The following is a 57671-nucleotide window of genomic DNA, read 5'->3' on the forward strand; positions in this document are numbered from 1 at the left end:
GCCCACATGCCTTCGTACGGCCATACCTTCCGCTTGATGAGCAGCACCTGCAGCTCCCGCTTCGGCAGCGATTTCGTCGCCGTCGGCTGCGGCTCGGACGTAATGGTGAAGATGACGATATCCGCCGGCGCCCCGTCCGGCGTCCGGTATTTGCTTGCCGTATAGTTCGAACCGTTTTCCATAGTCATGCCGCGGCTCCTCCTTTTATTTTCTGTTTCGATAATATCATTATGACATTTTTGAATCATTTGTCAAGACCGAACAAAAAAAACTGCCGCTCACAAAGGAACGGCAGGAACCAAATCGGAAATTCGCTTATTCGATTTATCGCGATCCGTCAGGTCAAATCCATCGTCGGCAGCTCACTCAAAGCCGTCTTCGTCATGTCTTGAACGTGCTGGCCGTTGGCGCGAACCAAGGTGTAATATTCATAGTTTCGGATCACCGTGAAGTCGTCTTCCATCACGCCGGGATAGGCACGATTCACCGAGTAAACCTGGCTCCGGTAAGCCTGCAAAGCCCGTCCCTTGTGCAGACGATAGTCGCTGATATCGACCCGCGCCGTAATCGGGCACGTATCCTTCGGCCCCGAGTCCTTGCAGTGATCGTAATAATGAGGAATCGAGGTGTAATAAAAAGATGGCCGCCGCCCCTCCGGATACTCTGCTTCCGCCAACATAACCGCCTTCTCCGTCGCTTCGGAAATCGCGATATGATCGGGATGCCCCGTTACCCCGTCCGGCGGGAACGTAAGGACCGCATCCGGCTTCAGCTCCACAATAGTCGAGCGAATCCGCTCCGCCAACGCTTCCGGATCGATCGACTTTAATTCGCCGTCCCGGTAACGGTACAGAATCAGCTCGGCAACGCCGAGCACGGAGCACGCGCCACGCAACTCCTCTTCCCGGTGCCGGGCCAGCTCTTCACGGGTGGCGAATTGAAACTCGCCGGATTTTCCTTTGCATCCCGATGTGGCGCACGCCAGAACAACCTCGTGGCCCGTGCCGCTAAGCTTGGCGATCGTCCCTCCGGCTGCAAAGGATTCGTCGTCGGGATGGGCGAAAACGAATAACCATCTTTTCTTCATTCCCCTTCAGCCCCCTGTTGTTCGTATCGTAGTGAGCTTGTTGAAAAAGTGGTCAATTGAGGTAATAGAGGTTACGATGGGGTGGGGTATCCACTTCCGACCACTCTTGTCTTCGGGAAATTTGATTGGAAGCCGCTTATTAGCGGACATTTCCCGAAGACAAAGGCGGCCGCTATCGCTTCTCCAGTGGATACCCCACCTCCGTTTGCATCTCTATTTTTTGCAAAAGCCCACTTTCTCAACACTCTGACGCCTCTGTAGACGTCTTCGTTTGCAAATAAGACAGCCCCATGGCCGTTACGCCGTAAATCGGCTCCTTCCTCGCCTCGTCCAATTGAACCTGCGGAGCGTACGCTTTGATCTTGTTCATCAGCAGCTCCCGGACGTGCCCTTCGTTCTGCAGCACGCCGCCCTGCAGTATCATTGTAAACGGTTTGTCTAGGAACGACAAGTGCCGTACCACCGCAGCGACGCCGATGAACAGCTCGTGAGCGGCCGCCTCAAGAATCTGCTGCGCTTCCCGATCCCCGGCCGAAGCCGCCTGGCCGACCACGCGGGACAGCTCGCTCAATTTCTCGACGGAGTAGTCCGGGCCGTACATCCAGTTGAACAAGTCTTCTTCCTGGTCCATGCCCAAATGCGGCAGCACCCAGTCGCCAAGCCGGGTGCCCGCCTCTCTGCCGTCATAAGCCTTGAGAATCGCCATGACCGCCTGCTTGCCGATCCAATAGCCGCTGCCTTCGTCACCGACGCGGTGGCCCCAGCCTCCGGCTCTGGCCGTCTGACCCTGCTCGTTGATCCCGAAGATAATGGAGCCCGTGCCGGCAATGGCCAGAATCCCCGGCTGGCCGCCCGTTGCGCCGAGCAATGCGGCGTAGCCGTCGTTCTCTACGATCAGATGCTGGACCCGGATCGGCAGCTGCTCCAGCACCTCCTGCACCAGCCCGGTAATCACGCGCCGGTCGTATTCCGTATCCAGCCCTGCAAGGGCGAACACGGCGCATTCCACCTCGATCTCCGCCTGCGGCTGGCCGCTATCGTCCTTGTGACGCAAGTCCGCGATCGCCTCTTCGATTCCAAACACCAGTTCGCGAATCACACCGTCTTTCCCGATGCCCTGGTAATTGGACGAACCGCCTTTTCCTTGCCCGAGTACGTTGCCCTGCCGGTCCATGAAGACGACACGGCATTTGGTCCCTCCGCCGTCAATCGCCAGCAGAGGGATGCTGCGTTTGCCCATCAGGAACCACTCCACTCCGTCATGACTTGGTCCAGATGCTCCATCGCCCGCTGAATTTTGCCCTGCGCTTGCCCCAGCCAATTCAGATGGGCTTGATGCTGAACCATTCGGAGGTCGACCATGCGGTTGATTTCCTTCGGACTCGGTCCTCCCGGCAGCGAGCGGATTTCCACAAAATGCACGGGATCGAGCGCCTGGCGCAGCGTTTCTTCGGTAAGCGACGTATCCCGCCCGATGTGGCGGCGTGCGCTTTCATTGACGATGGACAGCGTAATTTCGTTAGCCGCCAGGCCTTGCGCCAGGGACAGCTTCACGACGTCGCTGACGATATGATGGGCTTTTCTGAACGACAAGCCGTCCGTCCGCACGAGCGTGTCCGCCAGCTCCGTCACCGTGGCGAAGCTTCCCTTCGTCCGCTCGCGCAGCACCTCTTTGTTCACTTCCATCGTACCGACGACGGCGGCGAACAAACGGTACATTTTGTCCATGATGTCGAGGCTTCTCCATGCATAAGGCTGCATATCGTCCTCGGTGTCCACAATGTCGCCGAACGGCGTATTGTGAATCATCGACAGCACCGTGTTCGTATTGCCTACGCAGCTCGACAGCAAGGCGCGCATGTGCTCAAACGAGACGGGATTGCGCTTCTGCGGCATGATCGAGCTGATCTGCACGTACGGAGCCGCCACCTTCAGCGCGCCGAACTCCTGCGTGCACCACAGCAGCATGTCTTGCACGACCCGGCCCAGGTTGATCGCCGCCAATTGCACGGCTGTCGCCACCTCGCCCAAGTAATCGGCCCCGCCGATCGCGTCGTACGAATTGTCGATCAGCTCGTCGAAGGCAAGCAGCTCCATCATGTGCTCCCGGCTGATTGCAAAGCCCGACGTCGTCAGCGCCGCCGCCCCCATACTGCTCCGGTTGCAGTTCGCGTACGCCGCCATGATCCGGCGAATATCCCGGTTCAGCGAATCGACGACCGCCATAAAATAATGCGCAAGCGTCGTCGGCTGAGCCTGCTGCGTATGCGTGTAGCCGATCATCAGCGTATCGGCGTGGTCTCTGGCGAACAGCAGCAGCTGTTCATTGAGCTTCAACGCGGAGGTCAGCGTCACGATCAGCTTCTCCCGCAGCACCATCCGGTAGATGGAAATGCCCATGTCATTGCGGCTCCGTGCCAGATGCAAATTGCCGGCGATATCGCCCGCATGCTCCAGCATTTGATGCTCGACCTGGAAGAACAAATCCTCGAACTGCCCCGTGTAGCTCGCTTGGCGGAGCTCCTCCGGGTCGATCGAGCGGATCGCTTTGGCGATCTGCTTCGCTTCGCCCGTCGTCACCAGCTTTTGCTTCTCCAGCATGATCAAATGAGCCTTATTGATGGCCATCATCGGGCCCAGTAAATGAGTCTTGGCTTCGTTAAAAGCCGGTTCCAGCACAACCTCTGTATACGTTTTGCCGGGAAACGTCGTCCCTTCGGTCTCCATCCATTGTTCGCGATATCCCATAGCGTTACTTGGCCTCCCCATTCTTTCCTGTTCTCATATCCAGCCATTCTTTAATGAGCAAGTTCATATTGCGGCTTGCTTCTTCTACGATACTCTGTCCCGCCTCCAAGGAGCACTGCCGGATCCGGCCTGTATATCCGTCCCAGCCTTGGGGGGTTCCTTCCACCAATACATATGGCAAAGGAGATAAAGGAGGACATGAATCTAATTCCAAGTCCGATTCCTGCACGATCACCATTTCCGGGCGAAACGCCTTCACGGCCGACATCTCGTATGGACCGCCGTGCCCTCTTCCCGCCATCCCTTGGAACAGCCCCAACCGCTGCGTAAAATCGACGGTCGCCATCTGCCACCAGTTGATCAGCAGAAAGCTGGCGTCGGGGTAGCTGCCGGTCACCGCTTCCGCGACGGTCCGGGACGGCCCCATATTGGCGTCGTGGGCGTTCAGCAGCACGATATTGCGGATGCCGAACCGGCAGATCCCTTCGACCACATCGGTAAGATAGTCGATAAAAATCGAGGGCCGGACGGATATCGTTCCGGGATAATGCTGCGTTTTGCCCGGGCAGGCCGAGTACGGTACCGTCGGATAGATCAAAGGATGCAGCGAGGCATCGATCCGTTCGGCGAAGCCGTCCGCCAAGATCGTATCGGTCCCGAGTGGGGAATGCGGACCGTGGTATTCCACCGAACCCAGAGGGACGACGGCGAATTGCGCACGCTCCGTCACTTGACCGATCTCCCGCCCGTGAACTCCGATTACATTCATATGCTCCTTAAACCTCCGCTTCTTCATCGTATGGGGGAGGACCCCGAAGGGTCCCCGCCCACTGCTGTAATGTTTGCTTGCGCGACGCAATTACTGCTTTTGACTAATCATATTCACAAACATGCGGATCGAGCCCGGAACCAAAGCCGGAATCTCGCGGTACCACACTAACGAGCTGTAAGTATATACCCCTTTGCCGTAATGCGCCGTGAGGAATGTGCCGGTGAACTCCTTCTCGCCCGGGTCCCCGTTCGAGATGAGCGCCGTATACTCCTTGCCCCATTCCGACGGATTGTAAGCGGAGCGGTCTTGAATCCAGTTGTTCCAATCCTGGTCCGTAATCTTGTTCGGCGAATTGAACATCGGATGATCCGGGGCCAGCATCGTGACTTTGGAATTCTCATCCGTTACGCGCCACTGGATGAGCGGAGCGCCGATTTTGATCGGGTACGGAGCAAGCTCCGGCGACCATTTGTCTTCCGGCTTATGATATTGGACGACGAGATTGCCGCCATTTTGAACGTAGCTCAGCAAGCGCTGGTTGCTCGGAATCAATTCCGGACGGAACGCGTAAGCGCGAATGCCCAGCACGATCGTGTCATATTGGGAAAGATCCCCGTATTGGATATCCTTCGCTTCCAGCTTCACGACATCGACGCCCACTTGACGCAAGTATTGATCGATGTTGTCGAAGCCGCTGGAGACGTAGCCTACCTTCAATTTGTCCGGAACCTTCAGGTCGAAGGCCTGGATTTTGAGCTCGGCAGGCTGCACCATGTACGTCTTGCCGATATGCGGATACTCGATGACCTGCGCGCCCTGCGTGCTCTGCACATCGCCGTTCTTCGCGACGGCCGTCACGGTGAATTTACCCGGTACGACGTTCGAAGCGGCTTTGACCGTGAACGCCACGGACTTCGTTTCGCCTTTCGTCGCAAAGCTCAGCTCTTCAGCTGCCGGCTCCGCTGTCCAACCTTCCGGCACGTTCAGCGACACCGTCGCTTTGGAAGCGCCTGGCGTATAGTTGCGCACGGTGACCTTCACCGGAACCGGTTCTTGCGATTTGAGCGTATTCAAAATTGTTGCGCTCGGGCTAAGCGACATCGAATACGGAGGCAGCACGGCTACGGCGTTCTGCGGCGTGACCTTCAGCGTCGTTGCCGTATCGTACGCCTGGTATTCGACCTTCGCGTTGAATACCGAAGGATCGTAAGGCTTGAACAGCGGTGCGTCCGCCGGAATCGTTACCTCGAAGGTGGCCGATGCCGTCTCGTTGTAGCCTAATTGATCGAAGCTGGTCGCTCCGGCCGGCTTTGCCGTCCAGCCTGCGGGCACGTTCAAGCTCAGGTTGATTTTGTTCAATTTTACGGAACCGCCGTTGAAAGCCGACACAGTGACCTTCGTCGTCTGACCGGCAACCAGCTCGTTTGTAGCCGGCTTGACCTTCGCTACGACGGACGCCGATTCCATGCTCGCTTTATTCAACTGCTCTTCTTTGACATGAAGACGGTGGAGCAGATCCTCCTTGGTTGCCGCCTCCAAACCGGATGCTTTGACGTCGGCCAGCGCCGTCTGGACGTCCGCTTTCATTTCATGGACTTCCTTCAGCACCTTGGCAAAGCTCGGGTAAGCGGCAACGACTTCATCCGCATCCTTTTGCAGATCGCGCAGATGCTTGACGATCTTGTTGTCTTTGCCCTTCGCGTCGATTTCTTTCGCCAAATCCTCGAAGGTGAAGGCGATGCCGTCGAAGAAGTCTTTTTCTTTGTCCGCCGATTTCACCGTGCTCAGATCCAGCTTGTAGTAATTGCTGAACAAATCGCCTTGTACGGGACCTTCGTCATATACTTTCCCCATGCCCTGGCTCTTGTGCATGAAGCGGGATTCTTCCCCGAGCTGGAGATAAGACGCCCCATAGATTTCGTTGTAATCCCCGATCGGCGCGTTCACGGTGTAATCCTTGGAATTGGCAGGCAGATACAGCTTCTTGATCTGCCAAGGCTGAAGCCCTTGTTTCAGATGTTCAGGGAAAATATCCGGATTCGCGGCATCTTTGAACGCCCGAACGGTAAGGACGTTGATCGTTCTGTGATGCCCGTGCGTGGAAGCTTCATTCAAAAACGAAGGAATGATCACATCCGGACGCAGCTCGCGAATTTTCCGAATCAATCGTTCGTAAGCGACCGAGTCGCCCCATTTCTCCAGCGTTTCCTCTACGCTCTTGGAAAAGCCGAAATCGTAGATCGGATCGTCCAACTGCTCGCCCAGCATGCCCAACGTTACATTGGTGATTTTGGACGCTTCTTGCAGCTCCCGAGTCCGAATGATGCCGAGGGCTTGCCCCAGCTCGCTCCCGATTTCGTTCTGTCCCCCTTCTCCCCGGACAGCAATAACGCTGGAGGTGTTAACCCCTCTCCCCAAGGAAAGATACGCCAAGGTCGCGCTGTGTTCATCGTCCGGGTGAGCCCCTGTGTTCATCGCGCTGGCAATCGTGGTCAGCGGTTTAATCGACTTCCACAAGTCGACGACGCCCCGGTCCGCATATGCGGGCTGAGCTTGAGCAGGCAGCAGCATGCCGCCCGCCAGTACGGCACTCATGACAATGGAACAAAACTTTGAGGTCGACTTACCCTTGATCATCTAACTCCTCCTCTGATGGTGGAATGTTCCTCAGCCGGAAATGGCCATTTCCCCGCTGTATATCATAACGTGGATGATGAACTTTGAAGTCCGGTGAATCATAGACGCTGCGTGAGCGGATCATTCTTCCGATCGGCTGTTGTCCCCGGATTCTTTGATTATTTAACCCATTAAGTGGTGAGTATCCGGGGACAAAGGCGACCGCTTGCGCTTCTCCAGAACGATTCCGCTCCCTCCGCTTCATAATTCACCGAACTTTCAGATGTTCCCCACGAGATGACCGTCATTTACACGGCCGTGCTGTCGCCCGTCATTTTGCGCGAAACGAACAGCACGATGATGATCAACGTAATTTGCAGCACGCCGTATGCGCACGCCGTACCGAATTCAAACGAATACATCCGCTGGAAAATTTCCACGGAAAGCGGCGTACTTTTCGCGGTGAAGAGCAGAATGGAGGAAACGAATTCCCCGATACCCTGCACGAACGCCAGCAGCGTACCCGCAAGTATCCCGCTCAGCGCCATCGGAAAGACGACCCGCCTGAAGCTGTACCACCAGGTGGCGCCCAGGTTGCGCGCCGCCTCCTCGACCGAAGCGTCCATCTGAACCAGCGTCGCCGACGTGGAGCGGAACACAAGCGGCAAATGGCGGACAAAATACGCCAAAGGTAATATCCAGAAGCTGCCGATCAGCACCTGATTGAAGCTGAATACGGTCGGCTCGCTGAAGGCGGCGATCAGGTTGACCGCGACGACCGTTCCCGGCAGCGCCCACGGCAGCATGATCAGCACGTCCAGCAGCGTTTTGCCTTTAAATTTCAAGCGGACCATCGCATAGGCGGCCGCCACGCCGAATATAATGTTGCCGATCGTCGCCACGAAGCTCATCTGGAAGCTGTTCGCAATCGGCCGCCACGTTTTGCTGTCCGTAAACAGCTTCACATAGTGCTTCGCCGTATATTCCGGAGGAAGAATCTGCGTCGTCCACGTGCCGTCCGTCGAGAACGAGATCAAGACCAGCACGAGAATCGGCAGCAGCAGGATGATGACGCCGATAATCGACAGAATCATCGCGATATATTTGCCTACGGCGCTTTTCACTTCCGTGCGGTGCACGCTGACGCCTTTGCTCATGTTCTGGTAATTGCGCAGCCCTTGATACCAGCGCATCACGAGCAGGAACAGAATGGACACGACGGACAGGATCGTGGACTGCGCCGCAGCCATATCCAGATTGCCGTTCGTCCGCGACAAATAAATCTGCATCGTCATCGTCCGCTCGATCCCGAAGATCAGCGGGGCCGTATACGAAGCCATCGCGATCATGAAGACGAGCAGCGAAGAAGCGACCAGCGCCGGCGTCAGCATCGGCAGAATGACGCGCCGCCATATATAGAGCCGTCCTGCACCGAGACTCGCTGCCGCCTCTTCCAGCGACGGATCGAGACCGCGGATCGCCGAGGAGGCCGTCATGTAAAAGTAGGTGTACATCGTGAACGTATGCACCACGAGCACGCCCCAGATGCCTTTCAAGGAAAACGGCACCTGATCGAGATGAAGCAGCGCTTTGAGCGCCCTTGGGATAATGCCGCTTTCACCGTACAGGAACGTAAACGACAGCACGCCGACAAGAGGCGGCAGAGCCATCGGCACGAGCACGAGGACGGCCAAAATTTTCCGGCCGGGGAACTCGTAACGCTCCAGCAGGAACGCCATGGCGACGCCGGCGATCGCGCAGGTGATGACGCTTAAGACGGAAATATAAATGCTGGTCCAGAGCGCCTCCAGGTTGGACGTATGCTCCAGGCTGAAAAACTTGGCGTAGTTTTTCAGCGACATCTGATCCTCTACCTGGATACTTTGCACGAACGTCTGGAACAACGGGTACACGACATAAGCCAGGAGCACCAAAAACAATGGCGCTACCAAGACGTAGACGAAATAAGGCGAGTGCGTGAAGGAGCCCAGCTTGGATGAACTTGTTCCCGGTTTAGATCTCATAGATTCATCCCCTCGCTATCCCAAGAAATAGATGCTTTCTTTTGGAATGACCAGGGAAATCTCTTCCCCGCGTCCGCGCACCCGGTGCCCTTGATTGACGAACATCGCTTTCAATTGCTCGCCCGCCACTTGCGATACATAGTTCACGCTGACTCCCGTAAATTCAGAAATGACTACGTTTCCTTTGACCACATTGTCCTGCTGCTCGCCTTGCAGCGCTTCACGGACCGCTTCCGGACGGATGGACATCGTCAGGCTCTTGCCCGCTTCCAGCTTGCAGTCCGGCGCAGCGTTGGCGGTCAAGCCTCGCAGGCTGAGGCCCGGAGCGAAACGTACGACCGCTTCGCCGCCCTCAACCCGTTCCACGGTTCCTTCCCACAGATTGGACTCTCCAATAAAGGAAGCGACAAACCGGTTGACCGGACGGTTATATATTTCTTCTGGACTTCCGATCTGCTGGACAACCCCGCCCTGCATGACCATAATCCGGTCGGACATCGCCATCGCCTCGGCTTGATCGTGCGTGACGTAGATCGTCGTAATTCCCAGCTCCAGCTGAAGTCTCTTAATTTCGATTCTCGTTTCTTCTCTGAGCTTCGCATCAAGGTTCGATAACGGCTCATCCAAGAGCAAAATTTGCGGCTCGATGACCAGCGCGCGAGCCAAGGCAACCCGCTGCTGCTGGCCGCCGGACAATTGATCGATACGGCGGTTGCCGTAGCCTTCCAAGTGAACCTGCTTCTGTGCGCGTTCGACGCGCTGAACGATTTCGGATTTCGGAACCTTTCTTACTTGCAGACCGAATGCGATATTCTCAAACACCGTCATGTGCGGAAACAAAGCATAGTTTTGGAACACCATTCCCGTGTTTCTTTTGTTGGGGGGAAGGTTCGTGACATCTTGATCGCCGAATACGATGCGGCCCTCGCTCGGATAATAAAACCCTGCGATCATCCGCAGCGTCGTCGTTTTGCCGCAGCCGCTCGGCCCGAGAAAGGTGAAGAACTCGCCCGGTTGAATCCGAATATTGACATCTGTAACTCCCTTGACGTTTCCGAATTGTTTGCTTACGTGATCCAGTATGACCTCTATCAAGCAGGTTTCCTCCTTTGGTAAAATGATCAGGCGGAGGAGCTCCTCCGCCCGAATGCATTATTTGGAACCTTTCCCTTTAATGTTCTCATCCCAATGCTGCATCCATTCTTTCTCTTTTTGCGCCATGACGGCCCAATCGATATTAAGCGGTTTCAGTTCCAGCCCTTTCAACCATGCCGGAAGCGTGTCTTTGTTGATGTCCGTACGCGTCGGAATTTGGTACAGCTTCTCCGCCAGCTCGACGCGCAGCTTGGAATCGAAGAGGAATTCGTAAAATTTCTTCGCCGCTTCCATGTTTTTCGCGCCTTTGACCACCCCGACGCCATCGACCAGAATCGGCGCTCCGCTTGCAGGGTAAATGAAGTCGAACGGCTGCTTTTGCAGCTCCTTCTGGATCATAATATCCTGCAGGTTCCACAGCGACAGCGTGCCTTCCTCGCGCGCCAGCTTCAGGTACAGGTTGGTCGGATCTTGGGCGTATTCCTTCGTATTGGCGTCAAGCTTTTTCAGCCAGTCGTACCCTTTCTTCGGATCGTTCGCGTCTTGACGGTAAATCAGGGAAGAATAAATCGTTCTCATCGTTCCGGAAGCGAGTACACCGCGGATGATGATTTTGCCTTTATACTTGGCATCGAGCAGGTCGTCCCAATCTTTGGGAGCGTCTTCTTTTTTCAGCGCTTTGGAGTTGTACATGATGACTTCCGGCAGCAGCATTTCGCCGTACCAGCGATCCTGGCTGTCTTTGTACATCGCCGGGATTTTGTCGGCGAAGCTCGGTTTGACGCTTTCGAGCAGCCCTTCGTTCGCTGCCGTCATCAGCGCCGATTGCGTGCCGCCCCACCAGAAATCGGCCTGCGGGTTCGCCTTCTCCCCACGTACACGCTCCAGCACCTGCTGCGCCCCCATGGTAAGAACCTCGACGTCCATCCCCGGGTTTTGCTCTTTGAATTTAGGGATAATTTCTTCGACGACGTTTTTGTCCCTGGCCGTATAAATGACCAGCTTCTGCTTCTCGCCAGGCTTCGAGGCGTCGGATGACTTGTCTCCCGGCTTTTGACCACCGTCGGAAGCGCTTCCTCCGCAGGCCGTAACCGTCAGCATCGCCATGCTGAGCACAGCCCCCGTTAACCAAGTCGTTGCTTTTTTCTTTGTCATGTTTTGACCTCCTGTACTTTGTGCAAAATTGTAAGCGTCTTCACTTGAACCAAACGGCATCGGAAGCGAAAGCCGCTTACCGCTGCAGTTTGGAAGTGGACGGAAAAGCTTCCAGCGCGCAATGAATGGCCCCGATAAGTCCCGCCTGATCGCCGAGCGAAGCCATCTCGATTCGGGGAACGGAAGGAACCCAATCGGTTAACCATTGTTGTATTTTATGAACCCCTTCGTCCCCGATATGCAGCATTTCTCCGCTGAGGATCAGAAGCGCTGGGTCCATCACGCTCGTTAGATTGGCGATGCCGTAGGTCCAGTGCCGGCAGATGTCGTCGAGAAGCGTCTGCGCCGCTTCGACCCCGCTTTTTGCTTGACCGACGATTTGCTTGACGATGCTTGATTCCTCGTCCATCGAAGGGAGGACGGCTTTGGCCTTCTCGCGAATAGCCCGTACGGAATAGTTGCGCTCGAATACGCCGTATTCTCCCTTGGTCTGATTCCCAACCGGACCGATCACCATATAACCGATTTCCCCGCTCGCCTCTTTGGCTCCGCGGTATAATTGCCCGTCGATCATAATGCCGGCGCCGATCCCTGTTCCCGCATACATATACACGAGATTGGAATGCCCGACGCCGATGCCCTTGTGAAATTCACCGAGCGTCATCAAGTTAACATCATTCTCGATGACCACAGGCAGCCCCAAGGCCGCTTCGATCTCCTTCCGCACGGGCAGCCCCATCCACCCCGTACTGGGGGCGTAGCTGACCGTACCTTCGCTTCGCTGGGTTATCCCCGGCAAGCCGAGCCCCATGCCAAGCAGCCGCGCTTTATCGAATCCGCTTTCATTCAGCAGCGCCGCAAGCCCTTGCTCGATGCTCTGAATGGCCGTCTCTCCGTTCATCGGATGCGGCAGGCACGTCGTTCGCTGAACCAGCAGCTCTCCCTTCAGGTTGGCGATGGCCAGCTGCAGGGTACTGCCTTCGAATACCGCGCCGATGACGCCGTAAGCTTGAAAGTTATATTCCAGAAGGATGGGCTTCCTGCCGCCCTTCGATTCTCCGAACCCGACTTCACTGATCAAGCCTTCCACGATCATCTCGTCCACCAAGGCCGATACGCATGGACGGCTGAGCTCCGTTAATTTCGCCAAATCGGCTCTCGATACCCGGGGGTTCTCTCTCAATTGATGAAGAATGCCTTCGCGGTTAATGTGCTTCACCAGCTTGGCGTTTCCCGTTTGGCCTCTGCCAATCAATATGCTGTCCCCCCTCTCCGATTAAGTTAGTTAAGATGACTAACAAAGTTTTCTTGTCATCATTTTATTGTATTCGCTTACAAATTGTCAACTACAAATTTCTACAAATTTCTACATCTTTTCGTCACTCCGAAATCCGTCGTAGAAACCGATTTTTATCACTCCCCGTGCGGTTTTACGGATTTTGGTGCCCCCCCTCCCCCGCTAACTTAGCCATTAAAGCGTTCCAAAAAAAAATTTATAAAAATTTTCGAAATTTGGTGTAGAACAACACAGAAATCCCAGACATTATCCATTATTATTAAACACATGGTAAGCGATGATATCGGATCTGTATCTGGGCACTTGGATTCGACGGAGCTAGTAGTGCAACCGGACCACCCTTCAGTTGGAGGGTGTTTTTTGCCGTTCCAACAAAAACTGATGGAGGTGGTATAGAGGTAATGGCAAAGAAAAAGATCAATACGCTGCTCGTTGCTCTATTGATCATGATGCAGTGGCTGTATGCATTCGGCTTATCGCCGCAAGTCAACGCAGCCCCGATTTCCAGCAGCATTATCGATAGCGTAACGATGGCAGTGTACGACAAGTCCGGTAACGTGGTGACGGATGACGTTTACGAGCCGGGCTCGAAGGTGAAATTGGACTACACTTGGTCCCTGCCTAACGGCCACGGTTACAAGAACGGAGATACGTACACGTTCAAGCTGCCGGAGCAATTCAAGCTTTACAACGATATCCCTGATCAACCGCTTATCTCAGGCGGCGAAGCGATAGGGAAATTCAAGGTCTACAAAGACAGCCACGAGGTTGTCATGACCTTGGAGGCGATCGAGAACCTGGCGGATGTCAAAGGGACTTTGACTTTCCAGACGGTGTTCGATATGCAGGTGATTAATGGCAGCACAACGCAGATTATTAAAATTCCGGTGAAAGGCGGCGAGCAGGTCTTTACGCTGCACTTTAAGCCGAACGTGACTTCGACCATCGGGAAAAGCGGCGTGCCGAAAGGCTACAATGCGAAAAGCATCGATTGGACGGTAGATGTGAACAAAGAGCTGGCCGCTGTCCAGAACGCGGTCGTGACCGATCCGATTCCAGCCGGGCTGGGCGCTCCGGTCACCGTCGCCGTATACGAGCTCAACGTACAGTTGAACGGCAGCATCGTTCAGGGTGCGCCGCTGGACGGCAGCAAGTACAGCATGAGCACGGCGGGCAACGTCCTGAAGCTCAGCTTTAATGAAAGTCCTATTCGAACGGCATACCGCATACAGTACACAACGCCGGTGACCAATGAGGACCAAACTTCATTCGTGAACAAGGCGACATTTGAAGGAAGCAACAAGCCGCCGGTCAGCGCCGAGGCCACCGTCACGGTGCAGCGCGGCACGGCGCTGGACAAAACGTCGACGAAATACGATTCGAACACGCAAACGATCGACTGGGAGATCAAGTACAATTACAACGAGAAGACGATCGCCCAGGACAACGCTTTCTTGACGGATTTGTTCAACGATACGCAGGATTTGGTGGCGGGCTCCCTCCATGTCTATCAAGTGACGATCGACTCGAAGGGAAGCGAGATCCTCGGAGCTGAGCTGCCTGCAGCAAGCTACAAGGTGACCCCGGAGACTGCGACCGGAAGCAACGGTTTTAAACTGCAGTTCCTGCAGGACATCTCGTCCGCTTACAAAATTAAGTACCAAACCAAAGCTAATCATCGCGTGATCGACTGGGCTAAGATAACGAATAAGGTAACTTCCGGGAGCGGAGACAGCGATACGGCTACACGCGACATCAACCAGGTGATTATTACCAAGGGCGTCGGGCCGGTGGACTACCAAGCCAAAACGGCAGCCTGGAGCATTACGCTAAACAAGGACAGCGAGCCGATGACCAACGTGGTCGTGACGGATAGCTTCCCTAACAAAGGGATGCGTCTCATTCCGGGATCTCTGACCGTTAAGGAAGGGAACAAGCCGATGGACGCGGCGGATTACACCGTGGACGCTTCCGTACCGGCCGAGCAAGGCTTTAAAATTACTTTTAATCGAGCGTTGTACGGACAGGTGACGATTACTTACAGCACTGAGTTCAACATGGATTGGCTCAGCAACAACGCGACGAATTTCCTGAACAACGCTTCGGTCGCATGGGTCGACGGCAACTCCAAGGCGCAGACGAAGACAGTAACCGCCACGTTCGATCCAAGAATCGAAGTGAAAAACAACGGATTTAAGAACGGTACCTATGACGCTACCCTGAAACAAATTACGTGGACGGTCGGCGTGAACTATAACGGCAAGACGCTTGCCGGGGCGGTCGTTCAAGATACGCTCGAGTCCGGCCAGAAGCTGATCGACAATTCGCTTGCCGTATACAACATGAACATCGCAGCCAACGGCAATCCGTCGCAGGGGACCGTTGTCGACAGCACGTATTACAACTATACGGTCGGCAAGGACAACAAGTTGACCGTAACTTTCTTGAAGCCTATTTCGGCTCCGTACTACATTGTCTTTAAGACAAGTCTTGAAGGAAAGCTGATTGACAATAAAGTAAACAACACGGCAAACGTATTCGATGGAACAACGCCGGTATCGAAAAATTTGACGGCTTCCGTCAACATTCCTAACGGCGGCGAATACTTGAACAAGAAGGGCACACAAAACGGCGACAAAATCAATTGGACGATTCTCATTAACCGCGGACAATCCACGGTAACCAATGCCAAAATCGTCGATACGCCGTCCGAGAACCAGCTTCTGCTGCCAGGCACGTTCAAATTGTTTACGACCAAAGTAGACGCGGGCGGTACGGTCTCCAAGGGAGCCGAACTGGTCAAGGACGTAGATTATTCGCTGGTACTCAAGACGGACGACGACGGGAAGCAGAGCTTCGAATTAAGCTTCCTGAAAACACTGTCTACCGCAGCGATTTTGGAATATCAATCTTTAATCGTTGCGAAAGATCAGGATAAGGTCTCCAACAAAATCGAATTTACAGGCACGAATGAAATTAAGGTAACCAAGGATACATCCACCAGCATCATCGTTGGAGTCAGCAGCGGCTCCGGTACGATCGGCGGGGTCAGAGGCTCGCTGACCGTCGTGAAAGTGGACGCAGCGGACAATAAGACCCGTCTTGGCGGAGCAACCTTCGAGCTGTACCGGAAATCCGGCTCGGATAAGGTGCATATCGGTACGCTGACAACCGATGCAAGCGGGACGGCATTATTCAAGAAATTGCTCGCCGGGGATTACTTCGTGAAGGAAACGGCGGCTCCGGACGGCTATGTGCTCGATTCCAAAGAGTATCCGGTCTCGATTAATAGCGCAGACGGCTTTCAATTAACCGTCGCCAACACCAAGTCTGCTACACCTCCGGTAATCAAAGGCTCGCTGACGGTGAAAAAGGTAGACTCGGCGCAAAACAATCTGCTGCTCGGCGGCGCGACCTTCGAGCTGTATGAGAAGAAAGGCGCCAGCTTGACGCTGATCGGCACGAAAACAACGGATGCGAGCGGAACGGTTTCTTTCGATAAGCTTCCTGTAGGAGACTACATCGTGAAGGAAACAGCGGCTCCAGACGGCTATGTGCTTGATACCAAAGAGCATCCGGTCTCGATTGTGACCGCGGATAACGTTAAGCTCACCGTCACGAACGATAAGGCCACACCGAAACCGCCGGTCATTCAAGGCTCGCTGACGGTGAAAAAGGTAGATTCGACGCAAACGGACCTGCTGCTCAGCGGCGCGACCTTCGAGCTGTATGAGAAAAAAGGCTCCAGCTTGACGCTGGTCGGCACCAAGACGACGGATGCGAGCGGAACGGTCGTATTCGATAAGCTGCCTGCCGGAGACTATGTATTGAAGGAAACGGCGGCTCCGACCGGCTATGTGCTCGATTCCAAGGAGCATCCGGTTTCGATTCAAACCGCAGACAACGTTAATCTGACAGTCACAAACGAAAAGACCAGCACACCGAAGCCTCCGATACCGCCGGTCACTCAAGGTTCCTTGACGGTGAAAAAGGTAGATTCGGCGCAAAACAATCTGCTGCTCAGCGGCGCGATCTTCGAGCTGTATGAGAAGAAAGACGCAAGCTTGAAGCTGATTGGCACGAAAACGACGGACGCGAGCGGAAGGGTCGTATTCGATAAGCTGCCCGCAGGAGACTATGTAGTGAAGGAAACGGCGGCTCCAAGCGGCTATGTGCTCGATTCCAAGGAGCATCCGGTTTCGATTGTAACCGCGGAAGGCTATTCGTTAACGGTAACTAACGCGAAATCATCGTCGTCTTCGTCGGATTCTTCGGATTCGTCAGGTTCGTCGGGTTCTACATCGCCGACAACACCATCAACGCCGACGACAAACACATCGACAACAACGCCGAATAATCCGGCACCCGGGGGAGCTCAACCGGACGGAAATAAACCGAACGACCAGGAAACGATCGATAGCAATACCAAGGTGCCGCTAGGCCCGCCGACGGTTGACCGGCCGCAAAATGGGGATAAAACGACCCCGCCGGAACTTCCGAAAAATCCGGAAAAACCGGACGGTAACGAAACGATCGATCTTGTGAATCGGGAAGTGCCGCTGGGCAACCCGCCGAGCGACAAAACCAAAAAAGAAACACTGCCGAAAACGGGAGAATCCAGCCCTGTTTACATCCAACTGGCTGGTGCTGCCTTGATCGTTCTTGGATTTATGCTGCGTCGTAAATTTATGAAGAACACCTAGGCGGCTTCTCTTAATAAACTCATCCTAACGCGCGCCTCTTCCGGCGCGCGTTAGGCCGCTTGCTAGGACTAAGGAGGGAGCTCGGATGATCAAAAGAACGCTGCCGATCCTGTGTATTTTTCTGGGAATCGCGATTTTTCTCTACCCTGCGATCATGGATCGCTATGAGATCTACCGGCAGCAGCAAATGATGAACCAGTGGACGGAAACCTTGAAGCATATCGATCAAGCGACCGAAACCGCAGTTCCAAAGCAGAATACGCTCAATCCCGTTCCTGTATCGGCAGTCGTTACTCCCGATCCCGCTCCTGCAGTCGAAACGCCTGCGGACAATCAGCCGCAGCCTTCGAATGCTGACCCGGACCCTTTGCAGGGAAAACCCATCGAGGGAATTTTGACCATCGAGAAGATTAAACTGAAGCTGCCGATTATAACGGACGCAACCGTGAACAATCTGAAGCTTTCCGTCGCGAGCATCGCAGGTACCGGAAAAGCCGGCGCCGTAGGGAATTATGCCATTGCCGGACATCGCAACTTCACGTACGGGAAAAACTTTAACCGGCTGGATGAGGTCGACAAAGGAGATATCGTCGAAGTCGATACGGGAAAACAGCAGTACCGGTATGAGGTCCACGAGAAACAATACGTTCTCCCCGAGGACGTCTGGGTGTTGAAAGGCAACGGCAAAGACAAGGAAATTACGCTAATCACCTGTCATCCTATGGAAAACCCGACACACCGTCTCATTCTGAAAGGGAAATTGATAGAGAAACAATAATATGGTATGCTAGAATCATAAAAAAATATTTTCGGTGCTTTCAACCGATAAAGGCAAACCTAACGAAAGTTGGGGACGCAAAGCTACAGGGCCTTCCTTAGTGGTAACTAAGATGGCAGCCAGTTACCGAAAGGAGAGCTTTTTTATGTTCAAAAAGCTTTTGGCGATGACATTCATCACAACTTTGCTGCTGGCAGCACCAAAAGGAACATATGCCGCGACCGAAAACTACCAAATCGACCGAACCGCTCTGGATAAAGGTCTCATCGCGGTAAATTATACGCAAAATACCGATACCAAGACGATTGTTCGAATCTCGAAGGGCAATGATAACTACGACTATACCCTGACGAACGGGGTGCACTATCCATTGCAGCGAGGCAATGGCACGTACAGCGTCCTAATCGCGCAGTTAATGAGCGATAATAAATATAAAGTCGTTTCGAAAGAAAGCATCGAGCTGAAATTGGATAACGAAAATGCGGTTTTTGTCCAGTCGATTCCGCTCATTAACTGGAACAGCAATACGAAAGCCGTCGTCCAGATGAACAAGCTGACGAACGCCGCCATGACGGATATGGAAAAAACGGCCGCAATTTATGCTTACATCACGCAAAACATCCAGTACGATTACGAGAAAGCTCAATCGGTCAAACCCGATTATATTCCTAATCTGGATGCCATTTACGATTCGTCGAAAGGAATTTGCTACGATTACGCGGCATTGTTCGCGGCGATGGCCAGAAGTCAAAATATCCCGACCCGCTTGATTATGGGATATGAAGCCTCGGCTCCGACGACGTACCATGCGTGGAATCAAGTTTTCTTAAATGGGCAATGGGTCACGATCGACACGACGTACGACGCAGTCCGCGTGCAAAACGGCGAGGATACCCCGATGATCAAAAATGCGGCGGATTACACGATTACTCAGGTCTATTAGTTCGTTATTAAGAACAAAATTGAACGCTATTACGAACGCAAACCGTATTCGCTAGAATACGGTTTTTCATTTTTCATTTTGTAAACCGATATTGACAGAGGCAACCCGAGGAGGTATGATCCAAATACAAGTTTTTCTATTGGAATTTACAACTTTGCTTGAGGAGGCTTTTCGCCATGCATCGTTCCGTTAACAAAAAGAAAACGTTATTCCCGCTCGCAGCCGTCAGCTTATCGGCGGCTCTGCTCTTCTCCGGACTGTACGGCGGTACCGAGGTTCGCGCGGAAGCGGCCACCGCTCCTGCAGCATCGTCTTCTTCGGTAGTGTCGTCTCCCTCTGCGGCGGCCTACAAAGCCTTTTTGCAGAACCAGTACAAAATCGAGCTGCCGGCTGCGCCTACGAAGGGCGAATTTATCCAGGACGTGGCGAAGGCGCTGAAGCTCGGCGGCACCTCTGCCAGGGAGAACCGGTTTAACGATCTGAAGCCCGAGGACCCTGCGTATGCGGCCGCTCAGACTTTGGCCGAGAAGGGCGTTTTGTCGGGCGGAACGCTGCAGGCGGCAGCTCCCCTCACGGAAGATGCAGCGGTCTACATCGCGCTGAAAGCCGCAGATTTGAAGGAGCTCGCCTATACATACCCCGAAGCGAAAATCAAACCGGCGCTGCGCAAGCTCGGCATCGACTATCCCGGTAATCCGAAATTGTCGCTGCAAGCGGCGCAGGAGCTGGCGGCGGCCGTGGACACGGGCCTGCTCCCTGCCGCATGGCACAGCTCGTTCGGACTCGGTGACGCGGCATCCGGCGATTTTGCCGCCGATCTGCTCGGCAGCGTCCTGTCGTTCAAAGGCGCTTACAAGCACACGATCGGCTCCGTGGCCGACGTGGATATTTTCGCCAAGCTGTACCAAGCGTATCAAACGCAGGATCTGATTCAGGTGAAAGAGCTGCAAGCCGTCGTCGACGAAGCGCTGAAGCAGAACTTGATCACCGGCTACAATCTGAAGGATTCCCGCTACAGCGCGAATTTTGATCCAAAGCTGTCGCTCACCTACGGACACGACGATATTACGCATGCCGTGCAGTTGATCGGACTGCTGCGCAGCGAGGGTTTGAATGCCAAAGTGCAGCTGGAGCCGAAAACGTCGGCCTTCGTCTACCTAAAGGAGTGGGGCGAGCCGAAGCAAACGGACAGCTACAAGGTCGTGCAGATCGAGAACGGGAACTACATCGCCTATGCGAAGGAATATGACATTGCCTTCGAATTCGATACGGCGGAGCAAAAAGCGAAGTTTCAGGACGTGATCTCCCAATACGCCAAAAAGAACAGCGAGGACGCCAAAGGTCTGATCGCCAGCTCCTGGTGGCAGCCGCTCTACTATTCGCTCACCCCGATCGACGCGTACAAGGAAATCTCGAACAATAAGCTGACCGAAGGCCACTATTATGCGCAGACGTTCTCCTTGTCGGACAAAACCGCAGAGATCGCATCCGGCCTGCAAAAGATCCGCCCCGACGCCAAAGTGGAGTCTTACCGCTTCTGGGTCGATGAGCCGTTCTACAACTATTTGCTCGGCGGCTATAAATAAACGTGCGCTAATCGCGCTTTAGAGGAAGGGACATGGAGGGCTTCGCAGCCCCGCCATGCCCCTTCCCTGTTTTATACGCTTTATTTGTTCCCGGCTGCCTGCGGCTTCGCGCCGTCTTCGTGCGGCAGTCCCTCTTCCCGCCAGCGGATATACCCGCCGCTCAAGTTAATCACCTCTTTGATCCCGCCGGCCTGCAGCACGCTTGCAGCGATGGCCGAGCGCGCACCCGAACGGCATTGCAGCAAGACCGGCTTATCCCGCGGAATTTCGCTCAAGCGGCCGGGCAAGGTGCCCAGCATGAGATGCTGCGCCCCGGGAATGCGCCCTTCCTGCCATTCGCTCAAACTCCGCACATCCACCAGATGCACGTCCCCCGCTTCCACTTTTCCGGCCATCTCGGACGGGGTCGCTTCAGCATACGACTCCAGACGCGAGGCACCGTCTGCGCGAAGCTTGCCCGCATCCATATAGCCGGCCACGTTGTCGATGCCGATGGATCGGAGCGCGGTCAAGATGTCCGGCCATTGGTCCGGCTTCGCCAATACCGCCAGCGGACGCTCGTAATCGACCAGCCAGCCGGCCCAGTTCGGGAACGATTTGTTATACGGAATATTGATCGTCCCTTCCAAATGTCCTTTGGCGAACTCCTGGGCAGAACGGGCATCGATCACCGCTGCGCCCGCCTCACGCAAGGCGGTTAACGCTTCCAGCGACGCCAATTCCGCCACCGCCGCAAGGCGGCTCAGCAGCTCCGGTCCCTTCCGGTTCACCTGCTTCATTACGGCAAAATAGCGCGGCGGTTCGGGCTGGCCGTCAAGCAGCGCCTGAACGAATGCCTCCTCATCCGTATAAGACAGCGCCGGGTTGAACCGCTTCTCGTAGCCGACGGTAGAGGACGGCACCGCTCCGAGCGACTTGCCGCACGCGCTGCCTGCCCCGTGCGCCGGCCACACCTGCAGGTAATCCGGCAGCCGCTTGAATTGCTGGAGAGAGCGGAACATCGCCCGGGCTCCGGCCTCGGACGTGCCGCGAAGTCCGGCCGCTTTTTCCAGCAGGTCCGGCCTGCCGACATCGCCCACAAAGACGAAGTCCCCCGTGAAAATGCCCATCGGTTCGTCGGCGCCCCCGCCGAGATCGGTCAGCAGCAGCGAGATGCTCTCCGGCGTATGGCCCGGCGTGTGCAGAACCTCGAACGACAGGTTGCCGACCGCAAACCGGTCCCCGTGCTTTACAAGCCGGCACTCTGCCTCTTCCGCGTACCGGTAACGCCAATCGTCGCCGCCCTCGTCCGACAGATACAGCTTTGCGCCATGCGCGACACCAAGCTCGCGGGCCCCCGAGACGAAGTCCGCATGAATATGGGTTTCCGTAGCGGCAACAATGCGCAACCCTTCCGCTTCGGCGGTTCGCAAGTAAGGCGCCGGATGGCGGCCGGGGTCAATCACGATCGCTTCGCCCGTCCGTTGGCAGCCGACCAGATAAGAGGCATGAGCCAGTTTTTCATCGTAAAAATACCGCAGCAGCATATTTCTTCCCCCTCTAAAATGCTCTTATTGCCAATCGCCTTTGATTCGTCGCGTTACATCCGTCCTTTTAGCATGCCGTTCCAGTACATGACGGGCAGCAGATTTTTCTTCAGCAAGTACATGCTGAGCCGCTCCTTCGATTGATCGAATGGGAACGTCTCCTGCGGCGTCAGGTTATAATCGAACTCGGCCAGCACCAGCCGGTTGTACCCGGTAACCAGCGGGCAGGACGTGTAGCCGTCATAGCTCGCGGTCAGCGGATCGCCTTGCAGAAACGCCAGCACGTTCCGCTCGACGACCGGAGCCTGCTTGCGGATGGCAGCACCGGTTTTGGACGTCGGCAAATTCGAGCAATCCCCCAGGCCGAACACATTCGGGTACGCTTTGTGCCGCAAAGTGGAAGGATCGACGTCGACCCAGCCTCCCTTGTCGGCGAGCGGACTTTCGCGGATGAACGCCGGCGCTTGCATCGGCGGCGTAACGTGAATCATGTCATAGGAGAGGACTTCCTGCTCCTTCGTGCCCAGATGCTCGAACACCGCTTGCTTGGCCCCCGGACGCAGCTCGATCAGATGAGTCCGGTACTTCGTCTCGATCTTTTTCCGCCGGATGACTTGCTCCAGCGTGCGCGCGTATTTAGGAACGTCGAAGATGACGTCCTTAGCCGAGGCGAATATAACGTTCGAGCGGTCGCGAACCCCCGATTTGCGGAAATAGTCGTCCGCCAAGTACATGATTTTTTGCGGTGCGCCGCCGCATTTGACCGGCGTATTCGGATGTGTGAAGATTGCGGTTCCGCCTTGAAAATTCCGGATCGCGTCCCACGTGCTATTTACCGTCTCATACGCGTAGTTGCTGCATACGCCGTCAAGGCCCAAGGCTTCCTTCAAGCCTTTGATCCGCCCCCAGTCGATTTCCAGCCCTGCCGCCACCACGAGGCAATCATAGCTGACGGCTCTTCCCGGCTGCGTCAGCAGCCGGTTGTCCTCCGGGGCAAACGACACGACCGCCTCCTGAATCCAGTCGACACCCTCGGGGATGAGCGAGGCCATGTCCCGCTCCGTCTCTTCCTTCTTCGCCGCGCCTGCGCCGACCAAGGTCCACAGAGGCTGGTAATAATGCTTCGCCGCCGGATCGATCAGCGCGATTCGTCCCCTGAGCGCCCGGGAAGCCCGGACTAAGCGCGCCGCCACGGAAATCCCGGCGGTTCCGCCCCCTGCGATCACAACGGAATAATGCTCTGGAGCTGTCATAATCATCCTCCCGCTTACGTGTTAGGGTTGCCCCTCGAATGCCGAATGCTGTTCTTGCGGTGCGATTTCCGTCAACGCCAGTGTACTGCCGTGCCGCTCCTTGCGCCATAGGGGAACTCCCCTACGGACGCCGTTCAAAGCGCCAGCTCCAGATAGTTGTTTTTGATCGCATATTGAATTAATTCGTGCTTCGTATCCAGCTCCAGCTTTTGCATAATGTTCGTCTTGTGGTTTTCCACCGTTTTGACGCTGATGGACAATTGCTCCGCGATCTCTTTGTTGGCGTAGCCCAGCACGGTCAGACGGACGATCTGCTTCTGGCGGGTCGTGAGAGGGGACGGCTGTCGCTCCTCTTCAGCATGCATCCAACGCCTGACGGTATCGTCCGAAACGGAGGTTTTGTAAAAGCGCTTGCCCTGAACGACTTCGACAATCGCCTGATGAAGCAGTTCGCCGTGACTGTTCTTTAAAATGTAGCCGTCGGCCTCCACCTGAACGGACTGCCGGACGAAAATCTCCTCGTCGTGCATGGTCAGAATGACCGTCTTGACGGAAGGATGTCGCCTGCGGATTTCCCGGCAAGCGGCGAAGCCGTCCAGCCCGCTGGGCATCGACAAGTCCATCACGACGACATCCGGCTGCAGCCGGCCCGTCATGTCGACCGCTTCATAGCCGTCTTGGCTTTCGCCGACGATTTCAAGCTCAGGATAACCTTCCAGCAGCATGCGAAGCCCCTTGCGGACCATCGTGTGGTCGTCGACCAGCAGTACGCGTATCATGCTCTTCCGCCTCCTTGTACGGTACTCTGACTTGGATGACGGTCCCTTCGCCGGGGAGGGACCGGATGTGCAGCCGCCCTTCCATTTGGCCGGCCCGCTCTTCCATGTGCTTCAGCCCGAGTCCTTCTTCCACCCGATCGCGGATAAATCCGATACCGTTATCCTGTACGGTTAAGACGAGCTCGGCCCCTTCGCGGTACAAAATCACTTCCATAAGTCCGGCCTTCGAATACTTCAAAGCATTGTGCAGCGCCTCTTGAATGATCCGGTACAGATGGATCTCCAGAGCCGGCCTCATCCGGGGGCCGACTTGGCTGTGGCTGAACGTCAGCTGCCGGTCGGGATGCGCTTTGTTCAAGGTGGAGACGAGATGGTTCACCGTCGGAATGAGACCGAGCCGGTCCAGACTATGGGGGCGAAGCTGGAGCGAATAGAGCTTGACGTCCCGGATGACCTTTTCCAGTTCGTCTACGATCTCCTGCATATAGCTCCCCCATACCTCTTCCTGGTGCTTTGTCCGGGAGCGGATCGCCTGCAGGCCTACAGACACGGAATATAACGATTGCCCGACGCCATCGTGCAGCTCCTGAGCGAGCCGTTTGCGCTCGTTTTCCTGGGCTTCCAGCGTCTTTTGCAGCACCATTTTGGAAATTCTCGCTTCTTCCTCCTTTCTTTTGGAGGTCAAGTCCTTCAGAACCAGCAGCACTTCCTGCCGCTTCTGCGCCGCATTCTCATAAATGACAGCCGTACTCATTTCCATTTCCACCAGACCGCCTTCATACGTCGGCATTGAGGACAGAAAGTACGGGACCTCCCGTTTGGCCAGCAGATAGCAGCGTTCTTCCCCCGGCTCAAGTGATCTGGTTTGACAGTAGGAGCAGTACGGCACATGCCCGCCTTCGCTCCAGCCGGTAATCCGTTCGGCCGACGGATTCATCATCACAATCCTGCGTTCTTGGTCCATCACAATGATCCCGTCCTGCAGATGCGTGTAAATTTGTTTTAAATAATCGTTTTGATCCATAAGAGCAACCTCGCAAAATATGGAAATAATATTATTTATTTTCCTTTTTTATGTGCGATGCGTCAAATTGGCGGCAAAAAAAAGCAGCAAGCCTTTCCCAGAGCGTGCTCTTGAGAAAGGCTTGCTGTATGTATAAACCATGCAGGAAATGTTAAGGTACGGTCATTCCGGCAAAGCGAGCTTGCCCATGACGGCCGGACGCGAAGCGCCGGTCGCGGACGGCAGTTGGTTCGGAATGCCGTGCAGGAAATTGTTCGCGAACAAGGCGAACGCTATTGCTTCCTTGGCATCGCCGGAGATGCCGAACGCATCCGACGTGAGCACCCGCTGCTCCGGCAGCAGCCCGGCAAGCATGCGCAGCAGCGTCCGGTTGTGCGCCCCGCCGCCGGACACGATCACTTCGTCCGCCCGGCAGACGGGGAAGACGAAGTCGCGGTAGCCTGCGGCTATGGAACGCGCGGTGAAGGCCGTGAATGTGGCGACGATGTCCGCGTCCGCGAGCCCCAGCCGCCGCGCTTCACCGATCCACTCTGCGGCGTACGGCTTGCCGAACATTTCGCGGCCCGTCGTCTTCACGGGTTTCAGCGCGAAGTACGGATGGCTCAGCATCCGGTCTACGAGCGAGTCGTCCGCCCGCCCTTGCGCCGCCCAAGCGCCTCCGTCGTCATAGCTCTTCGTCCCGCCGGACAACTGATAGACGGCTTCGTCGATCAGCATGTTGCCCGGCCCTGTATCGAAAGCGATGACGTCCTCCGGCAGAGCGCCGGCCGGGATGGCGGTGCAGTTGCCGATGCCGCCGATATTTTGCGCGATGCGGCCCTTGTCCGCGTCCCGGAACAGGATGAAATCGGCGTACGGCACGAGCGGCGCGCCTTGTCCGCCGACCGCCATATCGGCGGTCCGGTAGTCGCCGACGACCGGCTTGCCGGTATGCTTGGCGATCACCGACAGATCGCCGATTTGCAGCGTCGAGCGGACCTGGCACCATTCGTCCGGGTCGTCCTCGGGAATATGCCACACCGTCTGGCCGTGCGAGCTGACGAGGTCGATCTCGTCCATCGGCAGCCCCGCTTCCGCAGCGGCCAGCTGCACCGCCTCCGCGAAGATACGGCCGAGATAAAAGTTCATGCCGCATACCATCGCCACGTTCGACCGGTCCAGGCTACACAGCTCCTTCAGCTTCTCGCGAAGCGTGTCGTCGTAAGGAACCGCGGTGTAATGAACGAGCTCGACCTTCGTATCGAGCCCCTGCCCTTCGATGTGGACGATCGCGGCATCGACGCCGTCGAGCGACGTGCCGGACATCAGGCCGACGACCAGCCGCTGCGGCTTGCGGAAGTAGGACGCTAGCATGACCCGTCCGCCCCCCATCCCGCCGGATAGGCTTCGCTGATCGTGACCGGCAGCCTGCCCCGCATCGGGATCGCGCCGGTCAGCCCCTTGGCCGCGCTCTCCAACGCGAGCGGCCTCGATTCATACACGGTCGCATAGGCTGATACGTCCGGGAATTCGCGCAAATCGTACGGATTGCGCAGCGCGACCACTACGGGGCGCTTGCCAAGCGATTGAAGCGCTTCGATCAACCGGACCTGCTCGGGATAAAAGGACGCGTTGTACGTGCCTACGACGACCTGCTCGAACAGCCCAGCCTGCGTCAACAGCGCTTGCAGCGCCTCGCCGTCCGGCGATACGGGAATGATCCGTTCGACGACGTCCAGCCCCCGCGCGGCCAGCGCTTTTCCGAGCGTATGTGGAATATCGACGGCTTCGTCGGCAATCGAGGTCGCAACAGCAGACGTATGGATGACCAGCGTCGGAACGCGCCGAAGCGGTAGCAGCCGCTCCTCGTCCTTGACCAGCGTCACGCTCGCCTCGCTGATTCGCTGGGCCGTCTGCCGGTGCGCCTCGCAGCCGACGAGGTCGAGCGCCGCTTCATGCGACTCCGCCCCGGCGGCCAGCCGCTTCCGCTTCAGCGCAAGCAGCCTGCGGACCGACGCGTCGAGCCGCTCCTCGCTGATCCGCCCGGAGCGGACCGCCTCCAGCAGTGCGTCGAGGGCACCTTCCTGCAGCTCGCGGCTGTGGCTGATCAAGACGATATCCGCGCCCGCTTCCACGGCCATGACTGCCGCTTGCACCGTGCCGTAATGGGCGGCAATCGCCTGCATCTCCATGCAATCCGTCACGATGACGCCGGCGAAGCCAAGCTCCTCCCGCAGCAGTCCCGTCAATACGCGGCGGGATAAGGTCGCGGGCAACCGCTCCGGCTCGAACGCCGGAAACACGATGTGCGACGACATGACCGCATCGACGCCTGCAGCAACGGCGCGCCGGAACGGCACCAGCTCGACCGCTTCGATGCGCTCGCGCGAATGCGGGATTGTCGGCAGGTCGAGATGGGAATCCGTCGCGGTATCGCCATGACCCGGAAAATGCTTCGCCGTCGCCGACACGCCCGCGTCCTGAAAGCCGCGGATCGCAGCCGCTCCATACTCCGCAACGGCCTCCGGGGCTTCACCGAAGGAGCGCACCCCGATCACCGGATTGGCCGGATTGTTGTTGATATCCAGGTCCGGTGCAAAATTCATGTTGACGCCAAGTGCCCGCAGCTCGCGGCCGGCAACGAGTGCCGCTTCGTACGCCGCCTCCACCGAGCCCCCGGCGGCAATCGCCATCGCTCCCGGCATTAGCGCGACGCCTTCCGTAATGCGCGCCACCATGCCGCCTTCCTGATCGATGGAAATCCACAGCGGAGCCGTCCCCGCCCGCTGCGCCGCCTCCTGCAGCTTCCCGGTCAAAGCCGCGACCTGCGCCGGGTCCTGCACATTGCGCGCGAACAAAATAACGCCGCCGATCCGCCGCCGTTCGATCAGCTCCAAAATATGCTCGTCCGGCTCCAGGCTGTGGAAGCCTGCCTGGATAAGCTGCCCGACCTTTTCCTCCAACGTCATGCCTGCAAGCTCCATCATGCTTCCCCTCCGTACAACAAATAAGGCCGCCTCGCGTCGTTCCATGCCTTCGCTTGCATGTCCCATAACGATAAAATCCGGTTCAGCCCCGTCTCTGTATGAATCGAAGTGCGGACCAGATCACTGCCGGACAAATAGTCGATAAAAGGCTTCCGCCCTTCCTTAAACGGCGGCGTCCATTGGAACTGCGCCGGGTAGAGCACCGCAATCGTATGCAGCAGATGCAGCGCCGTCGCGACGGAACGGTATACCGCCGGATCGGTCACGAACAGCTGTACGCCGCTGCACAGCTCGCCCTGATACTTCGAGAACGTCGGCGTAAAATAGACCGGCTGCGCGTGCACGCCCGGCAGTCCCAAGCGGTTCACCGCTTCGCCGACCGCGCGTCCGTCCATCCAGGGCGCGCCGAGCAGCTCGAACGGCCGCGTCGTTCCCCGTCCTTCGGACACGTTCGTGCCTTCGAACAGGCAGTTCCCCGCATATACCCGCACCGTATCCATCGTCGGCATATTGGGCGAAGGCATGATCCATGGCAGCCCCGTCGCGAGATACTCCATGTCCCGCTTCCAGCCGAGCAGCGGCACGACCTGCAAGCCGCACCGCACAGGCAAGCGGCTGTTCACGTACCCCGCAAACTCGCCGATGGTCAGCCCCGTGCGGAACGGCACCGCCCACGCGCCGACCATCGATTCGTAGCCCGCCTCCAGCATGCCGCCCTCGCTGACGATCCCGCCGAGCGGATTCGGACGGTCGAGCACGATCAGCCGTTTTCTGTAGGCCGCGCACGCTTCCATCATGTAAACCAGCGTGCTTAAATAGGTGTAAAAGCGTACGCCCAAATCTTGAATGTCGAAAACGACGGCATCCACCCGGTCCATCATCTCTTCCGTGGGCCGTTTATGGTCCCCATATAAACTAAAGACGGGAATCCCCGTCTTGTCGTCCTTCTCATCGCCGAAGCGGACCCCCGCCTGCCGCTCGCCGCGAATGCCGTGCTCGCAGGCAAACAGCGCCGTCAAAGCCGCCGACTTGAACCCGGCGCACCCGTCGATCACGGATTCGAACCGCCGGTTGACGCCCGTCGGGTTCGTCAGCAGCCCGAAGCGCTGTCCGCGAAGCTCGGACTCGAGCAGCGGAAGACGGTCCGCTCCCGTCTGAACCATCCGCTCCATCGCTCAGCTCTCCCTTCCTGCAAGATGGAAGTCCCCGGATACGGCGGTCGATTCATCCGCCCCGCTGCCGCTCCGGGATTCCTCCTCGTCCTTCCGCAGCACGTTCGCCGTCACCAGATTTGCAAAAAATCCGATCATCCCCATATACAAGCAGGCAAAGCCGACGACCGTCACGCCCAGCAGAACGGCGAAGCACAACATCTGGAAGCAAGCGCCGATCGTATACATCGGACGGGCGACGAACAGTTTGACGCTGCGGCCCATGGCGCTGAAGATGCCGAGCCGCTCCTGAACGACCAGAGACAGCGTATAGGTCTGCGATATGAAAAAGAGCGCCACGAAGTAGGTCTGAAACACGGCCAGCGCCAAAGACATCATCCCGCTCCGGCTGCCGTAGTACCACCAGGAGGAAATGAGGATCAGCACGAACAAGGCGCAGACAAGCCCGAAGACCAGCGAAGAACCGTAATGGGCCAGTGTTCCCTTTAGCATGGTCCGCACGCTTCCCTTCTCCCCTTGCAGAATGCGGTGACACGCGTAGAGCGCGCCCGCCGCCAAAGGCACGTACAGCAGCACCAGCACTAGCAAGGCCAGTGGCACGGGCAGGAAGAGCAGTACCGGAAACACGACGAGTGAGCTGACGATGCTGAACAAGGCGACATGAATGATTTCGCGGTACGTTTGCACTCCCGACCGCACCATGATTTCACTAAGTTTCCGCATCGGACATACCTCCTTTTTCTGGAAAGTCCGGTGAATAGCAGGCGCTGCGCATCCGAAACGCTCTTCCGATCGCTCTTGTTCCCGGATTTCATTATCATACTACCCCCTAAAAGGTTGAAATCCGGAAACAAAGGCGAACACTTCGTTTCTACAGAGCGCTTTCGGCTGCTCCGCTCATATTCACCGGACTTTCCGGCTTCTTTTACACTTACGCCTCCAGCACGATGCGTTCTTCCGTAGCCGGATCGAAGAAATTCAGCTTGCCTCCGTCGAAGGCGAACAGCTTCGACTGCCCCACCTGCGCCGTCGTCTCCGGATGGACGCGGGCTGTTACCATCCGCTGGCCGACCCGGAAATAGACGAGGTTCTCCGCACCCAGGTTTTCCACGACCTGCACGACGGCGTTCAACCGGTACGCCGATGCGGCCGGCGGCATGAACTCCTCGCCGTATATATGCTCCGGGCGCACGCCTAGAATGATGTTTTTGCCCTCGTACGCCTTCAGTCCCCGGGCCGCGGCGTCCGACAGGGCGAAGGAGGCCCCTTCCACATGCACGTGTCCGCGCTCGATGCGCGCGTCCATAAAGTTCATAGCCGGCGACCCGATAAATCCGGCGACGAACATATTGCTCGGCCGGTTGTACAGCTCCGTCGGCGACGCAATCTGTTGAATGCGCCCCTGGTTCATGACGACGATCCGTTCCCCGAGCGTCATCGCTTCGACCTGATCGTGGGTTACGTAGACGATGGTCGCGCCGAGCCGCTTGTGCAGCTCCGCCAACTCCACCCGCATCTGAATGCGCAGCTTCGCGTCGAGGTTCGAGAGCGGCTCGTCGAACAGGAACACCTGCGGATCGCGCACGATCGCGCGTCCGACCGCCACCCGCTGACGCTGCCCGCCGCTGAGCTCCCGCGGCTTGCGTTCCAGCATGTCGGTCAGCCCCAGAATCGCCGACGCCTCCTTCACCTTGCGCTGGATTTCCTCCTTCGGGCGCTTCAGGTTTTTGAGGCCGAAGGACAAGTTTTCTTCTATGGTCATATGCGGGTACAAGGCATAATCCTGGAACACCATCGCAATGTCGCGGTCCTTCGGATGCATCTGATTGACGACGCGGTCCCCGATGTAGATATCGCCGCTCGTCTGCCGCTCCAGCCCAGCGATCATGCGCAGGGAGGTCGTTTTGCCGCAGCCCGAGGGACCGACGAACACGACGAATTCCCGGTCTTCGATCACGAAATTGGAGTTTTCGACCGCGGTGAAGGTCCCTTTTTTATCGTCCACATACTCTTTGCGTATATTTTGAAACACCACGCGTGCCATCGCTTCGTTCCTCCTTCTAGCCTTTCACGGCTCCTATGGTGATCCCTTGCAGGAAATATTTTTGCAGCGAGAAGAACAGGATGATCATCGGCAGAGCCCCGATGGTTGCGCCCGCCATAATCGCGCCGTAGTCCGTAGACTCGGCAAATTTGAAGCTTGCGAGACCGACCTGAATCGTCCGCATCTCACTTGAGCGCGTCACGAGGAACGGCCAGAAAAAATCGTTCCAGTTCGCGACGAACGTGAAGATCGCCAGAACGGCGAGGCCGGGCTTGGCCATCGGCAGGATGATTTTATAAAAAATGCCGAATTCGCTGCAGGCATCGATGCGTGCGGCATGAATAAGCGATGTCGGTAATGTGGACATATACTGCTTCATGAGAAAAATATTCCCGACGCTGACCAACGTCGGCACGATCATCGCTGTATACGTATCCGCCAGGTCGAAAACGTTGATCACCAGCACGTACAGCGGGATCAGCGTGACCTGCGCCGGTATCATCATCGTGCCGAGCAGCACCCAGAAGATCGAATTGCTTCCGGGAAATTTGAGCTTCGCGAACGCGTAACCCGCCATGGAAGCGAAGAGCAGGTTCGTGACGGTCAGCACGGAAGAGACGAACAGCGAGTTCAACAGCCATTGGACGGCGTTGTTTTTCGTGAAAAAGCGCTCGTACGGCGCGACGGACCAAATGTCCGGAATCATCTGCGGCTTGAAGACGGCCGAGGCCAGCGAATCCTGGAACGAGCCGATAATCATCCAGTACAAGGGGATGACCGTGATGACCGCCCAGAAAGCGAGGATGATCACTGCAATGCCGATGAAGATCACTTTCGATTGGTTGCTCAACGCAGTCCCCCCTTAATATTCGATGTCCGAAGAGAAATATTTGAATTGAATGATCGAGATGAGAATAATGACGATAGCGAGCACGAACGACTGCGCGGAGGCCAGGCCGAAGTCGTAAAATACGAACGCCGTCTGGTAAATGAGATAGGCAATCGTCGTCGTGGCGAAGTTCGGGCCGCCCTGCGTCATCAGGTACACGCTGATGAACACCTGAAACGAGGTGATGACCCCCGTCACCAGCAAGTACAGCGTCGTCGGCTTGAGCAGCGGCCACGTAATTTTCGTAAACTTCGTCCAGCCGCTCGCATGGTCGATATCCGCCGCCTCGTACAGCGATTTCGGGATGCCGCCCATCGCCGCAAGGTACAGGATGATGCCGCCCCCGTGCGAGCCAAGGTACGTCATCAGCATCAGCGAAAACAACGCGCTGTTCGATTTGCCGAGCCAGATGACCGGATCGATGCCGAACCAGCCAAGCACCGTGTTCATCGGTCCCCAAGGGGTCGGATCGAAGATCGCCAGCCAGACGAGCGAGATCGTTACGCCCGAAACGACGCCCGGCAAGTACATGGCCGCTTTAAAAAACGTCTGCCACGATTGGCGCATCTGAAAGATGAGAAAAGCGAGCACGAACGTCAAAATAATGTTGACCGGCACCGTGCCGATGGTGAAAATCACGGTATTTTTCATCGACTTCCAGAACACTTCGTCCTGAAACATAAACTTGTAGTTATCCAGGCCGACCCAATCCGATTTCATGACGGTGTACTTCTGAAAGCTCATCAGAAACGCCGAGATGACCGGATACAAGGTGAACACCAGAAAGAGCAGCACCGGAACGAGGATAAACAAGTACGACCAGCCGTAATCCCGGATGAACTGCTTGACGGAAGTGTTCGCCTTCCTTTGCCGGATGGCCGGGCCCGGCACGCCCGGCCCGTTGTGTAAATTGTCCATGGCGATCCTCCTTCATCATGCCTATGCCAGAGAGTCCGAAAAAAAAGGCCCCATATGACTCCATACAGGGCACCTTTTCGCGCGGCTTGCTACTGCATTATTGGCCGAACATTTGCTTGCCTTTGGTTTTGAATTCTTCGGCGATTTTCTCCGGCGTTTTCTCCCCGGCGAACAACGCCTGGATGGCCGGCTTCTGCACTTGCTCCTGGAACTGCTTCAGCTTCGTCGACTTGTCGACGTCCAGATTGCTCTCGACCGATCTCGTGGTGCTCTTCATGAAATTTTGTGCGGCTTCCCAGTTGTACTTCTGGGCTTTGCCCTTGCCTTCGTACATTTTCGCCTGGGACTTGCGGACGAACGGCAGGTTCAGCTCGTTGGAGGAGTTCCCCGCTTTCGCGCCGCTCAGCGCTTCCATCACGAGGAAAGCGTTCTTCGCGTGCTGCTCGCCCTTGTCGTTCTTCTGCTTGAACATGACATAGCCTTCGCCCATCACGTACGTCTTGCCCTGCGCATTCTCATGATGCGGAACCGGCAGCAGGACGAATTCGATTTTCTCGCCCTTCACTTTGCCCGCGTCGATATCTTTGTTGCGGTTGGCGATAATCGTATCGTAATAAGGCAGCGCTTTGCTGATGACGGCTGCTTTGCTGTCGTAGAACATTTGCGTTCTTTGCTGCGGGTTGAGCCCGCCCGTTTCCTTCGGCATCACGCCATCCTTCATCAGACCGTCGATGAATTTGAGGGAAGCGAGAATTTTGTCGTCGTTCCAAATGAACTTGCCCTTCTCATCCAATACGTCGACCAGACCGGCGTTTTGCGCAATCAACTGGCTGAAATCGAGGCTGGTGCCGTCCGTCGCGAGACCGTACTGCATCGAGCCGTCAGGCAGCTTCTTGGTCATCTTCTTGGCGATGTCGCTGAATTCGGACCAGGTCCAGCCCTTCTCCTGAATCTTCTTCCAGTCGACACCCGCTTCTTCCAAAATGCGCTTGTTGCCGCCCCAATTCCATTGTCCTGCGGTCAGCGGCAGCCCGTATTGCTTGCCTTGAATTTTGCCCAGATCAAGCATACCCGGCAAGTAATCGTCCTTGATTTCCGGGGTCAGGAACTGGTCGAGCTGGATGGCAAGCCCCGTGTTGACATAGTGCCCCGACACCGCATGGTAATACAAATCCGGCGGGTCGCCCGCGTTCAGAGCAATGTCGAATTTCTTCGGACCTTCGGCCCAGGACAGAACTTCGTACTCTACTTTAATATGCGGGTACTGCTTGTTGAAATCGGCGATCAGTTCCTTGATGTCCTTCTCGTAATCCCCATGAACCGGGTAGGCCCATACCTTGACGGTATCGGGCTTCTTGTCGTCTTTCGCAGCTTCGCCGGCCGGGGCGTTGGCTCCCCCTTCTTTTTTGGCGCAGGCGGAAACAAATACGAGACTTAAAGCTACCGTCATGGCAAGCAGTTTGCTGACCTTCATACATCCATCCCCCTAGTTAGCTTTTATGATTAAGTTTGGACATGCCGTTCGCAAGTTCCCGGATCGCCTGACGGCTCCGGTCGAGGTACATGACGGACTGCTCGTAGTTGTTGCTGGCGACCCCGAGGTATAAAATATCGATCACGTTAAGCTGGGTAATCCGGGACGACATTGCCCCGCTTCGGATCTCGTTCTCCGTCGAGGAGATGCAGAGCGGAATGTCCGTGTACTGGGCGAGCGTCGTGCTGCCGTACTTCGTGATGCCGATGGTTACGGCGCCGTTCTGTTGGGCGGCTTTTAGCGCGGCGATGACTTCCTTTGTCTCACCGGAGTACGAGATGCCGACGGCGACGTCCTCCTCGGTCAGAGTAACTGCCGACGCAAGCTGCACATGCGGATCGGCAAAGCAGAAGCACGTCCGGTTAATGCGCAAAAATTTCTGCTGCGCGTCCTGACCGATCAGATTGGAAGCGCCGATGCCGAAGAAATAAATCCGCTTCGCCTGATGAAGCGCCTGCACCGCCTTGGACACCTGCTCCAAATCGAGAATTTTCACCGTGTCGTGGATTGCTTGAATATTATTGTTGGAAACGTGCTGCACGATCGTCGCAATCGAATCCTGCGGCCGGATTTCCTGGTAGCCTTGCACGCCCCCCGTTTCCCGGAGGTCTCCCGCCACCTTCAGCTTCAAATCCTGGTAGCCCTTCACGCCCATCGATTTGCACAACCGGATGATGGCGGCCTGACTGGCTCCGCTCGCTTCGGCCAACTGGGCGACGGACAGCTCGATCATCCGCTCGGGATGTGCGAGCACGTACTCCGCGACCTTTTTCTCCGAAGGATTCAACCCTTCTAAAATCTCTCTTAACCGAACCAAACCTCCATGCATTGCGCTCACCCCCTCTTTTATGTAAGTTATTATTACATATAACGTTATTAAATAAAACACCATGACGTTATTGATACCGTTTCCAACGATCAAACTTATTATAGCCCATTTGAAATTTTAAATCAATATTATTTTTACAACGTGAAATTTTGTTTTACAAACTAAGCTTCGTTGTCTTATACTCAGATTAAGCAAAGAAGGTGATAAAGATGGAATATATCGTCGGAATCGATGGCGGAGGCACCAAAACGGAAGCGGTCGTCATCGACACTTCGGGCAACCGGCTCTTCGGCTGTACGGGCGAATCAACGAATTCGAAGGCGATCGGCTTCGAGCGGGCTTCCCGTCATCTGGAAGCCGTGCTGGACGAAGCACTTCAACATGAAGCCTGCGCAAGCGGACGCTGTCTGGCCGTCTGCATCGGCATGGCCGGCACCGATACGCCGCAAGAAAAGCAAGCGGTCGAAGCCGTCCTCCGGGCCTATCAGACCCGAATCGGCGCTTCGTTCGAGGTGTTCGTGCGCAACGATGCGGAAATCGTCCTGATGGCTTCGCTTCGCCGGGAGTACGGTATCGCCGTCGTCTCCGGCACCGGCTCGATCGTCTTCGGCTGCACGCCGGAAGGCCGGCGTTACCGGGTCGGCGGCTGGGGTCATCTGCTGGGCGATGAAGGAAGCGGTTACCAAATCGGACTCCACGCGCTGCAAGCCGTGATGCGCAGTCATGACGGCATCTCCCCGGCAACGGCATTGACGGATATGATCCGGCACACGTATAGCTTTGACTCGATTACCGAACTGAAAACGTACATCTACGGACCGGACATCCGCAAAAAAGACGTCGCCGCCTTTGCCGAGCTGTGCATCAACGCAAGCAAGCAAGGGGATGCCGTTGCCGTGCGCATTATTGAAGGCGCGGCTGCGGAGCTTGCCGTCGCGGCGGCAGCCTTGGTCCGCAAGGACGCCTGGTTCCCGGATTCGGACCTTGTGACGACCGGCTCGGTGTTCAAGCATTCTCCTTTGTTCGCCGATACGTTCCGGCAGACGATCTCCGAAACGTTCCCCGGGCTGCGCCTGCACCCGGCTTCCGAGCAGCCCGCCGCTTACGGCGCCGCCTTGCTCGGCTTCGAGCTCTTTCAAAGAATGCGATAAAAGGAGCAGTCCCTATGTATAACCTGCTGAACGAATTAACTACCGAACAGCGCAATCCGAATACGACGCAAATCGACCGGCTCAATTCCGAGGAAATCGTCCGGCTCATCCACGCGGAGGACCGTCTGGTTACCGAAGCGGTCGGCCGCATCCTGCCGCAAGTCGCGCAGGCCGTCGACCGGATCGTCGCCGCTTTTCAGCGGCAGGGCCGGCTGTTCTACATCGGCGCCGGCACCAGCGGGCGGCTCGGCATTCTCGATGCGTCCGAATGTCCGCCGACCTATGGAACGGACCCGTCCATGGTGCAAGGCATCATTGCGGGGGGCTTTCAAGCGGTCAAGGACCCGGTTGAAGGCGCGGAAGACAGCGAGGAGCTTGGCGCGAAGGATATCGACGAGCATGGCGTCACGGACCGCGACGTAGTCGTCGGCATCGCCGCCAGCGGCCGCACCCCGTATGTGCTCGGCGCCATGAAGCGCGCGAAGGAAAAGCAAGCGACCGTGATCGGTCTGTGCAATAACGAACACACCCCGATGACCGGCATCGCCGATCTGATGCTGGAAGCCGTCGCCGGCCCGGAGGTCGTGCTCGGTTCGACCCGGATGAAATCAGGCACCGCACAGAAGCTGATCCTGAACATGCTGACGACCGTCTCCATGATCCGCATCGGCAAAGTATACGAGAATCTCATGGTCGACGTTCTGCCTTCCAACGAGAAGCTCGTCTACCGCGCCAAACGGATTATCGGCATGGCGACCGGCTCGCCGGAGGATGTGATTAGCGAAGCGTATACCGCGTCCGGAAGACACGTCAAAACCGCGATCGTCATGATTTTGGCGAAAACGGACCGGGACGGCGCACGCGAGCTGTTGGAGCGCTCGGGCGGTTTTGTACGCCAGGCGGTGGCGCTGGCGAACGGCAATTAACACGGGATCAAGGAACAAGGAGGAGAATTTACGGTGGCAGACATACGGCTCGTCCGTCCGGACGAGATGGCCGAAGCGGTCTCGCTTTCGGACTCGATTTTTCGCGATGCGCAGCAGATTTCGATGCAGCCTGCGTTTCCTGACGTGTTTTCAACGGCCTTGGGCCAGTCTTACGGAGCGTTCGAGGACGGCAAGCTGGTCTCGTTCATGGGACTCGTGCCTGTCACGATCCGCATCGGCGAGGCAGCGCTCGGCACGTACCAGCTCGGCTCCGTCGGCACCGATCCGGATGCCCGGGGCAAGGGCTATGCCAGCCTGATTTTACAGCGTATCTTTGAACATATCGACAAGGCGGGCGCGTCCTTGCTGCTCATTTCGGGCGGCCGCTCCTTGTACACGCGGGTCAATTGTCTGCCGTTCGGCGTTGTCCGGAGGTATACGGTGGATGCCGCTGCGGCGCAGGCGCTGCAAAGCCGGCACGCTTCCGAAGGAGTGCAGGTGCGCGATCTGGAGCCGACCGATTGGCTGTATCTGCGAGAGCTGGCGGGCGCAAGAGTTGCCCGCTTCGAGCACAGCGTCACCGACCTGGCGAATCTGGTCCATAACGAGGCGCTCGTCAGCTGCATTAAGATGAAGCACCGGGTGCTCGTGGCCGAGCGGGACGGCAAGCCTGCGGCGTTTCTTGTCGCCGCCGTACCGAATCCGCCGCTCGTCCCGAAGCGGGTTCCGTTTCTGATCGAAGCCGCCGGGGACGGCCCGGCCGTTGCGCTTCTGGCCGCGCATGCGCTCAAGCGTCTGGAGCTGGAGCAGATCCAGCTCCCGGTTTCCGTGCACGAAAGCGATTGGCTGGAGGCGCTCGAATCGGTGCCGTACCAAGAGGAGCCGAATCAAGGCACCGTCAACGTGGTCCGGCCCGAGCGCTTGATCGAGCAGCTCCGGCCGTTCTGGGCGGAAGCGGCTCCGGGCCGCCATGAAGCGCTTCGCGTGCAATCGGCAGACGCCGGCCGGGTCAAGCTCGAATACGGCGGCTTGTCGGCAGAGCTGGACCCGCAGGCGTTCATCTCGCTCGTTTTCGGCGGAGATGAAGGCATGGCTGAGTACTTCGCGCTTCGCAGCGCACTGAAAGAGTTGTTCCCGGTGCCGTTTCCTTTTACGGCGGGGTTGAATTATGTGTGAGCGGGCGTTAATTTTCCAGAGATAATTAAAAATCGTCAAACAAACTAAACTCGATAATGAGCAGAGAGATACTGCTCATTTTTTTATTGCTTTCCGTGTCTCAAAGCTCTCATTCGTAGTTGTCGACTTAAAAAATATGTTATACTTCTTTTGAGGTGATAATTATGCTTAAGGACGAAGTAAAGCAAATCATTGACAATTTACCTGATGATTGCTCACTTGAGGATATTCAATATACATTATATGTTCGAAAGAAGATCCAACAAGGACTTGATGATATAGACAAAGGCGACGTTATATCTCATGAAGAAATGGAGAAGCGGATGTCTAAATGGCTAAATCAGTAGTATGGACAAAAACCGCAACTAATGATTTAGAACGGGCAGTAGAATATATACATCAAGATTCGCCGGGATACGCTCTTTCATTTTTATATGATGCAATGGAGAGAGCCAAAACTTTGAGTCTTTTCCCAAACAGAGGGAGGATCGTACCTGAGATCAACAACCCGAATGTAAGAGAAATTTTTTTACACCGATATAGGATGATCTACAAAATCGAAGAAGATCAAGTCATTATTTTAAGCTTCATACATGGAGCTACGAACTGGAATGGCCGGTAACTCACCCACCTTTGATGCGGGTATTATTTTTATTTCAAAACGCTAAGCGGGCCTCGGGCCCGCTTTTTTTGCGTTGACAAACGCTTAAAGCGGATTTATATTACTTTATAGTAATATTACTATAAAGTAGTATACCTGTTTGAAGGGAGCGATTGTTTTGTCCACTCTCGTTATCGTCATTCAAATTATACTGGCCGGGATGTTCTCGCTTTCTTCCTTTATGAAGCTCAAGCGGACGCCGTCGATGGTTCAGCACTGGAACGAATACCGGTACCCGATGTGGTTTTTGACCCTTATGGGCCTGGGAGAGCTTGCGGGCGTCGTCGTGCTTCTCGCGGGCTTCCGGTTTCCGGCGCTGCTGCCGTACGTCGGTTTGTTCTTCGTCGCTTTGATGCTGGGCGCGATTCACGCACATTTGTTCCGGGCGAAGCACCGGCCGGTGATGGCCGTCAATGCCGCTGCGATGCTTGCACTGTCCGTGGTCATGATCGCTGCCACCTGGTGAACTCCTCCGCCTTGCGCGGAACAAAAATAGACCGCCCATCCCACCGGGGACGGATCGGTCTATTTTTAAGTTCATTCCTTTCAATTACTGCACATCGTCCGTCATGCTGCTCTTCCAAGCTTCGCTTCCGTCAGCGTTCCTTACGGATTCATGCGAAACGGTGGCTTCCTGCACATCTCCGAAGCCCCAATGGCTTTCCGCGACATCCGGGAACTGAGGGGCAACTCCTTTCAGCGGACCGCGATACAGCATCCGGTTAATCATCGTCACTGCTTCGACCCTGCGAATGCTGTCCGCAGGCTTGAAGGTTCCGTCCTCGTAACCGGCAAGAAACTTGCCGCGGTACAGGGCTTCAATCGCATTCCCTGCCCAATGTCCTTGGACATCCTTGAAATGATTTTCGCCGGACGCGCTGACATTCAGGCTCAGGAAACGCGCCATAACGGAGGCCAGCTCACCTCGGGATACCTTAGCTTCCGGACGGAAACTGCCGTCTTCGAAGCCGTTAAAGTAGCCGTATTTCGTTGCAATCTTGATGTAATTCGCTGCCCAATGGCTCTCTTGAACATCGTTATACGCAAGAGCGTCGGTTACCTTCGCATTTTCCTTCATTCTTGCAACAATCGCTGCCAGCTCTGCACGAGTCAGAGCGTTCTCCGGGTGAAACTTACCATCCGGATAGCCTAAAATATAACGTTGATGCTTCAGATTTCCGAAGCGGTCGGAAAACACTTTAATTTTGACCGCAGAGTCGGCCTTCGCAGAGCTCGATGTATTTCCTTCAACCGTGAACTTTCCTTGAATGTCGAACTCCGCGTCCGCTGCGGCGACCGCTCTCCATTTCAGCTTCAGCTTGTAGCTTCCCGCTTGACCGGCCGACAGCTTGCCTACTTTCCACGTAACCGTGTTTCCGCTCACGGTACCGCCATCCGCATCGACCACTTCCGCTCCGGCCGGAATCGTAACGGTGACTACTCCTGCATCTATCGAGAAGACGGATTGGTTCTTATAATCGACCGTAATCGTCGATTGCTCGCCTTCTTTTACAAGGTTTTTATCCACAGACAGATTCAAAGTAACATCGGACGTTGCAGACCCGTAGTAAAATCCGCCGCCGTACGAAGTGGATGAAGTGTTATTCGTAGCAATTTGCCGGATCTTGAAATCGAAGGCTACGATATCTTGCCCGACGTGAATAATGCCGTCTTTAATGTAGCTGTCCGAGCCATTGACCGCCGGCGCGTTCGGTTTCGTCACAAGCGTGCTGTAATCGTAGTACCCCGCTTTGGTCGCAACAATATAATAGTCTGCATTCGGATACACCATCCAGGCGTACTGCCCGGCAGCATCCGACAGCTGCGGGTTGTGATTCTTGTTCGGCGCAAAAGCCGGCAATTCAGGCAATTCGACAGGCGTGTGCGGCGTACGGCCGTTTTGTTTATTCAGCTCCGTATCCGCCCAATACAGCTTCACGCTAACCCCGTCAACCGGCTTTCCGGAAGCCTCGTCGGTAATCGTGCCGTAAGGATCGATCAAGGAATAGACGACGCCCAATTCCCCGTTTTGCTTCACGCTCACCGTCGCCGACGGTCCCGCCAGCACAGTCCCGTTTGGTGCTTTAATTTGGTACGAAATTTTGTACTGGCCGCCCGGCACCTTCTCCAATTCAAAGCTTCCGTCGGCTTTCAGCGCCAGCGTCGATTGGAAATCGGTCCCGTTGATGCCTTGGATGACGGCGCTGACATTGCCGCTTCCGAACAGACTTTCCGGCGTCTGCTGCACGTTCGAAGCGGAAGGCGCGATAAACAGTTGACCGCTGATTTTGTTCGCGGAATCAATTTTTTGACTTGCCGCATTCAATTGGCCTACGACTGCCGTTTGCGTGCTGTTTAAAGTTACCGTCCGGTTTCCAAGCTGTACCGGCGTTTGAATATTCAGCGTATAGGCGAAGTTGCCCCGGGGTACCCCGATTTGGTAAGAACCGTCTTGTGCGGTCGTTACGGTCGAAGTGAAATCGACAATTCCATCCCCGTTAAAATCGGCGGAAACGGAAACCGTTGCCCCTGCCGCCGGCTTTCCTGTCACCTGGTCGATCACGATCCCTCGAACGGCTGCAGGCATGTAAGTCACTTCTATGCTTTCCTGCTTCGACAATCCGGATTTCGGATCTTTCGCGGACACCGTGATCACTTCGTTCAGAGGCGCAAGGCCTTGAAGCTTCGGTGCGGTATACTCGATGGAAGCAATCCCTTGTTCATTCGTAATTGCTGTTACATCGTTCTTCGTATTTCCGAAGTGGAACGTGACCGGCACGCCCGCAACCGGGCTTCCGTCCGCCGACACCACTCCCGCGCTCAACGTCACTTTAGAACTGCCGTCTCCCGGAATGGAGTCAGGCGATTTTTTCAATGTTAAGTTGAACGGTGGTACTTGATCTTGAACTACGATGGTTTCCGTTGCGGTTTTACTGTCGTAGGTTACGGTAATGATGGCCGTTCCCGGAGCTTTGGCCGTGATCACGCCGTTCGCATCGACCGAAACGATATCGGGATTCGAGGAAACGTAGGTTGCTTGTTTCGTTACGTCTTTAATGCTTTCGTCCAAATAAACCGCTGTCGCCTGCGTCTGATGAGTGGCACCCGGTACAAGCGTATAGTTGACCGGAGTTACCACCAGATCGCGCAGCGTCGTTGTCGTGGTTCCCGTTGCGCCGGAAGCCGGCGATTCGATCCCGTTGCTTACCGCGCTTACCGTAAAGCTATGCTTCGTTCCCGGTTTAAGTCCCGTCACCGCATAGCGGGTATCGGTTACGCCGGAGGCAATCAATTTCCCATTGTCGTAGATGTTATAGGACTGTGCGCCCGGAACCGCATTCCAGCTTAACGTTGCGCCCGTAGATGTCACATTGTCCGTTGCAACCCCTGTCGGAGCGGCAATCGGCACCGTAATCGAGGCTTGCAATGTTGTTCCGTTATAAACGGCATAGATCACCGTCGTTCCTGCACCGACAGCCGTAACGAGTCCGCTCGGACTGATAGTGACTACGTTGTTGTTGGCCGAGCTGAACGCGGATTGATTCGTTACTTCGACTTTGGTTCCGTTCGAGTAAACGGAGGAAACGACCGTTTGATGCGTAGAGCCTATCGGCAGCGTATAGCGGGTGCTATCCAGCGTAAGGCCTGCCGAAGTCGGAAGCGTTACGCTGTTGGACGGCGCAGATTCCATCACGCCGTTCTCGCCGCTCACTACCGCCGTAACGGTAAATGTCGCAAACTCTCCCGGTGCAAGACCGGTTACCTGGTAAGTGGCGCTGCTGACATTCGTTGCGTACAGCGCTCCGTCTTTATACAGATTGTAATAAGTAGCGCCGGTCACGGTATTCCAGGTCAGCTTGTTGGCCGTCTCCGGCGTCGTTCCGGCTTTCAGATTCGTCGGCGAAGGTGGAATCGCCACGGTAGCATAAGCGCCCCCGACCATCACCTTGGCCGTAACTTCGCCCGAAGGCGGGTTGTTTCCGAAATCCAGAATCGTTGTTCCCCGGCCGCTGCCGTCCGAAACCGCATCCGGATTCGTCAGAGTGCCTTGTGTCGATGCAAAGCGGACCGGAGCGTCCGGAACCGGGTTTCCGTCGACATCATAAAGTGTGGCAATGACTCGGAATTGACCCGGTTGCCCGGTCGGCACGGCATTGACGGTTACGTTCGTCGGAGCCTGCTTGTATTGATATTTCGTCGTATCGATCGGATCCAGCTCGTTCGTAAAATACCACGAAATGATATCGTGTCTCTCGAAAGCGCCGCCCGTTGCCGCAGTAAATCCTGCGTAAACCCCCGGCTTCCCTTTGAAGATGTCGGCCAAATCGATATTGTTGGCATTGAGCACAGGAGTCGTCGGCCGAGCTTCCGTGCTGCTGATATAAACCTTGACGTTATTGGCGGATCCGTCATAATCGATCCACGAATAATAGTCTGTGCCGCTTGAAAGATTAATGCCTTGCGAATTAAGCTCGTTCGCCGATGTAAACCATCCGGGGGTCGAGTTTTTAACGTCCCCATTTACGGCCAGCCCGATGTAATTGTTCGACGGGTCGGACATGTCGGCGTTTTTATACGTATCGTATTTCACCGCAAAGCTGGGCTTGATTCCGCCGTACCCGATTCCTACTCCTACCGATCCCGCAGTGTTGGATTCGGCTTGGATCGTAAAGGTAATGCCGTCGGCCGGATTACCTAAATTATTCTCATTCAGCCGGAATTTAAAAAACGTACTGAACGAATAATTGTCTCCTGGCGCAATAAGCTTTTTGTTAAAAGCCGTGCCGAACTTGTTGGTTAGTGCCTCGGTTAAACGCAACACCTGGCGGCCTTTATTATCCGTTGCCACTTTGGCAGAGCCGTTCAACGAGAACAGCGCGAGTTGTTTTGCATTGGAAAAATCGTCATTCTTATAGGTAACCCACTTCACGCTGTCTTCCGCCGCATGAGCCTGTAAAGCCGGCTGCAGCAGGGTTACCACCATGGAAATCATGAGCAGCCATGACATCCATTTCGATCGATGCACTTTCATCGTTCCCGCTCCTTTTTCATCTTCTCTCTCCTGAAATAGCAATTCTACTTTCCGGTTTTTCTCTCCGCGCCTCACTCTCCTTCGTTTTAAAGAACAGTTTTTGCTCACTTTACCAACCGCTTCTGAACAAAATCTGAACACCTTTCGACTACAAAACCAGCCACTCAGGTCCACACCGGCGCAAAACTTGCTGAAAAACAGGCGAAAGAGCAGAAAGCAGCATCATTTTCCCAATTCATCTAGATTTTAATTTTGTGAAATAATTAACATTTTTTCGTTTTAAAATGCCTTAGAGGACGAATTTTTGATATGATCATAAATAGGAAAACGGCGGTTTTAAGCCGTTCGTTGGAACGAACATTTTTGCCGGGTAAACAGGCTTTATAACAAATAGATTACTTTTGCATACAGAAAGAGGAGGGCGTGAATTTGGCCACTCAACTACACGACAATGGGGTCGGGTTTGCACGGTTTGCGCAAAGCGAGGTGCGCCGATGATTCGGATCATTCTTGCAGACGATGAAGCGCTAGCGCTGTTCAGCTTGCAAAAACAGCTTGAGAAGCTGAACGGCGGTGTCGTTGTGGGCGCCTACCAGAATGGGGCGGAAGCCGTCGAGGCGGTGCTGCGCGAGAAGCCGGAAGCCGTCTTTTTGGACATTGACATGCCGGAGCTGAGCGGCTTGGAAGCGGCCGAGATCATCATGTCGCACCTGCCGGAAACCGAGATCATCTTTGCGACGGCTTACGAGGAACATGCGCTCAAGGCTTTTGAGCTGGCGGCGATCGATTACTTGCTGAAGCCTGTCTCCACGCAAAGGCTTGCCAAAACATTAACCCGGCTGTCGCAGGTCAAGGCCGCCAAAACGGAACCGGATCACCCCGCGGTCCGGCCGTCTAAGACGAAGGACCAGGTTATGATCCGCTGCTTTCAGACGCTGGAGGTCGACACCGGTGAATCCGGGCCCGTGCATTGGCGAACGAACAAAGCGCAGGAGCTGTTCGCCTACTTCGTTCACCTTCGGGACCAGCCCGTGCGCAAAGATGCGCTGCTGGAGCTGTTCTGGCCCGATATCGATCCGAAGAAAGGCTACACACAGCTCTACACCACTATCTATCAAATCCGCAAAACCGCAAATGCCGTCCATCCCGGCATCCGGATCGTCAGCGGGGATAAAGGGTACCGGCTCGAGCTGAACGGTGTCGGCGTTGACGTATTGACGTGGGAGGAGGGACTGCAGACGGCCCCTCCGCTCAGCGAGCATACGCTCGCGCGGCATTTGCAGCTGTTGGAGCTGTATCGCGGCGACTATCTGGAAGATTGCGGCTATTGGTGGGCGGAGAACGAGCGGGAGCGGCTGCGTATGTTATGGTACCGGCATGCGATGCGCGTCGCGGCTTTTCTGGAAACGCGGGACAATGCGGCGGAAGCTTTCCAGCTCTATTTCCTCATCCAGCGCCGATTCCCGTTCACGGAAGAGGTGTATTGGGCGCTGATCAAGCTCTTTACGTCTATCGGGGACCGGGTGTCTGTGGAACGGCAGTACGATACGCTGTCGCAAATGCTGCATGACGAATTCAGTACGAAGCCGGCGAGAACGCTTGAGCAGTGGTACCGGGAGCGGGTTGTTTAAAAAATGTTCAGAACCTTCATTTATACTCAGGAGGCGGTTTCTTCGCGTGCGGTGCAGCATGTGCAAGAAGCGTAGTTTCTTGAGGCGGTGGTACATTTGGCCAAAATTATGGTCGTAGACGATGCCGCATTTATGCGGATGTTTATGAAGGATATATTGGAGACGGCAGGGCACGAAGTCGTATGCGAAGCGTCCAACGGAAGGGAAGCGATTGAGAAGTATCTCACGTATCGTCCGGACCTCGTCACGATGGACATCACCATGCCCGATATGGACGGCATCGAAGCGTTGAAATTGATTATGGAGCGGGACCCTGCGGCGCAAGTCATCATGTGCTCGGCGATGGGGCACCGGGAGATGATTCTTGAGGCGATCCGAAGCGGAGCGAAGGATTTTGTCGTGAAGCCGCTTCAAGGCTCGCGGGTGCTGGACGCCGTCGACAGGCTGCTTGAGGTCTAGAGGGAAAACATGAAAAAAGGAGGCTTGAATGCCTCCTTTTTTCTATGCCCTTGTGCCCGAGGCCAGATCTCCATGCCGCTCCGGCCCGACGAGCCGGCCCCGCTTGTAGACCGCTTGCACGTCCAGCTTGCCCGCCTCGGCGTTCCAGCGGAACGTCACCGCATCCGCAGCCTGTCCGACTTCCAGCGTACCGATTCCTGCACAGCCAAGCAGGCGCGCCGGTCTATCCGTCGCCATCGCTATGGCCGTAGCCAGCAGGGAACCTGTCATCTGGGCGAATCGCCCTACGCAGTCCGCGAGATTAACCGCCGCTCCGGCGAGCAGGTTCGGATTCTCCACCATGTGCAACCGGCCGGACGGCAGCAGCTCGACCTCCCCGCCGACATGCGTGCGGTAGGTGCCGGGCGGCAGGCCCGCCAAATGTACGGCATCGCTGACAAGCAGCAGGGTGTCGCCTTTCACTTTGTGCATCACATTCACGACGGAAGGGTGCAGATGATGTCCGTCGCAGATGATGCTGGCGGCAAGCCGGTCTTCCGCCAACTGCGACCAAATATAGTGCGGATGGCGCGGAAGCTGCGGATGCGCTCCGTTCCCGAGATGCGTGCTCATCCGCGCTCCCGCTTCCGCAGCAGCCGCGATGTGCTCGTGATCGGCGGCCGTATGGCCGATGCTGGCAACAACGCCCGCCTCCGTCAGCTTGCGGATAAATTCCGCAGCGCCCTGAAGCTCCGGCGCCAGCGTAACTAACCGGATGCGGTCCCCCGAAGCTTCCTGCCATACTTTGAACTCGGCCCAGTCCGGGTCCCGTACATGCTCCGCCGGATGGGCGCCCCGAGGTCCGTTTTCGCCCGATATGTAAGGTCCTTCCATATGAATGCCCAATACGGCGGAAGCCGTCAGCTCATCCTGCTCGCAAGCGAGCCGTATCGCCGTCATGCAGTCTTTCATCTGTTCGAAGCTCGCCGTAATAACCGTCGGGCAGAAGGACGTCGTACCGGAAGCTAGTACCCCTCGAACCAGCCGTTTCACGGTCTCCACCCGCCGGTGCATATCGGCCCCCGTCAGGTTAATGTCCTCTCCCCCGTACCCGTTGATCTGCAGATCGACGAAGCCCGGAGCGATCCAGAACTCGTCAGGTGCTGCGGCGGCATTGCCCGAGCTTTCGGCGTCCTCTATCGATGCGATGGTACCCCCGGATGCAACCAAACGAATCCGTCTCCCCGTATCCGCCCGCCGTCCTTCGATTACCGTCCTATTGGGATCGGTCACTTTCGTCCCTCCTTGGTATGCGCCGTTATTGCGATGCAATGCGGGAAGCGCTGGCGAAATCCAGAAACATATCGCAGCGGGCCGACCGTCTCAAGATAGACGCCGGACACGACAAGTCGACCGGACCGAACAACGTCCGGTGTACCGCATCGCTTTTGCGTTCGCCAGACACCGTGCAAATGATATGCGAAGCCGATACGATGGACGGGATCGTGAGCGTCAGCGCCTCGCGCGGCACCGCATCAAGCTGCGGGAAGCAGCCGTCGTTGACCTGCTGCTTGCGGCTCGTCTCGTCCAGCTCGACCTTTTTAATGCGCGCGGGATCAGCAAAGTCCGCCACATGAGGATCGTTGAAGGCGATATGCCCGTTCTCGCCGATTCCGATACAGGCAATATCGATCGGGTGCCGCTCCAGCAGCTCCGTATAGAGGGCGCACTCTGCCAAAGGATCGTTCAAGCCGTTCAGCGCATAAAATTCGAGCGGCGTCCGGAATGCGAACAGTTCCGTCCGCAAATACGTCGCAAAGCTCTGCGGCGCATCGGTCGGCAAGCCCACGTATTCGTCCAGATGGTAGCAGCGGATGCGCTCCCACGCGACGGAATCCAATGTGCGCAGCGAACGCAAAAATTCGTTCTGCGACGGAGCGGAAGCAAACACGACCGCAATCGTCTCCTTCTCCTGCAGCTTCGTCCGGATCGCTTCCGCCAGCCGCTGTGCCGCCGCTTGCCCCATGGCTTCCCGGCTATCGTACGCCTCGGCGGTCACCTGCTCGATCGTCCATTGCTTCATATCCCATCATCCTCCATTCGTTTGTTTCCGGCTCAAGTCTCAAAACTCACTCTCTTCAATTCGTCGCCGTACGCACGGACTGCCGTACGACGAGCTTCTCGTCGAAGACAATGCGCTGCGCCGGAGTATCCGGCCCACCGAAAATCCGCCCGAACAGCGTACGCGCCAGCGCTTTGCCCGCCTCATAGGTTGGGATGGAGACGGTCGTTAGCGGAAAAATCATCAGGTCGATATCGTCAAAGCCGATCAAGGACATATCCTCCGGAATCCGAAGACCTTCGCTTTGAAAAGCTTTGACGACCCCCAGCGCGACCACATCGTCGAAGCAGATGAGTGCCGACGGCCGTTCTTTCATCGCGATCAGCTTCCGGCCGATCTCCACCCCGTCCGCGAGCTCTTGGGCTCCCTCGAAAGTAAACTCCGCCCGCAAAGCAAGTCCTTGCGCCGACAAAACATCCCGGCATGCCCGAAGGCGTTCCCGCGAGGCTCTGGACGTGGGGAGCCCGGCAGCGAAGCCAATGTTGTGATGGCCCCGTTCGAGCAAATGCTCCGTCACCTGCCGCCCGCCGTCGTAATCGTCGAACTCGACATACGAGCTGTCCAGCCCAGGCACGCTTCCGAGCAATACGAAAGGGACGGACTTCGCTTTCAGATCGAACAAGTGGTCGAACGTCACCTCCTCCAGCAGCGGCGCAACGATCAGGCCGTCCACCCGTCTGCTTAGCATCGCTTGAATCTGCTCTTTTTCAGTTCGGTGATCCTCGAAGCTGCTGCATAGAAATACCGTATAGCCGTATTCGCCTGCGATCTCCTGAACACCCTTGGTCAGCTTGCTGTAGAACGGATTCGTGATGTCCTTGATGACAAGCCCGATCGTTTTCGTATATTTCGTAGACAATCCCCGGGCAATCTCATTTGGAACGTAGCCGTACTGCTCGGCTGCCTTCAGCACCTTTTGTCTCGTTTTCTCCGAAAATCCGTCCTTATTGTTCAGCACTCCCGATATGGTGCTTTTGGCGAGACCGGTCATTTTCGCCAAGTCGTTGATGGTGAGCTTCACGATCCGCGCCTCCTTAATTTGAACCGGTTCAAATCTTTTTTTTAATAAAAGGAAATGCTTCAATTAAAACATTCCCATCATAGATACCAAATTAATTGAACCGGTTCAATTTTCTGTATTATATTCCCACAGCGCTTGTCCTGTCAAGCTGTAGCAAAGCTGGCGCTGCGAACATCGACGTAAAAAAATCGAGCATGCGGCCAAAGCGGCACCCTCGATTTTAAACAGGTATTCCCATCGTGACAACCGTACCTTGCCCCAGAGCGCTACCGTAGAGCGTCCACCTGCGCTTCATTTCGGCGCAATCGCTCAAGGCAAAGCCGGAAGCCTGACGGTAAACGTCGTTCCCTGGTCGGGAACGCTCTGCACGGCGACGGAGCCCGTATGCATCTCAACGATCCGCTTGACGATCGCAAGCCCAAGCCCGCTTCCTCCCGTGCTTCGGTTGCGGGACCTATCCGCCTTGTAGAACCGCTCGAAAATATGTGCCACATCGTTCTCGGAGATGCCGATCCCGGTGTCGGTGACGAATACGATCGCCTGCTGACCGTTGCGCTTTAGCCGAACGCCGATCGTCCCGCCCGCTGGAGTAAATTTGATGCTGTTGTGCAGAAGATTGACCCATACTTGGCTCAGCAAATCCTCGTCAGCCTCGATGCTGACGTCTTCCAGCGACACATCCATGTCGATTCCTTTATCCTGCCACTGCGGCTCGCACGCCAGAATCAGGCTGCGCAGCTGCTTGTCGAGCCGGTACCGCCTCCGCTCCACCGGGTGATGGTCCGATTCGAGGGAGGTCAGCTTCAGCAGGTTTTCACTCAGCTTGGACAGCCGGGCGCTTTCCTTTTCGATGATGCCGAGATAATGCATCCGTTCCTCCCGGCTGAGCTCGTCGCTCTGCAGGATACGGGCAAAGCCGCCGATCGACGTCAGCGGCGACTGGATTTCGTGGGAAACGTTGGAGATGAACTCCTGGCGCATTTTCTCCATCTGATTGAGCTCGACGGCCATGTGGTTGATGCTTTCGACGAGCTCGCCGAACTGGCCCGGGCCGCGCTCGTCCGGGGGAATACTGACGGTGAAATCGCCCTTGGCGATCCGCTTCATGGCATCGATCATCGGCCGGAACATTTCCATGCGCTTGTCGCGAAAAATCACTCCGATCGTCCCCATAATCCCCATGCTGGTCACAAACGCAACCAATTGGGTAAATAGCTGGCCGACATAATCGGAAGGCCGGCTTCCAAATGCGTTCAGCAAATAGCGGATGAAGAAATAAGCGGCCGACCAGCTCGCCAGCGATAATAAAAGTAATATGCAAATCCCACAGACACTTTTAAAAAATCTCCATCCGCGAGCCGCTTTCCGGTTCGCCTGATGCTGTACTTCCACTCCCGTCCCTCCTTATCCGCGATAGGTTTAAACGTGCTGCTCTTGAATGCGAAGCTGCTGTGCGGCGAATTCGCGGTACAACGCATGCGTTTGGAACAACTGCTCGTGCGTGCCGATGCCCGTTACTTTGCCTTTGTCCAGAAAGACGATTTGGTCCGCATCCACCACGGTCGACAGCCGGTGCGCAATGACCAGCGTCGTCCGACCCTGCATCAGGTTGTTCAGCGCCTGCTGCACGACGATTTCCGACTTGCTGTCCAGACTGGAAGTCGCCTCGTCCAGCATCAAAATTTGCGGGTTACGCAGCAGCGCCCGCGCAATCGCAATCCGCTGCCGCTGCCCCCCGGACAGCTTGACGCCCCGTTCTCCGACTTCTGTTTCGTATCCGTTCGGAAGCTCGTGAATGAACGTATCGGCATAGGCCATGCGCGCCGCCTGCTCCAGCTCTTGATCCGTCACATCGTGCGGTAACCCGTAGCAGATGTTGTCGCGGATCGTCCCGGCAATGAGCGGACTTTCTTGAGAGACATAGCCGATGCGGCTGCGCCACGACGGCAGCGAGTACTCATCGATCGGCTCGTCCCCGAGCTTGATCGAGCCCCCGGTCGGCGGGTAGAACCGCTCCAGCAGCGCAAAGAGCGTCGTTTTTCCGCTGCCGCTCGGCCCGACGATGGCCGTCACTTTGCCGGGCTGCATGGTGAAGCTGACATCGTCCAGTATCGTTTCGCCGGTTTTATAGGCGAACGTCACGCGTTCGAGCGTCAATGGCCGGCCTGCGTTATCAAGGGGCTTGCCGGAGGCATGGTCTTCTTCCCCGAGCTCCAGCAGCGCTGCGATTCGTTCCGTCGCTCCGACCGCCTTTTGAAACTGCGTGAAGAAGGTCGTAATTTGCGTGATCGGCAGCACGAATTGAAACAAATACAGAATGAACGCCACCAGATCTCCTGCCGTCAGCGTGCCGGAAGCGACCCGCGCGCCGCCGTATCCGATAATGACCACAAGCAGCAGCATGAGGATGAAAAAGATAAGCGGCCCGACCCACGCCGAAACGATGCCTTCCTTCAAGCCAAGCCGGAACAGCTTCTCGATGCCCGTCCGCCCGTTCCGGTATTCGACCGTCTCCGCATTCGAAGCCTTCACAAGCCGGATCTCCGACAATACCCGGCTGATCACCGCCGTAAAGCCGGCCGTTTCATCCTGAAGGCCGACCGAAATCTTATGCATCTGCCTGCCGAGCGGAGCCAAAATCAAGATGGCCAGCGGCACGACGACCAGCATCATCAGCGTCATTTTCCAATCGAGATACAGCAGCACCGCAATTGACCCGACTACGCCCAGAATGCCGGTGAAGAAGCCGGTCAAGTGCTCGCTGATCAAGCCTTTGACGACACCGGTATCGTTGGTCATCCGGCTGATCGTTTCCCCCGTCTCGTGATTGTCGTAGTAGGAGACCGGCAGCACGAGCAGCTTTTTCCACAGCCGGTCCCGCAGGGACGCAACGACCTTCTGCCCCGCCCTATTGAGTAAATAAACGCCGACACCGCCCGCAATCGCTTGAACGATAAAAGCTACTCCCATCAGCACGATCTGCGTCAGGCTTAAGGAGGTCAGCGAAAAGCTGTCGACCATATTTTTCGTAAACAGCGGAATCGCCAAGCCGACCAAGGTCGAGATAATGCTTAGAAACAGCGCGGCGGCAAGCAGACCCTTAGAAGGCTTCGTTTCCCGGACCAGCCGGATCAATTGCCGCCAATTCGCCGATGTTTTCGGTTTTGACATGTGTGTCCCAACTCCATTCTATTCTCCTATAACTCTCTTCCGTTTGACAATCTGTACTTTACGATACTTTTTTAAACGGAATATTAACGGAAAAGATTGGAACTCCGGGAAATAAAAAAAACCTTAATCCGCGCAAAAAGCTTCGGATTAAGGCCTATTTCGCAGCCGCTCAACAAAGGTCAGACGACCGCTTCCTCCGCAAAACGTCTCCTGATCTCGCTTACCGTCTCTTCCGGAGTCTGCTCGGACGTATCGAGCCACAGGCCGATTTTCGGCGTTTCGTTATGCAAAATGCCGTTCAACCCGGCAACCGTCCACACTCCGTAGCCTTTCTTCCCCCGGGTCGCCTCTCTGGCGGCAACCGCCTTGATGCCGGGCGCCAGCACGACGACATAAAGCGGACGATGCCGGACGAAAGAGACGAACTCTTCCAGCATCGGCCCGATGATAACGTCCTGTACGACGACGGTGAAGCCGGCATCGGCATATGTATCGGCCGCGGCGGCAGCCAGGCGGTACCGCAAACGCAGCTGACGGGTCGCTTCCTCCGAGGCGTCGGGAAGCAGCTCTTCCCGGCCTGTGACGATCATCCTGCGGAACGTATCGCCGCGCAAATGAACCCCGCGGTCGAATTGCTCGGCCAGCAGCTGCGCGACCGTCGATTTGCCGCTCGCCATCACCCCGGTGATTAGATAAATAGCGGTTTCTTCATCGTGTTTCATGCGAATGCCCCTCTCCGGCGAACTTCGTGTCGCTTCCAGTGTAACATCCGCGCAACAATCATCATTAGGGACAGTTTGGATAAAACGGTTTGCTCCTCCGGTACGAGGTCAAAACAGCGCCGGTGAGCTGCTATTTGACTATGGCGACGCTATTTTCCGGATGCATGCGCCCCCATCCTTCTTTCGCGTAACGCCCCTCCGTTCGAAGACGCTCCAGCCAAGCTTTCGCTTCCCGCTCCCCGGCTCCATGCACGGTCCAGTATGCTTTTTGCAATGCCGACTCCACCTCCAGGGACATTTGAGCGTCATCCCCGCATACGTAGATGCATCCTCCCCGATCAAGGATGTCCATCAATTTCGAGGCATGGCGCTCCAGCAAAAGCTGTACATGGATACTGCCTTTCCCTTCCGCACGGGAATAAGCTTGATGAAGCGTCACGACATCCTCCCTATCGTAGTGCTCAAGCTCCTCGCGATAAATCGAATCGGACTCGTTCCGGCATCCGATATACAGATGCGCCTCGCCCAGAGCGGCTCCCTTCTCCTGGATCGCGGCCCGCGCCTGTAAAAAGCCCCGAAAAGGCGCCGCTCCTGTCCCGGTTCCCACCATAATGATCGGCGTCGCCGGATCTTCCGGGAGCCGCCATCCGGCTTCGGACGTACGGATGAAGATCAAGACTTCATCTCCTGGCCTGCATTCGGCCAAGTGATTCGAAGCAGCCCCGCGGTATTCGCCGCGCCCGCCCCAAGCCGGGTCCTGCATCACGTCTACGGCGATGCCAATCTGCCGGGGATTGACCTGAGGGGAGCTGGATATGAAATAGTATCTCGGCTGCAGAGGAGGCAGCAGCTCGATCAACCTTTCGAACGGCAGCTGGCAGGCTTCATATTTCTCAAGCAGATCAAGCATGGTAATACGCTTCTTCAAGATCTGCTCCTCGTAGACGCTCTCCTCGGCTATGGCTTCCAATTCATGCTTGTGCGGAGGACACACCGTATAGGCCGCAAGCTCGCGCAGTTGCTCGCGGGTAACGGGTTCCTGCAGCTCTACACACCGGCTCAGCAGCTCATGGATACTGACCGGGCGATCCAGCGGGAGATGCGGCAGATCTTTACCGTTTGCCGCCGTGACAATCAACTGATCGCTCCCCTTCAATCCATACCGCCGCAAAATCCGGCCGACATTCGCCAGGCTGTTGCACGGCAGTACGCCGAGAAGATCGCCCTCCCGGTAAGTAACCCCATCCGGCAGCGCAAGATCCAGATGCCGCGTGCTCCGGCCGCTGCCGGCCGTTCGAAGTTCGCGGTGACCCGTCACCGAAGCGTAGAAAGCATCGTAGGCCCGGGCAAGCGGAATTGTTTCCAAGCCGCTGACCATTTGGATATGAAGACCGCTTTCCTCCTTCTCTGCGTCGCTTCGTTCCAGTCCAAAAGCATGCCTAAGATCGGACCATAGACGGACACGCCATTCGTCGAGCTGCTTCTCGAAGTCGCCGCCGGCATCCGCCTCGCCGCGCACCGAGAGCCTTGCCGCTCCCTTCCGGGCCAGCTGCTCGTCAATCCACCGCGGCACATCCTGATACGTATTGGACCAACTGCGGTCCCCGCAACCGAATACGGCATAGCGAACCCCTTGAAGCTCTCCAGGCTGCACGCCTTCAAGCCATTTCACGAACTCGCGCGCATTGCCCGGAGGCTTGCCGTTATAAGACGCGGTGACGATAAGCACCGCCCCGTCCTTGGGCAGCCTTCCGATCCCATCGTTCAGCGGCGCAGCCTTGCTTCGGAAGCCCTGCGCCCGCGCGGCATCCGACAGCTCGCGGGCAATCCCTTCCGCCGTGCCCAAATTGGAGCCGTAGAGCACGAGCAGAGACGTCTTTTCCGCCCCTGCAAGCGGACGGTTTGTTTTCGCCTCCCTTGGCTCCGCTTCAACGGCTCGGGAATAGCCTGCTGTTTCCGGTTCATGAACCGCGGGGCTTGCCGTCTTATGCCGCAGCCGCACGCGGATATGAAAATCGCCCGGCTTGAGCGTCAAGGTTTGCTTCACGTCCAACTGATAGTTCGTATGATCCACCAGCTCAAAATGCCGGAGAATCATGCCGAGAACCAGCGTCGCTTCGTGAAGCGCAAACTGCATGCCGATGCACGCCCGCTGCCCGTTTCCAAACGGCTTGAAGGCATGATTGGGAATTTTGGCGGGATCTGCGAAGCGTTCGGGGCGGAATTCGTCCGCGTCGGCGCCCCAGGCCGCTTTGTCCCGATGAAGCTGCGGCAGGATCACCCCGATGCCTTCCCCCTTGCGAATGCGATACTTTCCGCCAATGACCGTATCTTCCTTCGCATAGAGCTCGAATCCCGGGGCCGTCGGCCATAAGCGCAGCGATTCGTTTAAAATCATCCGAATGTAATGGAGTTGCAGCACCTGCGAATACGACGGAAACGAATCCGTCAGCACCCGGTCTGCTTCCAGATAAGCCTTCTGGAGCACATCCGGATGCTTCAGCAAAAAGTATAAAGCGAACGATAACAAGCCGCTTGTCGTCTCATGTCCTGCGATCAAGAACGTGATGATCTGATACCGGATATTTTCGTCATCCAGCGTCTCGCCCGTCTCCGGGTCCTTCCCGTTCAGCATCCGGGCGAGCAGGTCGATTTCCCCCCGGTCCCCGTTTGCTTTTCGTTCCTCGATCATTTTGTCCACCAAGGAAAACATCGTTTGAATGTCTTCGTTAAACTGCTGTCTCGTTCGCACCATGAACAGGTTTTGGATCTTCAGGCGGCTGCCTTGCAGCATCGCTTCGTTCAGAGCGCGGACCATGCTGTTAATAAAAGGGCTGGGCGTTTCGCGATAAAAACTGTTAAAGCGGTAATTGAAGCCGCATAAGCCGATCGTGTCCAGCGTAAGCCGGGTCATGTCTTCCGCGACATCGATGCTTTCGTTGGGGTTGAGACGGGCCCATTTTTGAATCAGCTGCGAAGCGATGTCGACCATCATCGCATGGTACCCTTTCATCGCCTGCTGGCTGAAGGTGGGGAGAAGAATCCGATGCGCTTTTGGCCAGTTCGGCTCATCCGTGCGGCTTGTAAACAACCCGTCTCCGCCAAAGGCGCGCACGTTCTCCAGGTCGCCCTTTATGCTTTTATCGAAGCGCGATTCGTCGCAAACTTCCGCTACGAGGTCATGTCCGGACACCATAATGCTGGAATAACCCGGAAGCGTGATCCGGTATATAGGGCCGTACTCTTCTGCAAGTTTACAAAGCGAAAGGGTCGGTTTCTTGCTGTCGATCAAAGGTAAATTTCCAAGGGGACCATAAGTTTTGGGTTGAGGAATGACTCCCGCTTCACTCATAACAACCATCCTCCCGTATCCATTTGCCTTGCCGAGCCTCTTTAAACCTACTCCGGTTTGCTTGCTTTAAACCCGTGGTACAGCGTCTCCAGAACTAGCGCAGCAGCCGATTTTTTGGCAACGTTGCCTTCATGAACCTGCTGCCAGGTGACAAAGAGGAGCGAATACAGCACGTTCAGAATCCATTCGCTGCTCATATCTTGCCGGAAATGGCCTTTGCGCTGCAGCGATTGGATCATGTGGTGAATCGGTTCCTTCAGCTTCTCCTCGGCCGCGGACATCTCGGGGTTGTAATTCAGCGAGGTTTCATGAGCGAGAAAATAAATTTTGTCTCCCAGCGGAATCAGCGCTTCCACCAGCTGCGAAATGCAGGTTTCGCTCGATTCCTCGTCCAACGGGATACGGCTGATCGTCTCTCCCACCACCTGCGCCGCTCTTAGCCCCAGCTGCAGCATCAACTGCTCCCTGCTTTCCACGTACCGGTGCAGGGTGGCAATGCCGATGCCCGCATATTCGGCAATCTCGTTCAT

General features: G+C 56.1%; 44 protein-coding genes and 2 riboswitches (2 of these 46 cut by a window edge). Of the genes, 12 read left to right on the forward strand and 32 right to left on the reverse strand.

Annotation, left to right across the window (positions count from 1 at the left end):
• The 10 genes from NI000_RS20025 to NI000_RS20070 form a co-directional block, all read right to left on the reverse strand.
• On the reverse strand, positions 1–188 hold the 5' portion of the coding sequence (locus NI000_RS20025) for an NUDIX domain-containing protein (protein WP_025848336.1). Its footprint begins 583 nt before the window's first position; only the first 188 of its 771 coding nucleotides appear in the window; the start codon lies at positions 186–188; the stop codon falls past the left edge of the window.
• Positions 189–337: 149 nt separating this feature from the next.
• Complete coding sequence (locus tag NI000_RS20030) at positions 338–1087, reverse strand: PIG-L deacetylase family protein (RefSeq protein ID WP_253413217.1); 750 nt, start codon at positions 1085–1087, stop codon at positions 338–340.
• 238 nt (positions 1088–1325) lie between these two features.
• Positions 1326–2327 carry an N-acetylglucosamine kinase gene (locus NI000_RS20035; RefSeq protein WP_253413218.1) on the reverse strand — a complete coding sequence of 334 codons (1002 nt, stop codon included), beginning with the start codon at positions 2325–2327 and terminating at the stop codon, positions 1326–1328.
• On the reverse strand, positions 2327–3835 hold the full coding sequence (gene argH / locus NI000_RS20040) for an argininosuccinate lyase (protein ID WP_253413219.1): 1509 nt from the start codon (positions 3833–3835) through the stop codon (positions 2327–2329). The genes NI000_RS20035 and argH overlap by 1 nt, the downstream gene beginning before the upstream one ends.
• 4 nt (positions 3836–3839) lie before the next feature.
• Positions 3840–4604: a creatininase family protein gene (locus NI000_RS20045; protein ID WP_010498454.1), complete on the reverse strand. Its 765-nt coding sequence runs from the start codon at positions 4602–4604 to the stop codon at positions 3840–3842.
• Between the two features lie 90 nt (positions 4605–4694).
• The gene (locus tag NI000_RS20050; RefSeq protein ID WP_253413220.1) at positions 4695–7244 is read right to left on the reverse strand and encodes an NEW3 domain-containing protein; all 2550 of its coding nucleotides are present in this window, start codon (positions 7242–7244) and stop codon (positions 4695–4697) included.
• A gap of 287 nt (positions 7245–7531) precedes the next feature.
• Positions 7532–9247 (reverse strand): ABC transporter permease, encoded by a 1716-nt coding sequence (locus NI000_RS20055; RefSeq protein WP_253413221.1) that lies wholly within the window; start codon positions 9245–9247, stop codon positions 7532–7534.
• 15 nt (positions 9248–9262) lie between these two features.
• The gene (locus NI000_RS20060) at positions 9263–10342 is read right to left on the reverse strand and encodes an ABC transporter ATP-binding protein (protein WP_253413222.1); all 1080 of its coding nucleotides are present in this window, start codon (positions 10340–10342) and stop codon (positions 9263–9265) included.
• A 57-nt stretch (positions 10343–10399) separates the two neighbouring features.
• A complete protein-coding gene (locus NI000_RS20065) occupies positions 10400–11497 on the reverse strand; it encodes an extracellular solute-binding protein (RefSeq protein ID WP_054975191.1) in 1098 nt (365 codons plus the stop codon).
• A 76-nt stretch (positions 11498–11573) separates the two neighbouring features.
• Positions 11574–12752, reverse strand: a complete 1179-nt coding sequence (locus tag NI000_RS20070; RefSeq protein WP_253413223.1) for an ROK family transcriptional regulator — start codon at positions 12750–12752, stop codon at positions 11574–11576.
• Between the two features lie 303 nt (positions 12753–13055).
• Positions 13056–13139: riboswitch (cyclic di-GMP riboswitch) on the forward strand.
• Between the two features lie 56 nt (positions 13140–13195).
• On the opposite strand from NI000_RS20070, the gene NI000_RS20075 reads away from it, so the two are divergent.
• The 4 genes from NI000_RS20075 (at position 13196) to NI000_RS20090 (ending at position 20804) form a co-directional block, all read left to right on the forward strand.
• On the forward strand, positions 13196–17497 hold the full coding sequence (locus NI000_RS20075; RefSeq protein ID WP_253413224.1) for a SpaA isopeptide-forming pilin-related protein: 4302 nt from the start codon (positions 13196–13198) through the stop codon (positions 17495–17497).
• An 85-nt stretch (positions 17498–17582) separates the two neighbouring features.
• Positions 17583–18275, forward strand: a complete 693-nt coding sequence (locus NI000_RS20080; RefSeq protein WP_253413225.1) for a class D sortase — start codon at positions 17583–17585, stop codon at positions 18273–18275.
• A 42-nt stretch (positions 18276–18317) separates the two neighbouring features.
• Positions 18318–18406: riboswitch (cyclic di-GMP riboswitch) on the forward strand.
• A gap of 14 nt (positions 18407–18420) precedes the next feature.
• Positions 18421–19218, forward strand: coding sequence for a transglutaminase-like domain-containing protein (locus tag NI000_RS20085; protein ID WP_253413226.1), 798 nt, complete (start codon positions 18421–18423; stop codon positions 19216–19218).
• Positions 19219–19394: 176 nt separating this feature from the next.
• The gene (locus NI000_RS20090) at positions 19395–20804 is read left to right on the forward strand and encodes a hypothetical protein (RefSeq protein ID WP_253413227.1); all 1410 of its coding nucleotides are present in this window, start codon (positions 19395–19397) and stop codon (positions 20802–20804) included.
• Between the two features lie 80 nt (positions 20805–20884).
• On the opposite strand, the gene NI000_RS20095 is transcribed toward NI000_RS20090, so the two are convergent.
• The 13 genes from NI000_RS20095 to NI000_RS20155 all read right to left on the reverse strand — a co-directional run bounded on the left by NI000_RS20095 (position 20885) and on the right by NI000_RS20155 (position 35738).
• Positions 20885–22330 (reverse strand): MBL fold metallo-hydrolase, encoded by a 1446-nt coding sequence (locus NI000_RS20095; protein WP_253413228.1) that lies wholly within the window; start codon positions 22328–22330, stop codon positions 20885–20887.
• 53 nt (positions 22331–22383) lie between these two features.
• On the reverse strand, positions 22384–23583 hold the full coding sequence (locus tag NI000_RS20100; RefSeq protein WP_253413229.1) for an FAD/NAD(P)-binding oxidoreductase: 1200 nt from the start codon (positions 23581–23583) through the stop codon (positions 22384–22386).
• A 134-nt stretch (positions 23584–23717) separates the two neighbouring features.
• Positions 23718–24362, reverse strand: a complete 645-nt coding sequence (locus NI000_RS20105; RefSeq protein WP_253413230.1) for a response regulator — start codon at positions 24360–24362, stop codon at positions 23718–23720.
• Complete coding sequence (locus NI000_RS20110) at positions 24286–25386, reverse strand: PAS domain-containing sensor histidine kinase (protein WP_253413231.1); 1101 nt, start codon at positions 25384–25386, stop codon at positions 24286–24288. The genes NI000_RS20105 and NI000_RS20110 overlap by 77 nt, the downstream gene beginning before the upstream one ends.
• Before the next feature lie 162 nt (positions 25387–25548).
• Positions 25549–26739: an anhydro-N-acetylmuramic acid kinase gene (locus NI000_RS20115; RefSeq protein ID WP_253413232.1), complete on the reverse strand. Its 1191-nt coding sequence runs from the start codon at positions 26737–26739 to the stop codon at positions 25549–25551.
• On the reverse strand, positions 26733–28352 hold the full coding sequence (nagZ, locus tag NI000_RS20120; protein ID WP_309247919.1) for a beta-N-acetylhexosaminidase: 1620 nt from the start codon (positions 28350–28352) through the stop codon (positions 26733–26735). The genes NI000_RS20115 and nagZ overlap by 7 nt, the downstream gene beginning before the upstream one ends.
• Positions 28349–29524, reverse strand: coding sequence for an exo-beta-N-acetylmuramidase NamZ family protein (locus tag NI000_RS20125; protein ID WP_253413233.1), 1176 nt, complete (start codon positions 29522–29524; stop codon positions 28349–28351). Before NI000_RS20125 ends, nagZ begins: the two co-directional genes overlap by 4 nt.
• 3 nt (positions 29525–29527) lie before the next feature.
• Positions 29528–30247, reverse strand: coding sequence for a hypothetical protein (locus NI000_RS20130; protein WP_253413234.1), 720 nt, complete (start codon positions 30245–30247; stop codon positions 29528–29530).
• Between the two features lie 208 nt (positions 30248–30455).
• Positions 30456–31568: an ABC transporter ATP-binding protein gene (locus NI000_RS20135; protein ID WP_253413235.1), complete on the reverse strand. Its 1113-nt coding sequence runs from the start codon at positions 31566–31568 to the stop codon at positions 30456–30458.
• 16 nt (positions 31569–31584) lie between these two features.
• Positions 31585–32418 (reverse strand): carbohydrate ABC transporter permease, encoded by an 834-nt coding sequence (locus tag NI000_RS20140; RefSeq protein WP_253413236.1) that lies wholly within the window; start codon positions 32416–32418, stop codon positions 31585–31587.
• A 12-nt stretch (positions 32419–32430) separates the two neighbouring features.
• Positions 32431–33375 carry a carbohydrate ABC transporter permease gene (locus NI000_RS20145; protein WP_251599997.1) on the reverse strand — a complete coding sequence of 315 codons (945 nt, stop codon included), beginning with the start codon at positions 33373–33375 and terminating at the stop codon, positions 32431–32433.
• Between the two features lie 97 nt (positions 33376–33472).
• Positions 33473–34849, reverse strand: coding sequence for an ABC transporter substrate-binding protein (locus NI000_RS20150; protein WP_253413237.1), 1377 nt, complete (start codon positions 34847–34849; stop codon positions 33473–33475).
• Positions 34850–34865: 16 nt separating this feature from the next.
• A complete protein-coding gene (locus tag NI000_RS20155; protein WP_253413238.1) occupies positions 34866–35738 on the reverse strand; it encodes a MurR/RpiR family transcriptional regulator in 873 nt (290 codons plus the stop codon).
• A 209-nt stretch (positions 35739–35947) separates the two neighbouring features.
• Here NI000_RS20155 and NI000_RS20160 point away from each other — a divergent pair, with 209 nt between their 5' ends.
• The 6 genes from NI000_RS20160 to NI000_RS20185 all read left to right on the forward strand — a co-directional run bounded on the left by NI000_RS20160 (position 35948) and on the right by NI000_RS20185 (position 40118).
• On the forward strand, positions 35948–36889 hold the full coding sequence (locus NI000_RS20160; protein ID WP_253413239.1) for a BadF/BadG/BcrA/BcrD ATPase family protein: 942 nt from the start codon (positions 35948–35950) through the stop codon (positions 36887–36889).
• 14 nt (positions 36890–36903) lie between these two features.
• The gene (gene murQ / locus NI000_RS20165; RefSeq protein WP_253413240.1) at positions 36904–37815 is read left to right on the forward strand and encodes an N-acetylmuramic acid 6-phosphate etherase; all 912 of its coding nucleotides are present in this window, start codon (positions 36904–36906) and stop codon (positions 37813–37815) included.
• Positions 37816–37848: 33 nt separating this feature from the next.
• The gene (locus NI000_RS20170) at positions 37849–38991 is read left to right on the forward strand and encodes a GNAT family N-acetyltransferase (protein WP_253413241.1); all 1143 of its coding nucleotides are present in this window, start codon (positions 37849–37851) and stop codon (positions 38989–38991) included.
• Positions 38992–39155: 164 nt separating this feature from the next.
• Positions 39156–39338 (forward strand): hypothetical protein, encoded by a 183-nt coding sequence (locus tag NI000_RS20175; RefSeq protein ID WP_088831265.1) that lies wholly within the window; start codon positions 39156–39158, stop codon positions 39336–39338.
• Complete coding sequence (locus NI000_RS20180; protein ID WP_253413242.1) at positions 39323–39613, forward strand: type II toxin-antitoxin system RelE/ParE family toxin; 291 nt, start codon at positions 39323–39325, stop codon at positions 39611–39613. Before NI000_RS20175 ends, NI000_RS20180 begins: the two co-directional genes overlap by 16 nt.
• 157 nt (positions 39614–39770) lie before the next feature.
• Positions 39771–40118: a DoxX family protein gene (locus tag NI000_RS20185; RefSeq protein ID WP_253413243.1), complete on the forward strand. Its 348-nt coding sequence runs from the start codon at positions 39771–39773 to the stop codon at positions 40116–40118.
• 84 nt (positions 40119–40202) lie between these two features.
• Here the strand turns inward: NI000_RS20185 and NI000_RS20190 are convergent, their stop codons facing one another.
• Complete coding sequence (locus NI000_RS20190; RefSeq protein WP_253413244.1) at positions 40203–44684, reverse strand: S-layer homology domain-containing protein; 4482 nt, start codon at positions 44682–44684, stop codon at positions 40203–40205.
• 494 nt (positions 44685–45178) lie between these two features.
• Here NI000_RS20190 and NI000_RS20195 point away from each other — a divergent pair, with 494 nt between their 5' ends.
• Together NI000_RS20195 and NI000_RS20200 are read left to right on the forward strand one after the other, a co-directional pair.
• Complete coding sequence (locus NI000_RS20195; RefSeq protein WP_253413245.1) at positions 45179–46315, forward strand: response regulator; 1137 nt, start codon at positions 45179–45181, stop codon at positions 46313–46315.
• Positions 46316–46411: 96 nt separating this feature from the next.
• Positions 46412–46774, forward strand: a complete 363-nt coding sequence (locus NI000_RS20200; protein WP_301292595.1) for a response regulator — start codon at positions 46412–46414, stop codon at positions 46772–46774.
• A gap of 42 nt (positions 46775–46816) precedes the next feature.
• Here the strand turns inward: NI000_RS20200 and NI000_RS20205 are convergent, their stop codons facing one another.
• From NI000_RS20205 to NI000_RS20240, 8 genes are all read right to left on the reverse strand, one after another.
• Positions 46817–48046: an N-acetylglucosamine-6-phosphate deacetylase gene (locus NI000_RS20205; protein ID WP_253413246.1), complete on the reverse strand. Its 1230-nt coding sequence runs from the start codon at positions 48044–48046 to the stop codon at positions 46817–46819.
• 25 nt (positions 48047–48071) lie between these two features.
• A complete protein-coding gene (locus NI000_RS20210; RefSeq protein ID WP_253413247.1) occupies positions 48072–48836 on the reverse strand; it encodes a glucosamine-6-phosphate deaminase in 765 nt (254 codons plus the stop codon).
• Between the two features lie 55 nt (positions 48837–48891).
• Positions 48892–49896: a LacI family DNA-binding transcriptional regulator gene (locus NI000_RS20215; protein ID WP_253413248.1), complete on the reverse strand. Its 1005-nt coding sequence runs from the start codon at positions 49894–49896 to the stop codon at positions 48892–48894.
• Between the two features lie 309 nt (positions 49897–50205).
• The gene (locus NI000_RS20220) at positions 50206–51288 is read right to left on the reverse strand and encodes a HAMP domain-containing sensor histidine kinase (RefSeq protein WP_253413249.1); all 1083 of its coding nucleotides are present in this window, start codon (positions 51286–51288) and stop codon (positions 50206–50208) included.
• Positions 51289–51315: 27 nt separating this feature from the next.
• Entirely contained in the window at positions 51316–53067 is a 1752-nt protein-coding gene (locus NI000_RS20225) for an ABC transporter ATP-binding protein (RefSeq protein ID WP_253413250.1), read from the reverse strand.
• A gap of 179 nt (positions 53068–53246) precedes the next feature.
• Positions 53247–53789 (reverse strand): phosphotransferase-like protein, encoded by a 543-nt coding sequence (locus NI000_RS20230; protein ID WP_253413251.1) that lies wholly within the window; start codon positions 53787–53789, stop codon positions 53247–53249.
• Between the two features lie 130 nt (positions 53790–53919).
• The gene (locus tag NI000_RS20235) at positions 53920–57141 is read right to left on the reverse strand and encodes a bifunctional cytochrome P450/NADPH--P450 reductase (protein WP_253413252.1); all 3222 of its coding nucleotides are present in this window, start codon (positions 57139–57141) and stop codon (positions 53920–53922) included.
• Positions 57142–57188: 47 nt separating this feature from the next.
• On the reverse strand, positions 57189–57671 hold the 3' portion of the coding sequence (locus NI000_RS20240) for a TetR/AcrR family transcriptional regulator (RefSeq protein WP_253413253.1). 93 nt of this gene lie beyond the right edge of the window; only the last 483 of its 576 coding nucleotides appear in the window; its start codon lies beyond the right edge, outside the window — the gene reads right to left on this strand; its stop codon occupies positions 57189–57191.

The organism is Paenibacillus tyrphae (genome assembly GCF_024158745.1).
GTDB lineage: Bacteria > Bacillota > Bacilli > Paenibacillales > NBRC-103111 > Paenibacillus_G > Paenibacillus_G tyrfis_A.

Coding starts and splice junctions, on each gene's coding strand:
- nagZ (WP_309247919.1), bottom strand. CDS start 28,352: ATGATGGAGCTTGCAGGCATGACGTTGGAGGAAAAGGTCGGGCAGCTT.
- NI000_RS20135 (WP_253413235.1), bottom strand. CDS start 31,568: ATGGCACGCGTGGTGTTTCAAAATATACGCAAAGAGTATGTGGACGAT.
- NI000_RS20085 (WP_253413226.1), top strand. CDS start 18,421: ATGTTCAAAAAGCTTTTGGCGATGACATTCATCACAACTTTGCTGCTG.
- NI000_RS20090 (WP_253413227.1), top strand. CDS start 19,395: ATGCATCGTTCCGTTAACAAAAAGAAAACGTTATTCCCGCTCGCAGCC.
- NI000_RS20195 (WP_253413245.1), top strand. CDS start 45,179: ATGATTCGGATCATTCTTGCAGACGATGAAGCGCTAGCGCTGTTCAGC.
- NI000_RS20175 (WP_088831265.1), top strand. CDS start 39,156: ATGCTTAAGGACGAAGTAAAGCAAATCATTGACAATTTACCTGATGAT.
- NI000_RS20035 (WP_253413218.1), bottom strand. CDS start 2,327: ATGGGCAAACGCAGCATCCCTCTGCTGGCGATTGACGGCGGAGGGACC.
- NI000_RS20190 (WP_253413244.1), bottom strand. CDS start 44,684: ATGAAAGTGCATCGATCGAAATGGATGTCATGGCTGCTCATGATTTCC.
- NI000_RS20235 (WP_253413252.1), bottom strand. CDS start 57,141: ATGAGTGAAGCGGGAGTCATTCCTCAACCCAAAACTTATGGTCCCCTT.
- NI000_RS20075 (WP_253413224.1), top strand. CDS start 13,196: ATGGCAAAGAAAAAGATCAATACGCTGCTCGTTGCTCTATTGATCATG.
- NI000_RS20095 (WP_253413228.1), bottom strand. CDS start 22,330: ATGCTGCTGCGGTATTTTTACGATGAAAAACTGGCTCATGCCTCTTAT.
- NI000_RS20050 (WP_253413220.1), bottom strand. CDS start 7,244: ATGATCAAGGGTAAGTCGACCTCAAAGTTTTGTTCCATTGTCATGAGT.
- NI000_RS20160 (WP_253413239.1), top strand. CDS start 35,948: ATGGAATATATCGTCGGAATCGATGGCGGAGGCACCAAAACGGAAGCG.
- NI000_RS20080 (WP_253413225.1), top strand. CDS start 17,583: ATGATCAAAAGAACGCTGCCGATCCTGTGTATTTTTCTGGGAATCGCG.
- NI000_RS20180 (WP_253413242.1), top strand. CDS start 39,323: ATGGCTAAATCAGTAGTATGGACAAAAACCGCAACTAATGATTTAGAA.
- NI000_RS20230 (WP_253413251.1), bottom strand. CDS start 53,789: ATGAAACACGATGAAGAAACCGCTATTTATCTAATCACCGGGGTGATG.
- NI000_RS20210 (WP_253413247.1), bottom strand. CDS start 48,836: ATGAAGCAATGGACGATCGAGCAGGTGACCGCCGAGGCGTACGATAGC.
- NI000_RS20055 (WP_253413221.1), bottom strand. CDS start 9,247: ATGAGATCTAAACCGGGAACAAGTTCATCCAAGCTGGGCTCCTTCACG.
- NI000_RS20125 (WP_253413233.1), bottom strand. CDS start 29,524: ATGGAGCGGATGGTTCAGACGGGAGCGGACCGTCTTCCGCTGCTCGAG.
- NI000_RS20100 (WP_253413229.1), bottom strand. CDS start 23,583: ATGACAGCTCCAGAGCATTATTCCGTTGTGATCGCAGGGGGCGGAACC.
- NI000_RS20110 (WP_253413231.1), bottom strand. CDS start 25,386: ATGGATCAAAACGATTATTTAAAACAAATTTACACGCATCTGCAGGAC.
- NI000_RS20045 (WP_010498454.1), bottom strand. CDS start 4,604: ATGAATGTAATCGGAGTTCACGGGCGGGAGATCGGTCAAGTGACGGAG.
- NI000_RS20030 (WP_253413217.1), bottom strand. CDS start 1,087: ATGAAGAAAAGATGGTTATTCGTTTTCGCCCATCCCGACGACGAATCC.
- NI000_RS20065 (WP_054975191.1), bottom strand. CDS start 11,497: ATGACAAAGAAAAAAGCAACGACTTGGTTAACGGGGGCTGTGCTCAGC.
- NI000_RS20225 (WP_253413250.1), bottom strand. CDS start 53,067: ATGTCAAAACCGAAAACATCGGCGAATTGGCGGCAATTGATCCGGCTG.
- argH (WP_253413219.1), bottom strand. CDS start 3,835: ATGGGATATCGCGAACAATGGATGGAGACCGAAGGGACGACGTTTCCC.
- NI000_RS20145 (WP_251599997.1), bottom strand. CDS start 33,375: ATGGACAATTTACACAACGGGCCGGGCGTGCCGGGCCCGGCCATCCGG.
- NI000_RS20115 (WP_253413232.1), bottom strand. CDS start 26,739: ATGCTAGCGTCCTACTTCCGCAAGCCGCAGCGGCTGGTCGTCGGCCTG.
- NI000_RS20105 (WP_253413230.1), bottom strand. CDS start 24,362: ATGATACGCGTACTGCTGGTCGACGACCACACGATGGTCCGCAAGGGG.
- murQ (WP_253413240.1), top strand. CDS start 36,904: ATGTATAACCTGCTGAACGAATTAACTACCGAACAGCGCAATCCGAAT.
- NI000_RS20150 (WP_253413237.1), bottom strand. CDS start 34,849: ATGAAGGTCAGCAAACTGCTTGCCATGACGGTAGCTTTAAGTCTCGTA.
- NI000_RS20155 (WP_253413238.1), bottom strand. CDS start 35,738: ATGCATGGAGGTTTGGTTCGGTTAAGAGAGATTTTAGAAGGGTTGAAT.
- NI000_RS20130 (WP_253413234.1), bottom strand. CDS start 30,247: ATGCGGAAACTTAGTGAAATCATGGTGCGGTCGGGAGTGCAAACGTAC.